The sequence below is a fragment of the Sphingomonas oligophenolica genome, assembly GCF_039522915.1.
In the GTDB taxonomy this organism is placed as follows: Bacteria; Pseudomonadota; Alphaproteobacteria; order Sphingomonadales; family Sphingomonadaceae; genus Sphingomonas; species Sphingomonas oligophenolica.
Map to the genome: position 1 here is coordinate 1 of NZ_BAAAEH010000032.1, position 56,954 is coordinate 56,954.

Sequence of the window (56,954 nt, forward strand, 5' to 3'; positions counted from 1 at the left end):
GCCCCAATTGAAAAGGCTTCAGCCACTCCAACCGAACCTACCGGCGCCAGCCGGTAGTCGTTCAGTTGAGCTACTTAGGTTTCCGTGGCGAAGCACTGGCTCCGCCGCTCTTGGGCTGAAATGCCCCTCGCGGGAACGGCAACTTCACAGTGCCTGGAAAGCGGATCGAGCGAGGTCAAACGCCCAACCAGTTGCGTCGTGCTGTCGTGAGCTTTTGGAAGGAAAGTGTTCAACCGATTGTAGGGGGAAGAAGGACGTGATTGGATGGTCCCTGACCTCGCCCTTGCGCGGAGCCTGTCCTGCCTTGCGCTGACCAGCAGCGTTATCGAAGCGCTTCGCGCGACTTCTTCTCGGGAAGAATTGTGCCGCCTGATGGCGGCCATCACCCGCGAGATGAAATTCCGCTACTATGCACTGATCCATCACGACGATCACCGAACCCCGCGACCAGATCTCGTCGATCTGAAAGACTATCCGCCAGCCATCGCCGAGCGTCTCTTCGGCCAGCACCGATATCGTCGTGACCCCGTCATTCGCGGTTGCATATTCGCGAACGGCGCATTCCTATGGTCGGACCTCTCGCAGTTCATCGATCTGGATCGCCATGATCGCGCAAGCTTTGCGATGGGCGCCGCCGAAGGGCTGAACGAAGGCATCACCGTCCCCTATGTTCGGCTGGGCGCTCGCATAGGTTCCTGTACGTTCGCCGGAACCCCAATGCCCGAACATGCGCATCGATTCCTCGGCGCCGCGCAGATGATCGGTGTCTTTGCCTTCCAGGCCGCGTCCCGGCTGGTATCGGGCGCGCGACCGATGGCCTCGACCTCGCTCAAGCTGCATCCTCGGCCCCGCGACTGCGTGGTCCTTGCCGGTCGCGGTTATTCGAACAAGCAAATCGCCCGCGCGCTTGCCCTCACGCCGCGCACGGTTGATGGCTACCTCACCGAGGCGCGGCGCCTGTTCGACGCCCATGATCGCACTGAACTCGTCGTCGGCGCGGTGCTCGCCGGGGAAGTCGGCCTCCACGAACTCGCGCGTCCCCAACCCGAGTAATCACTCGGTCTATTTTCGCCTCGCCGGTCGCTGCTTTCCTTGTCTCCGAAAATCACGACCGGGAGCACCTCATGATTCATGTCATCGAGACCTATCTGGCGCCCGGACATCGGCCGCTCCTCCGGTCAATGTTCGCCGACCGCAAGCGCCTCTTCGTCGACCTGTTCGGCCGGGGCCTGCCCATGAGCAATGGCCAGTACGGGTTCGATCAGCGAGACAACGCCGACCTGATCGCCGCCGACGAAAACGGCGGGCACGCGGCATTGATCCGGCCGTTCCCGTGCGCACGGCCGCATACGCTGCGACCGCGCCGGGAGTTGCGAAAGGCACTATCTCGCAGCGAGTGCTCTTGTGCCGCCTCGCACCAAAGGCAGGCGGAATGTGTTCACCAGCCTTCATAACCCCATAGAATAGGACGTGCGAAAATTTGACTTAGACGCAAGGGATTCACCGAGACACACTTTGCCATTGTTCCGACCCGTCGGGCGCAGGGGCGGACCGATTGCGGGGGTCGCCGGACGACACAAGTCGACGAGCTTCTGACGGGGAAATGGTAAGTCTATGTACCGTTTAAACAGCATCCGCACTTCGAAAATCGCTGCCACGAAACGTCGCGCGTTGTTCTGTTTTGTCGGAGCGCTGATAGCCGGGGCATCAACGAATGCCTTAGCAAAGACGGGCGAAAGCGCTCCGTTGGCCCTTGAGAAGACAGTTCCGCTTGCTGGCGTCCCAATCGGCCCATTCTCAGATTATATGTCGGTTGATCTTGTGGGGAGGCGTCTCTTCGCCTCACCGCAGGCGGCGAAAGCCGAAGCCGTGATCAGCTTGGAGGACTTCCACGTCATCAAGATGCTTCCCGTGGGAAATCCCCACGGAAGCTACTTTAGCCCAACACTGAACCGGTTGTTCGTGGTCGATGGAGCAGGCGGCGAGGTCAAGGTTTTCGACGGAACCACCTTTGCACCGATCGGCAAGATTACGTTGACAGCGGGAGCCGATGGCCTCGCTTATAACCCATCCACTAATCTGATCTATGTCAGCAATGGCGGAGAGGGGAGTGGAATGGAGCACGCCGTGCTCTCCGTCATCGACCCCGTCAAAATGGAGAAGGCGACCGATATCGAGATCGCAACGTCCGGCATCGAGGGCGTTGCCATCAACATCGACCGCAACGTCGCCTATGTAAACCTCGACGAGGACGATCGCGCTGTCGCCCTGGTCGATCTGGGACGCCACCAAGTGGTGGCAAAATGGGAACTTCCCGGGCGCCATCGCGCGAAGGGAATCGCGTTCGATAAGATCCGCAATCGGCTCTATGTAGCGTGTCGTGACACGAAAATGCATGGTTCGGTCGTGGTCCTGGATGCGACGAGCGGTCGAGCCATCAAAACGCTGCCAATTCGAGCATGGGCCGACGGAATCTACGTCGATCAGAAGCGCGGGAGAATCTACGTCTCAAGCGGATTGGGATACCTCGAATCCTTCGCGATCGGACCCAAGGATACATATCGACCCCTGCCCGCAGTCGAGACGGCGATGCTCGCAAAAACCATGTTCTTCTCGCCCGATTTGGACAGGGTCTTTGTGGACGTCCCTCACGTTGGCGAGGGCACCGAAGATGGAGCATCTATCATGATCTTCAAACCAGTTCCCTAGCGTTTGGTTACGGAGACCCGTTGGCAACGTATTTCTATTCATCAGGCGTAGTTACGGAGGAAGGCTTTAAAATATAGAGATGTATATATAAATCTCTACGAAGAAATGAGATTGGTTAGCGGTGACGCTGGCTATATCTGATTTTACGCTATTTATAAATTACCGGTGTTTAATATTGCAAATGTCATAACCCTGAAGAATATTCGTAACGAATCTTCGAATTAGACATTAAGCGCCTTTTCGTTGAGCCTACCCGGATTGCGGAAAACGCAAATCAAAGGGGGGTGAGCTCATGACCGACCGTAATCGCCGGCTTGTTTGGCTGCTAGGCACAGCAGCGATAGCGTCGCTCTCACACGCGAGTCCCTCGAGCGCAGCGTCGCTCCAGACCGATGGCCAAGCCGCCACGCCATCCAGCACCGGACCATCGCGCCCGTCGGCCTCCCCTGCGACGACCGACAGAGGTCAGGCGCAAGATCAGAATAATTCGCCCGATCGTGGCGACATCATTGTCACCGCTCAAAGGCGGTCGAGCTCATTGTTGCGGACTGCGACGCCCGTCACGGCGTTGACCGCCGACGCTCTGCAGCGGCAGGGCGCGAACAGGATTGCCGACTACGCAGCAACCGTGCCAGGCCTGAGCGTGGTCTCGTCACAGCCGGGACAAACGGTCGTTATGATCCGCGGCATCGGAACGGGCCATGGTTCAGCGATCCCATCGACAGTCGCGACCTATATCGACGACGTTCCATACGGCTCTTCGACCGCTACTGCTTATGGCTCGATCGGGACGCTCGATCTCGACCCAGGTATTCTTGAACGCATAGAGGTTTTGCGCGGTCCGCAAGGCACGCTCTACGGCGCCAGTTCACTGGGCGGACTCGTGAAGTACGTAACCCGCAAGCCAGGACTGACCGATTTCACCGGCCGTGTCGAAGCGGACGGGACAACGGTGGATCATGGCGCAGCCGGCGGTGGTGTTCGTGTCATGCTGGACGGACCCCTGGTAAAGGAAAAGCTCGGCGTGACTGTCAGCGGCTTCTACCGGTTCGACCCCGGCTTTCTCGACGATCCGTTCCGCAAAAAGAGCAACGTCAACACGTTCGAAGTCTATGGTGGGAGGATTGCCTTATACTGGAAACCGGTCGACCAACTGTCCGTAGAGCTCTCTGCGGTGCTTCAGAATTCGCACTCGCCCAACACATCGGAAGTCGATCTGACGTCCGGCCTGACCCCGATCTATGGCAAATATAGCCAGGTGCGCTGGGGCAATGAGAACTGGGATTTTAAAACGAGGCTGTACAGCCTCAACGCCAACTATGATCTCGGATGGGGGACGCTCACGTCGATAACAAGCTATGCAACACGCAACGCGCGTTGGGACATCGACGAGACGACCAAGTTTGGCGCTGCCATCTCCGGCTTTGTCGGCGTGCCGAACCTCGCCTTGTTCGACAACGTCACGCTCGACCACAAGAAGACCACGCAGGAGTTCCGCCTCAGCTCACCCAACGGTGGCACGCTCGAGTGGCTCACCGGCGTCTTCTACACGCATGAACGGAGCGTAAAGCCGGAAGGCTTCGGCCGACCATTCGATGCAACCACGTTGCAGCCGGTGCCGGCTGCTTACCCGGCAGGCGGTCTCTTTTTCGACACGATTTACGACCGCTACACCGAATATGCCGGTTATGCCGATGTGACCTTGCGCCTCGGATCGCAGTTCAAAATCCTCGGAGGCATTCGCTACACTCATTCCACCGAAGACAGCGACACGCCGTCATCGGGTGCCCTCAACGGAGGCCACACCGACGTGACGGGCCGCGCTGTCAGCAACACCTGGACCTACCTTCTGACGCCAAGCTTCGACATCGATCAGAACAATATGATCTATGCGCGCTTCGCAACCGGTTTCCGTCCTGGCGGGCCAACGAACCTTGCAGCGAGTCTGCTCGCAGCCGGCGCCCCGGCGGCTTATCAACCCGACTCGCTCGACAACTATGAGGTCGGTTACAAGGCCAAATTCCCGTTGGCCCATATGACCGTGGATATTTCGGCATTTTATCTGGACTGGAAACGCATCCAGCTCCTCACCCAAGTCGGCGGCTTCAATGTGACCGGAAATGCTGGCCGTGCTCACAGCAAGGGCGTCGAGTTTGCCTGGACCTGGATGCCGGTATCGGGGCTGAGCCTTTCCGCCAACGGAGCCTATACCGATGCTCGCATGGTGGTCGACGCGCCGCTGGTCGGTGCCAAGGCCGGGGACCAGTTGCCGGATACCCCCAAGTTCTCAGGCAATCTTTCTGCCGACTATGATTTCAGAATCAGCGATGACGTCGGTGCATTCATTGGCGGCAACTATCAGTACATCGGGTCACGCCCGATCGATTATGTCTCTGGAGCGCCTGCAAACTATGTACGCCCGGTCATGCCGAGCTACGATCTCGTCAACCTGCGGGCCGGCATCAAGTTTGGGGGCTTCTCGATCGAAGCCTACGTCAAGAATGTTGGAAATTCATACGGGTTGGTCCGACTGCGGTCTCAGGTGAAGAATGGCATCAGCGCGCCGTTCGCCGGTGCCATCGTCCAACCGAGGACCTTTGGCATCAGTGTGGTCGACAAATTCTGACCACGCGCGCCCTTATCCGATGTTCGAGATCAGTATCATGCCGGAAGGCACGATAGATCAAACTGAGAATATCGGGAAAAATGGCGAAGTTGCGCAACATTATCTTGTAATAGGTCCGCCAATAGGAACCAATGGCCGCCGCTCTCGCGGGATCCCAAGCCCAACTGCATCTTTTTCGGGCACCGCAGCAAAGTGTGGGAGTCAGATATTTCACCGATCAGCGTCCTGGGGTTGTTGAAGCGGGAGAAGTCAAAACGGGTAAGAGAGAGGGCGTTGATAGATGCCATCCGGCCTCGCCAGACCGAGTAGAGGATTAGAACTCGCGCCGACCACTCCTGCTGTCGGTGCTCTTTGCACGATAGCAACACGATACCAGCTCAAGACGTTAGTGGAGGTGGTGACCGAAGAGTTGGGCTTCCAACATTGCGCCAATCCATCATGACGGTCTTCGCGAAATGCGATTCTCGCCGTGTCAGTTTCGGACTTGGTGCCATTAAGGTCTGAACGATGGCATCACTGTCCGATATGTTCGCCTCGGTAATCCTGCACCTTTGGGGGTAGGCGCTACCCGGCTCAGACGCATCGATTTCTGGGCCAACCCACATGATTGGCGTTTTCACCCTACTGGCGGCGCGGCGGCTAGTCGGACCCTTGCCGCAATATGGATCCCAGACTCCATCCCCAGCCCCGCAATTACGTGGTGCCGCCCGGGGCATTCCAACACGGAAATCGCCCGCGTTCCGGCTCTGACGCCGCGCACGGTCGACGGTTACCTCACCGGGGCCTGGCGTTTGTTTGAGGTTCATTGTCGACCCGAACTCGTCGTCCGTATTATCCTCGCCGGAGGCATCGGTCTGTACGAGCTTCGGAGCCGTCAACCCGAGTAATCACTCGGTCTATTTCCGCTGCCCGGTCGCTGCTTCCTTCGTGCGTGGAAATCACGACCGGGAGCACACCCATGATCCACATCATCGACAACCATATGGCGCCGGAAAGCCGGCCGCTGCTGCGATCTATGTTCGCCGACCGCAAGCGTCTCTTCGTCGACCTGTTCGGCTGGGACGTGCCGGTGGTCGACGGCCAATATGAGATGGACCAGTTCGACAATGCCGATACGATCTACCTGATCGTTGCCGACGATGACGGCGGGCACGCCGCGTCGATCCGTCTCTTTCCCAGCACACGCCCGCACATGCTCGGCACGCTGTTCCCGCACCTCTGTCCATTGGGTGTGCCAGTCGACGATGTGACCTGGGAAAGCACGCGGCTGTGCCTGCCCCAGAGGCACGGCGCCGAACGCCGCCGCGAGCTGCGCAACATGCTCTTCTCCACGATGGTGGATGTCGCGCTCGATCGCGGCATCGAACGCTACACCGGCGTCATCCCCGACCCGTTCCGCAAGGAAGTGCTGTCGCTGGGCTGGCAGGCCGAACCGCTCGGGCCTGCGGTGCGCATCCCGGGCGGACCGATCGGCGCCTTCCTCATCCATGTCCGGCCGGATACGCCCGAGCGGCTTGGCTGGACCGGCGTCTATTCGCCCGTTCTCGACCGGGTGCCGGCATGAGCGCCGCGGTCGATCGCCACGCCGCGACGCTCGCGCGCGACGGCTGGTGCGTGTTCGGGCGGGCGGTCGAGCCTGCGCTGATCGCCGGCATCGAGGCGGACCTCGATCCTCGCTTCGCCGCTACACCCTTGTGCCAGGGCGCCTTCTACGGGGAGCGAACCAAGCGCTTCGGTTCGCTGCTGACTCGATCACCGGGGGTCGAACGGCTGGCGATGCATCCGCTCATCCTCGAGGTCGTCGAGCAGATGCTTCTGCCATGGTGCGAGCGGATCGCGCTCAACCTGACCCAGGCGATCGAGATCCATCCCGGCGCGCTGCCCCAGCTGCCGCACCGCGACCAGGACATGTGGCAGGGACCAAAGGGCGGGCTCGAATATCTCGTCAACGTCATGTGGCCGTTGACCGCGTTCACGCGGGCGAATGGCGGCACCCGGCTCTGGACCGGAAGCCAGTTCGACCAGGACGTTCCCGTCCTTCCCGAAGAGGACGTGGTCGTGCCGACGGTCGTGCCGGGCGACGCGCTGATCTTCCTCGGCTCCACCCTCCACGGCGGCGGTGGCAACGCCAGTACCGCGCCCCGGCGCGGAATCGTGATCAGCTACTGCCTCGGCTGGCTGAAGCCGTTCGAGCTGCAATGGCTGGTCTATCCGCCACAGGTGGCGCGGCACTTCTCCCCGGATTTGGCCGCGCTCGTCGGCTACGCCCAGCATCGACCCAACCTCGGCAATGTCGAAGGGCAATGCCCGTCGATCCTGCTCGGCGACCATGTGCCGGACCATCTTCCGGCCGTCGATGCGCTTCGGCCAGACCAGGCCGAGGCCGCCGCGATGTTCGTCCGGTCGCAGATGGGCGAGCTCGGTTGAGGCCGTCATGGTGAGCACGCCCGATCCTGCTGCCTTCGAGGCCGTCGTCCACCGGGGACGCAGCGCGCTGGCCTGGGAAGTGCTACGGCGCGACCCGGCCTACCGCGCGGCCTATGCCGGCCTGACGACCCTGCCAACGAACGGCGTGGCAGCAGATGCCGACTTCGCGGCACGCTGGGGGCTGCACTTTCCCTGAAGATCCGGCCCGGACGTGCGCCTGCGTGCTGCCGATCTGGTCGGCGGCCATCGACCCTCGCGTGCTCGCCGTCCGGGCTTTGGAGCCTGTTGCCGCTGCCGGCGCACGCCTCTTCGACGCGCTGGCGGTCGATGCGCGGTTCGTGCGCGGGCCGCACGCCGAACATCTCCTGATCGAGCGCGGCGGCGAGGTCATCCGGCTCGACGTGATCGATGGCACCGCGGTGGCCGGACCGGTAACGCTTCGCTTCGATCTGCCCGATGACGATCGGCTTCCAGCACAAATCTCAACGCTCAGCGCGTACCGTCGCGCGACCGTCCCGGCGCCCCGGCATGCTCAACTGGGAAATCGGCTCCTCGCCTTGCAAGCCACTGACGCGCGAAGCATCGGAGCCAGCCTGCGGGATATTGCGGACATCATCCTTGGACCCGGCACATGGCCGGGCGAAGGTGAGCATCGGAAATCGCATGTCCGTCGGATGCTTGTCGCCGGCGAGAGAATGATCGGCGCGGGGCCGCGGCCCATTCTTGCTGGACGCTAGGCGTTTTCGTCGATCGGCTGAACCAGATCGGCAGGCATGGCGTCAATCGCTTGAGCTAGCATCCATATGGAGATTGCGGTGGGGTTGCGCTGGCCGCGCTCGAGCCACCCGATATAGCTCTGCGAAAATCCGGACTTCTCGGCGACAGCTTCCTGGGTCAGCCCTTTGCTCTTCCTCAATCGAGCAAAATTGCTCCCTATGACCTTGCGCATGTCCATCGACCTACGGTCGAGGAATTGCCACTCGTGAGTTATTCATTATATTTAATATCGGTGGTGGCCGTGAACTGCGCGAGGAGAGAAAGATGGACACCCTTGACCTTCTGGCGCCGTCTGGCGACGTCGCCGTCGACTATGACCGCCGCCACCTGGCTCTCTATGCCGCCCTTCTCGATGCCGACGAGGCCGGTGTGGCTTGGCAGGAGGCGGCCGCTTCACTGATGCGGCTCGATGTCACTGAGGGCGACGCCGAGGCCTGCTGGCGCTCCCATCTTGAACGGGCACGCTGGATCGTCGGCGAAGGTCTCGGGACCGCCATTGATGCGTTCAACCAGCGCAGACCCGAAATCAACGTCGAATAGGGCCGGCGGCTTGTAAAGCGAGCCCGGTTCAGGGTGATGCCTGATGGAACCGACGGCGGATTGAAGCTATCATGGCGCCGTGGATAGCAGCGACGAAGCAAGGGTTTTTCTGATCGCCCGGGACCTGATCGCCGAACATGGCGACGATGTGGCGCGTTTCCTCCAGGACAGGATCGATGTGCTCACTGCGGCGAAGGACTACAACCAATTGTCGGAATGGTTCGTCATTCGCAATGCCGTAGCACTCTCGTTGGGATCGGGTCCGACCCTGCAATAGTCAACCTTGAGATTCGCTTGCCCGCGGCAGCTACTCTAGCAAGCAACCAATCTGTGGCTTCCAGCGCACGTTCGGACCTCGACGCCCAAATCGGCTGACGAGCGCGATCCCATTGGCGCGATCGCAAGGACGCCGGGCAGCAAATCCTTGCGCGCGAAGCGGAACTGCGGCCAGTCGGTTGGAACGTCGCACCCAGTTTTAGCACGCGGGGGCGGGGGCTACGCCTGCACCCCGGGCTACCTAGCTGGCGCCGATCCACCCCGCGGGCACGTCGTGCCGATTACCGTCCGCTACCGCCGTCCCGGCTTAGTCCTGCTCGCCTTCCTTGCCTCTTGGTCCCGTCGGCGCGTTTCCTGGACGATGGCGCAGCGCGGATCATGAGCGGGCGCATATTCGCCGCAGACGTCGCATCTGAAATCGTCCTTGCCCATGTTCGCCACCGCCTCCGACCCGTTGTCGACCGTGCCGGGAAACAACCTAGCGTCGCTCCGGGAATATTCGATTTGGACCCATATCGATATTCATCTCGCCCCGGCTTTAAGCTAGTGTTTCAACTTGCCATTGGCAGGGGGAAAAGTCGCATGGTCTACGCAGTCATGCTCGACAATTTTCAGCATACGGTCCGCGCCGACCAATGGTGCGTACACTTCGACGGATCACTGGACGACTGCAAGGGGTACGAGACCCTAACCGACCCGTACCCTTGGGCGAAATCGGACTATGGCGACCGGGTCCGGCAGGAGGACCATCCGGTTCAGGGAGAACCAGGCGCGATCTACGAGCTTACGCCGGTTGCGAACTTCGCGGCCACCCTGGACGAGGTTGACGCGAGGCGACTGGCGCCCCCGGAGAGATCGCCCGCCGCGTTGCCCGCGGCGCAGATCGCGCTGGTGATGGGCGGCTTCCTCGCCGGCGTCGTCGCGGGGCTCCTCCTGGGGCGCGTACCGAACCCGTTCTCGGGAGACGACAAGTGAGGGCCGTAGCGCCGCTCGGCCTGCTCCTTCTTGGAGGATGCGCCGCGCTGGGCGGGCAGAAGGCGGTCATCGAGGATCGCTACCAGAGCTATGCGCCCCCGACCCGGGAGGCGGACAAGGTGACCCTCTCAGTGTCGACGAGCGAGGTAGCAGCGACCCCCGGCGGCGTCAGCATCACCGCGCTCAGCGATCGCGGCCAGGCGGCGCTCATCGAGCAGACCAAGGGCAAGCCGCCCACCACGATCAAGCCAGCCGGCGGCGCCTCACCAGCGGTGGTCCTGCGCAACTCGATTTCCCGGCACATGGTCATCGCGATCCAGCCCGAGGGCTTCCTGCCACCGGGCGACCGCGTCGATGCGATCAAGGTCTCGCTCAGCGTGTATCCCAACCGCCCCGATCGCTGGCAAGTCTCGACCTGGACGCAGGCAAGCAATGGCCAGACCGTCATCGACCTGGGCAAGTTGACCGACACCAGCACGAGCAAGGCAACGATCTCTACGGGCCTGAACATCGCCAAGTTCCTTCCCAACCTGACCGTGACCGGCGAGAACGACCAGACGAGCGCTCGTGAAGTCGAGATCAAGGATACCACCGATTTCGACGCCGCCGTCGACAACAACGGCGTCGCCTGGCTCTACGAGACGGCCGGCTGGCGCCAGAGCCTTGCCCACAACCTTTCGGTGGACGTGGTGTTGTCGACCGATCGACTGAAGCTCCGTTCAAGTCCGATCGCCTCCGTTAGCGATCTCTCGATCGACGACGCAACAGGCAAGAGTTCCGCCGCCACGCCGGCGCAGGTCAAGCTGATCCCTGGCAGCCTGTATTCCCCAATCGATTTCGAAGGCGAGCCGGTCTGCGGTCGCGCGACCTTGAGCTATCGCATCCGCCACATCACCAACGGTGGCGGCAACACCTTCTCCGAGTCCGACGACGCCGTCGAGTTCCGGACGGGCACCACCGAGATTCCATTCCTCTTCTCGCCATCGCCCTACGAGCCGGGCTATGTCATCGGCATCGGGCCGCACACGCTTGCCTATGAGATTGGCGCTGGCAAGCCGGTGCCGCTCGTATTCGCCACGCTCGAGGAGGCGACGGACTTTCGCAACTGGCTTCGCCAGGCGGCTCCGGCCGGTGGCAAGCTGGCGAACGGGACGATCGGCTTCATCGTCCCGGCTCCGACGCAATACCGGCCGCTGTCGTCGGCGGAATATGCCCAGCTCATGCCGGGCCCCCAGGACGAGGGTCGTGAGAGCGACGCGCCAGCCGCCGCCTGCACGATCCCGTCGGCGGGGCAGTAGATCCATTTCGAAAACCGGGCCCACGGTCGTGGCGGACGGCGTCTCGCTCGTCTCGAACGAGGGAGCGGACCATTCGGCGTCCATTCGCGATCTGCTCGACGGCGCCGACGAGGTCAAAATTGCCGTGGCGTTTCTGAAGCGCGGCGGCGCCGAATTCATCGTGTCGATGCTGCACGAGCGGCTGGCCGCGGGCGCGACCGCCGAGATCTTCGTCGGCACCGATTTCTTTCACACTGATCCCTGCGCGCTGGAGAAGCTGCTGTCGCTCAAACAACGACATCCGTCGTGCACGGTGAGTGTCGCGAGCAGGGCGGCGGCCACCTTCCATCCCAAGCTCTATGCCGTCCGCAAGGGAGACGTGTATCGCAGCCTGGTCGGCTCGGCGAACCTGACCGCGGGTGCGCTCGCTACCAACGAAGAACTGTCGCTTTGCGTGGTGCATGCGGCCGGCGATCCGCTCACACGCAGCCTGGAGGACACGTTCGAGCGTTACCGTACATGGGATCGCCTCCAAGGGCTCGATCCCTTGCTGCTCCAGCAATATGCGTCGGACCACGCGATCGATAAACGCGAGCGGGACAAGTACGAAAAGGCGCGCGACGCCGCGCTCCCGAAAGGGATCGACCTCCGCGTCATCGCCGACTGGTACAAGCGCTATCTGGCCGACCCCAAGGCGATGACCGACCTCGCGACGCGAAAGTGGTCGCGGGCGAAGGCGCTCCGGCTCCAGCGAGCCATCGCCGCGTTGAGCGAGGAGACCATCACGCAAAAGGCCAGGGCAACGCTTCGCGAGGGGCTTGGCGACCTGATGGGCAGCGCAGGCGGCGCCCACCTGTGGGGATCTGGCAGTATTTTCCGGCAGGGCAGCAAGGCCCTCAACCACGAGAAGGACATGATCGGCCTCTTCGCGCTTGCCCGGTCGGTGAGCGGTCGACCGGCGCGCGAAGGCTATGGCGCGATCAGGAAGGCCGGCGAGCCGATTCCGGGTGTCGGCCTGAACATGGCAACCGAGATGCTCTGCACCTTCGCGCCAACTCGCTACGCCATCTTCAACGGGAATACGGTTGGTGCCCTGGAAGCGCTCGGCATCGAGACGGCGCGATATGCCCAATTCCATGCGATCAGTCCGGCGCGGTACGAACAACTGTGCGAGACCATCAAGGCGCTCGGCAACCGCATCGGTACATCCGACCTGTCGGAGGCCGATGCTTTCCTCAACTGGATCTACTGGGAGGTCAAAGCTGGAAGGCTTCAGCGCAAGGCCGCCTAGGCGCGTGGCCGGTCAGCTGGCCTTGATCGCCGCGATATCCTGAAGCTCGGACTTCGAGGTCTCGACGCCGCCGCCGAGAAGCCCGCCGGAATCTAGATCATAGGCGACCCAGCTCGCCCCGACCGTCGCGCTGATCCTGATCGGGAGCTTGCCGGACAGCCCCGAAAGAAAATTCTTCCGGACGATATGGGTGGCCCAGCTGCCGTCCACCTTCAGCGACAAGACCGCCGCCTTGTCGCCCAGTTTCTCCCGAAGCCGCCGCTCGCGTAGCGCTCGTTCGAGAAACGAAATACCGCCGGCATCGGCGTCGAGCGACGTGACGAAGGTATCGTAGAGCGTCGTCGCGGCGGTGCAGGCTGCCTCGGCGTGCTCGTGCGCGGCGCGGGCCTGCGCATCGGCGGCCGCGTCCTGCTTCTCATCCTGGCCTTCGGTCCCGGTCTGGTCGCCTTGCTGGCCTGCAGGACTCGCGGGCGCGACGGCGGCGGCCTGGTCGAGCGACGCGATCGCAGCGGCATGATGGACCACGCGGCCGCGCAGGTCGGTGACCTCGGTCGACAGGTCGAGGAGCTGGGTCTGGACCGCGTCGACGATCTTCTTGCCCGGTGATGGCGGGAAACCGTCCACCAGCACGCTCAGATGCTGCGCCGCTAGTTCGCTTCCCACGAGGACGAGGAGATCGCGGTCGCTGACCTTTACCTCATCGCTTCCGACCTTGAAGTCGGTCTTGAAGTAACCCAGCAGCGCGGAGACGCCGGACACGACAAGCCCCGCAGTCGCCAACGGGGCAAACATCGCTCGTTCGCCGCTGCCCAGCGCGGCGTCCGACAATTGCGTCGCAGTTCGGCAGGCGTCCTCGACCAGCGCGATGCGCGATGCCAGGGCCGAGTCGTGCGAGAGGTCGGGCGGACCATCCGACGTCGTCAGATAGGCGGTCTTTCGCTCGCCGATCGCCTTCGCGACCTCCTTCGTAATTGCCGTGGCGACCGTCATCAGGGCGGCGCGCGCCAGGAAATTGGGTTCCGCGAGCGCGGCACCGTCCGCGAGCTGCACGTCCCCCGAAAAGGCGCCGGTGGCCGGTTCCCCAAGCGCACCTTTCACGCGATTCAACGCCGCGGTCTGCTCGGCGTCCGACGCCTCCGCGTTCGCCTTGCGCGCGTTCGCTTCCGCTTGCGACACCGTGGCCGTGTCCGATCGCTTCTTCAGGTCGGGTGGCAGCTTCGTCGTTGGATCCGGCATCGATTTCCCCGTTGCTGGAATCTTACTCGTCAAGGGCAGATCGAGCGCTTGGCGTCGATCGAACGCCGGTGAGGTTCAACCGAAGCCGAGACCGAATCCCCTGAACAACCCCTTGAGCGAGTTGGTGACATCGATGACATACTGCTTGAGCAGCGGCATCGCCCGTTTGAAGTTTCGCTCGATGTTATCGTAATTGCCCAGGATCGCGACGGCGATCGCGATCAAGCCGATCGTGATCTGCGCGACGACGAGGATCGTCACGCTTCCCTTTTCGATCTTCAGGTCGACGATCCTGACGTTGCCGCCGGGCACCTTGGATCGGATCGCGGACGCGATCTCGGCCTGGTTGGCGCGATAGAATTCCCAGACGTCGTCGGTGTCGTCCCTGGTCGCCACCTTGATCGTCATCCTGACGAAGTCGCCAGGGCCGACGGACTTGTCGAGCGCGACGTCGACGCATCCGATCCATGTCGTGTTCTCGGTCCAATAGGCATCGTCGCCCGCCGGAGCGTGACGGCACAGCGCCGCCCGGAGTTCCCGGATTTCATCGTCCCGCCAATCGCGCTCGACGACTGGGTCGGAGCGCGGCCGGACCGCAGGCTCGAATTGGGGCGGTAAGGGCATGATCGGCCTTGGCGAACCCGATGTCAAAGCGCGGTTCTCGTCAATCAAGCCCATGGTTTCCCCCAAATCGCCGCGACGGGCGCACAAGAAACGGTCATCGCCGGCCGCCGCCGCGAGAGTCGCGACCGGTGTCGAACAATCTACTCCGCTTTCATTCCATCCGGGAGCGGAACTTGGTCCGGAATGCTACCGAACGGGCACGGTTCTCGGCCGGGATCAGGCACGCGCGATCGCCGGCTGGAAAAAGCCGGTGTCGACGGTGCGAACACCGCGCTCAGGCTGCGGGAGCGCACGGGGTGGGGCGCCACAGGCTCAGCTTGCGCGTCATGAGGTCGAGCTCGGCGGCGGGGCCGTGGATCGCGATCGCGACGATAGGCAGGTTGATCGCGCCCAGGCCGGCGGTCGCGGCGACCTGGAGCTCGGAGCCGCCGCTGATCATCGTCTCGACGAAGCAGGCGCGCGGGTTGGCGCCGCCCCTGGCCGCTTGCCAGAACGCCTCGATTTTTGGCGCCCGGCCCGACAGCAGGACAAGCGGCCACCAGCCAATTGAACCGAGCGACCCGCCGTCGGCCGTCCTGTATTCCACGACCGCAAGGTCGCGCGCTTCATGTCCGATCGCCTGGGCGAGGTGCCCGACCGCATTGAGCTGCACCGCGGGCCTGTCGTCATACCGCTTCGACAGCGCGATCACGGTCTTCATCGGGACTTTCGTCATGGGAAGGGCTCCTCAGGCGAATTGGAAGAGTGGCGCGTCGTCGCCGGCATAACCCAGGAAGCTGGCATTGGTGATGCGTTCCCCGCGGCCGGCAACGGGCTCGACCGCATGGGGACGCGAGGCGTCGAAGATGATCGCCTGGCCGGCCGCAGGACGGATGCGCAGGTCGGGCTCTCCGACGACGTCGCGCGACAGACCGTAGGCCGGCGGCGCCTGGCGGAGCGACAGATATTCCTCCTCGGTGAAGGAGCGCCTCCAGAACTCGACCGCGCCTCCTTCGATCGGCATCTCGATATAGACGTTGAGGCCGAAGCGCTGGCGAATGTTGAAGGGGCGAAGCAACGGGGTGTTGCTAAGGTCCAGGTGCGCGCTCGCGCCGCCACCCTGCTTCCAGCGCCGCACGACCTGCTGGAGAAAGCCGCGGCCGTCACGCGATGGAACTCGGATGCCGGGCTCCCAGATCGGCAGCATCTGTAGTGTGATGCGGTCGATCGGCGAGACGCCGCCAAACACCACGTCGCGTACGATGCGGCTCGTCTGCTCGCCCTCGGCGAGGTAGCGCTCCAGCGCCTCGTCGCTGTCGTGGGCCTCGCCGATCGAAACCCCGATGATCGATAGGTCGTTGCTCCAGCGATAGCTGCTCCGCGCCGTCAGCGCGCGCACCGCGAGCGCCGCCCGCGCACACTCCGCCGAGGAGATCAGGTCGCTGAAGAGGATCGCACATATCTCGCCAGCGCGAAGTGCCGCGAAGCTTTCCCGCGTGAGAGAGTCTGCCGTCTTGATGTCCGTCATCGCATCATCCTTTCTCAGGCGGCGAGCGCGGAGCGCGCCCATGGCATGGAGGGCGTCGCCGAAGACTGCACCAGCGAGCGCTCGATCATCCGGCGGTAGGCGAGATGCCTCGCATCGGCGGGCCCCAGCCCGCGGCCGAGCGCCTCGACCTCGATCTTCACCACGAAGCGCCTCATTTCCTTCCACGCGGCGCTCGGTTGCTGCGGGCGCAGCGCAATGGCGTCGGCCAGCCCCAGCGCGTCGATCGCCGGCGCGAGGCGCGCCACCCAGGCGTCAATGGCCTGCGGCACGGGCCTCGCCTCCCAGTCGAACGGGTCGATCAGCACCGCGTCGGCGCCGGCAGCGGCAACCGCGTCGAGGTTGGCGGCGTACAGATAGGCCGCCGCCGACGCGGACATGTCGAGCGGCGGAAGCATACCCACGCGCTCGGCATGGACGGCGGCACCGGTCAACGCGGCGAGCCAGGCGATGTCGTCGAGCGAAGGCGTGGTGTCGGCACCACGGAACTCGATGGTCGGCTTGCCCGCACCCAGGCGCACCAAGCCCCATTGCTCGCTCGCATCCCGCGGGCCGCCGGCCGCGGCGAGCGCGCCATAGACATGGGCCAGCTCGTCGGGGCCCGCCGCCATGAGCGGCAGCGACGACGCGAGTTGCATCAGGATCCGCAGCCGCCAGCTGGCCTGACCCGTGTCGCGCCCTTCCGCGAAAGGCGAGCTCGCCGACACGGCGGCATGGATGGCGGTCAGGTGAATGAGTTTGGGCAGGTGGCGAAGCCGTTCTTCGTCGCCGTCGTACGTACCGACGTGGAGATGGACCCCATTGGCGGCGAGGTGGCGTACCGCGTCGCCCTTCTGGGCTTCGATGCGGCGGTAGCGGTCGCCCTCGCGCGCCGGCATGTCGAGCGATGCCGCCCACGGATGGGTCGCCAGCGGCAGGGCCGCATAACCGTGCCGGGCCAGGATGACGTCGGCCTCGTAGCGATTGGCCGCCGCTTCCTCGGTGAGGTCGAAGACCGAACTGTGGACGTTCGTCACCAGCTCGATCACCGGCGCCTTGTATTCCAGCGCGAAGCGCGTGCCGAGGCGGGCCTTGAGCTCCTCGACGCAGCCGGCGTGCGGGGCCGCGGGCGCGAGCGTGCCCCGGTCGATCACCATCTGCTCTTCCTCGAGGCCATAGGTCGGTGCCTGAGAATTCCCGGTCATGCGCTTTCTCCTGCTGCGAAGGTTGAGGACATCGCGCTGGCGGTCTCCACCAGCGCTTCGCTGAGCAATTCTGCTATCGCGCCGACGTCCGCGTCGTCCGCGAGGAGGTCGTCGCAGACCTCGATAACCACGCCGCCGGCGGTGACGGGCATGTGGCGCCGCATGATGTATGCGCCCGGGTGATCCGCCGAGTACGGCTCGTTGAGCCGCACGTTGAGAATGCGCGCAGCTGCCTTCGGCTGGTCCTCGGCGCGACGGGGACTCGTCCGTTTCAACAAACTGTCCAGCAGCGTCCGCGCGAAGCGATCGTCGCCAGGAGCGCACACGCCGATATCGACGCCGCGCGCCGCGGGCGCGGGCCCGAAGCGGTCGAACGAGTGCTGGTCGACGAGATACACCGGTTGGGCCGCGGCGGCGATGACGCCCGCGACACGCTGGTGATAGTGGCGGTGGGCGGTGCGCCGCGATGCGAGGTCCCCGCCCGAGATCGCGCGGTTGAACATCAAGTCGCGCCCGTCGATGGCGGAGGCGATCACGCTCGGATCGTCGAGCGGCCGATTGAGATCGATGAAGAGCCGGCTGCACAAGCCTTCGATCACCGGCGCGCCCAGCCGCGCCCCCATGTCCTTCGCCAGCTCGCCGGCGCCGCGGTCGAGGGCGTGGTGGCTGCCAGCCACGACATCGCGCCATTCCGCCGTGTTGGCCGCGGCGCCCTGCCAGTGCGGCGCGGCCCCGGAGGCGTGGGGAACGGTGACGACGAATGCGAAGCCGCCGATGGAGCGGCTGGCGGCCTCCTGGCTGGCCTCGGGCCAGCCCGGCCCGGGTCCGTCGATCGAGCGGTGCAACGCGACAACCATGAGTAGCCTCCTCGCTGAGGTAGCTATAACTCATTTCGCCTGTTTATCAAACCGAATTATTGAAATTCAAACAAAACGATCAGCCGTCGGTCAATGTTAACAGCGCGACGATCGGATCCTGCTGCAGTCTTTCCAGCGTCGCGCCGATCGTCTGGCGGTCGTCGGCGACGGCAAAGTAGCGCATGGCCTGGGCTTTGATCTTCTCGTCGGTAATCGAAAAATGGCGGACGAGCGCCTTCGCCTCTTGCTTGTCGATAGACACCGAGTTGAGGACGTTGCGCACTGCTGCATCCAGGGCGCGATGGACGGGATCGTCTCCGATCGGCTTCGACAAGGCTTCCATGACGGCGCTGACCGCCTTGTTGAGAGCGTCGTCCTCCGTGCCGGCGACATGCGTCTGCTTCAGTGCCTCGGATTCGGCGACGAACTCCTTGCCGCCGATCAAGGGCCGGCAGACGAACAGGCTCTTCAGCGCTTCGTCGACCCGATGGAAAATCCTGACGATCTTCTGCTGGAGGTCAGCCCGATAGGCGCGCTCGGGCGGTTCCGCCAATTCGCGGATCGCCAGACTCACGATCTTGTCGCCCGACGAAAGCCGGTACGGCTCGTTCCCGATGTTCATCGCCGTCACGATGATCGGTCCCGAATATCCGGGATCGATCTGGAAGCCGTGGTTGACGAGCAGACCGTGCATCGCATTGGTGGCGGTGCTTCCGACTTCCGCCAGATATTCCTTTTCGAAGCCGACCAGTTCGCGCGTCAGGACGACGACCGACCTCCGCTCGTCGTCGAGATCCACGGATTTCGACCAGACGACCGCGCCACCCTTCTTCTTGAGGATCGCGTCGACGTGGTCGGCCTCGCGAGATTGGCTGTCTTCGGCGTCGAAGGCACGCTTGAGTACCAAGACCCATTCGTGTTCGCTAAGCTCTCGAAAGCCCTTCTCGATGATGATGCCGACCGTAAGGTCGTACGAGGCAGGTTGCACCTGCCCAGGGTCGTAGGGGGTGACGCTGACCGGTCCCCCAGGGGTCTGGAGCAACCGTTCGATGTCGCGGTCAATCAGGACACGATCGACTCTCGGCGGCGCCGCCGGGCTGCCGGCGAACAACGGCAAGTTCTGTTCCCCGTCCACCCTGCCATTGCGCTTGGCGCGCTTGGCGGTCAGCGCGTCGTCCACGTCGGAGAGGTTGACCTCGACGGACTCCGCAAGCCACACGTCCGCCGGCGCATTGAAGCGTTTGGCGAGCTTGAGCGCCAGCGCGGACGAGATCGGGCGCTTGCCGGTCGTGACGTTGTAGAGGGTCTGGACATGGACCTTCAACTCCTTGGCGAGCGCGGTCGCGCTCAGCCCTGAGAGCGCCATCTTGCGCTTCAGGAAATCGGCGGGCGACATGGTCGTCACCCCGCTGCCTTTCCGGTCCCCTGGTCGCGCCTCAGACATCGAGCCCCCTCGTCATTACCATTAAGGATATATGACAAACAAAAATAGCGAAATTGCCAATTTTTGAGGGATCGCCAACAACGGCGTCGTTTACATCCATTTCGGTGCAAATATTCGCGTGGCGCCGACCCGGTGCGGATTGCGGCCGAGTAGCTTGTGCTCTCCAGCGTCGGCGGGTGTGGGCGGGGGCGCCGGCTAGGCCCACCGAAGCCCGCACGTTGAGGTGACCGAACGCCTGTCTGTCGCGGCGTCATCCATATGGATTGACGCGCCGGTGCATCGCCGGGCAAGTCGTCAATCTGTTCGTCGTGCCTGCGCTGCACCTGATCGGAGACCATGTGGACCGTCACCGCCAACTCGAAATCCTATGTGCCAATGCGATCCTCAAGGCCGTCTCGCCGCGCTACGCACCAGGTACGCCGGAGCGCGTGCTGCAATTCCTTGCCGATCGCGGTGCGGTGTCCGGCGTCGTGGAGCAATATCATGTCAGCGGCGATCTCGAGCAGGCCTGCCTAAGCTACTGGGGCGCCCTTCTCGAGCCCGATGCGCTGCGCCTCGAGGATTTGGTCAGCGCGATCCTCATCTCGTTTGCCACCAGTCTCGCGGCGGGCATCCTTCTAGAGGGCGGGAAAGCGGCATTCCCGGTTCTCTATCGGACCCTGGTCAAGGACAAGAGCATCGAGCGGACGCTGGCGGACATCGCCGCGCTCGAGAGCCGACGGCGCGGGCACTTGGAGACGCTGCTCGAGCTGCTGAACCGCAAGGCCGCCGCCGTGGCCGGAGCCCATGCGGCGGTGCAACAGGAGCTTGGCCAGGCAAGGTCGCACCTGCTCGCCGGCGAAACGCTCGACACGTTCCTGGAAACACTGTCGGTGCCTTCTGCCGGCGTGGCCTTGACCCCGGTCGAGACGGTCATCCGCGGCGCCCTGCTGACCGAGGAGCAGCGCGAGACCGGGTTCCGGATTGATCAATCGTCGCAAGGCGAGACGATCGAGGGGATGCCGCTGTCCTCCTTCTTCGGGGTCGGGCAGACCGTCGTCGCAAGGCTTCCACGCATCGACGCGGCGAGCCCTTTCGGACGCGCCTATGATTCGATCGAGGAATTTGTCGGCGACCTCGACGCGCCACTGCGCGACGCCCACAAGCATGCCTATCTGAAAAACAGCCTCGGCCGGCCGCCGCGCAAAGTCGTGCCCGTTTCCGACGGCGATCTCCGCCAACTCATCGACTACCCGCAGGCCTTCATGCAGTGCAGGCCGTTGCTTGCGGGGCTCGTTCTACGCCAGGGCGGCATGACATGCCACACCGCAGTCATGTCCCGGGGCATGGGCATCCCGTGCATCCAACTCGGCGACGCGAACTTCGCAAAGCTCGCGGAGTATCAGTTCATGGCACTGCAGGAGGGCCAGGCGCAGTTCTTCCATGCTCCTCCCGACCAGTTCCACCAGTTCCTCTGACGCGGCTTCGGCAGACTTGGTGACGTAGCAGGCGGTAGCTGGCCACCAGCGCCTCGCACATCCGTGCGATCGCGCTCTACTTCGACCGCCGCCTAGGCGGCGGTCGAAGTAGAGCCCTGGCGGGTCTCGGCCGTCCGGTCACGATCGCTGGCGTGGCTGCGGACGCCGCGCGGGCGCGCGGCGGCGTTGCTTGTGCCTCTCCCGGTACGGCGGGTGCGGGCGGCGCTCCCGGCTAGGCCCGTCGCGGCCTGCGGCAACCCCTTCGCTGCGCTTCGGGGTGCTCCTCTTCGTTCCGCCCTGCGGTGCCGCCGGCCACTGGAGCCGGGCCTCTTGGTCGCTTTTCGCCGCCCACCCCCGCCTTTGCGGGGAGGCTTGCTGCTTTTTGGGTGGCGATGGAGGATAGCGATGCGAGAAGCCGCCAACCGTCGTTCCCGCCGCAAAGGCGCGGGCGAAGATCGTCAGACCGAGAACCGGGTCAGCCTCTATGACGAGGTGACCGCGCGCATCGTGTCCGAGCTTGAGGCCGGGCGCTTGCCTTGGGTCCAGCCGTGGGGCGCGGCGGGCAGCGCCGGACCCGGCCTGCCGCGCAATGCCCTCACCGCGCGCAATTATTCGGGCGTCAATGTCCTGATCCTGTGGGGCGCGGTCATCGAGCATGGCTGGCCCTCGCAATCGTGGCTGACCTTCCGGCAGGCGCAGGAAGCGGGCGGATGCGTGCGCAAGGGCGAGCATGGCGTGACCGTCGCCTATGCCGACCGCTTCACCCCCGAAGCGGAGAAGGAACGCGCCACGCGCGACGGCGACGAGGCCAAGGCGGTGCCGTTCCTCAAGCGCTTCACCGTCTTCAACGTCGCGCAGTGCGAGGGGCTTCGCGCCGGGCTGGCGTCCGATCCCGTGCCGCTTCCCGAGCGCGAGATCGTGCCCGTGGCCGAGGAGGTGATCGCCGCGTCGGGCGTGGATTTCCGCATCGGCGGGACGCGCGCCTTCTATGTGCCTGCCCATGATTTCGTGCAGGTGCCGCCGCAGCCCGCCTTCTTCGAGCAGGTCAATTATTACCGGACCTGCCTGCACGAACTGACCCACGCCACCGGGCACGCCAAGCGGTTGAACCGCGACCTGACTAATGGCTTCGGCAGCAAGGATTATGCGCGGGAAGAACTCGTTGCCGAGATGGGTTCGGCCTTCCTCTGCGCCGCGCTCGGCATCACGCCCACCGTGCGTCACGCCGACTATATCGGCTCGTGGCTTGAGGTGCTGCGCGAGGACAATCGCGCGATCTTCCGCGCGGCCAGCGCCGCGACCAAGGCCGCCGACTGGCTGCTGGCGCGCCACCGCGAGGCGCAGGCCACGCAGGCAGACGGGAGGATCGCGGCATGATCCTCCTGACCCCCGAGCTGCGTTTCGCGCTCCGCGCCAACGACATTTCCCGCCGCGCCTGTGACGAGAAGCGACAGCGCTTCGATCCGCCACCAGTGGTCAAGCTGTTCAACCCGCTCGGCGCGGCGACATGGCTGGCGACCGAACTGGACGAGGACGGCGACACCCTGTTCGGGCTGGCCGACCTTGGGTTCGGCTGCCCCGAACTCGGCTATTTCAGCCTGTCCGAGATCGCGGAAGTCCGCCTGCCCTTCGGCCTGTTCATCGAGCGCGACCTGTCGTTCGAGAGCGCCTTTCCGCTGACCATCTGGACCGAGTGGGCGCGCCGCGCCGGTTCGATCCTGTGGGCCGAAACCCTGTTGCGCCGTGCCGAACAGACCGGCGCGGACCCTGATCTTCCGCACCGTCCGGGCGAACCGGACGGCGGTTGAAGCGCGGGCGGCGCGCTTCGCCGCCAATCCGAAAACCGGTCCGCCATCCCAGCAAAGAGCGACGGACCGGCACTCACAAGGAGTTGTGCCATGACACTCGTTTTCATCGATCAAGACAAGCTGTCCGTCAGCAAGACCAACATGCGCTATGGAAAAAAGGCCCCGGACGTGTCCGATATGCTGCCGACCGTGCGCAAGCGCGGCATCATCCAGACGCTGCTGGTGCGCCCCAATTGTCAGGACGGCCATTATGAGATCGTCGCGGGCGCGCGGCGCTTCCATGCCGCGCGGATCGTCGCGCAGGAAACCGGCGAAGCTGAGCCGCTGCCCTGCCGCATCCTCGCCGAAACCGACGATGCCGCCGCCATCGAAGCGTCGATGATCGAGAACCTCGCCCGGCTCGACGCCGACGAGGTCACGCAATGGGAGACCTTCACCCGGCTGGTGAAGGAGGGCCGCGACGTCGCCGACATCGCCGCGACCTTCGGCCTTCCCGACCTGACCATCGCGCGGGTGCTGGCGCTCGGCAATCTGCTGCCGCGTGTCCGCAGCCTCTATGCGGCGGAGAAGATCGACCGCGCCACCGTCCGCCACCTGACCCTTGCCAGCAAGAGCCAGCAACGCGCGTGGCTGGCGCTCTATGATGACCCGGAAACCTACGTGCCGACCGGGCACCAGATGAAGGCATGGCTGTTCGGCGGGCAGTCGATCCCGGCGCGCTTCGCGCTGTTCGATCTGGACGGCTTCAAGGGAGCGACCGTCGCCGACCTGTTCGGCGACGACCGCTATTTCGCCGATGCCGACGCCTTCTGGACCGCGCAGAACGAGGCCATCGAGGCCCGCCGAGCGGCCTATCTGGAGGAAGGCTGGAGCGATGTCGTGATCGTCCCCGCGTCCGAACATTTCCATTCGTGGGAATATGAGAAGGCCCCGAAGCGCAAGGGCGGGCGCGTCTATGTCGATGTCCGTTCGACCGGCGAGGTCACCTTCCACGAGGGCTATCTCTCCGCCAAGGAAGCCCGGCGCGCCGCGCGCGGCGACAGCCCGGAACCCGCGAAACTGGCACGGCCCGAGGTCACATCGACGATGCAGACCTATCTCGACCTGCACCGTCACGCCGCCGTGCGCGCCGCCCTGCTCGGTCATCCCGGCATCGCGCTGCGCCTGATGGTCGCGCACGCCATCGGCGGCTCGCATCTGTGGCGGGTGTCGCCCGAACCGCAGGCGGCGCGCAACGACGAAGTCCGCGAAAGCCTCGAAACCTGTCGCGGCGAGACGCTGTTCGACGAGCGCCGCCGCGCGGTGCTTGGCGTTCTCGACTTCTCGTCCGAGGAGCCGACCGTCACCGGCGGCAATGGCGACGACTATGGGGTGGCGGGCATCTTCCTGCGCCTGATCGACCTTCCCGACGCCATCGTCATGGAGATCATCACGGTCGTCATGGGCGAGACGCTGGCCAGCGGCAGCGCCGCCGTCACGGCGGCGGGAACGCAGATCGGCGTCGACATGGCCGACTGGTGGCAGGCAGACGCGGCGTTCTTCGAGTTGATCCGCGACAAGGAAGTGCTGACTCGGATCGTCGCCGAAGTGGCGGGCGAGACGGTCGCCACGGCCAATGCGGGCGAGAAGACCAAGACCTTGAAGCGCATCGTCCGCGATCATCTCGATGGCGCGGACGGGCGGACCAAGGTCGGGCGCTGGGTGCCGAAATGGCTGGGCTTCCCGGCCTCTGCCTACACCGCGCGCGGCGGCGTCGGCACCGTCGCCGCCCATGCCAAGGTCGAGGCGGCGCGGACCCCCGAGCCGGACCCCGATGCCGATCAGGAGCCTTTCGCGCAGGCCGCGTGATCCTCGCGGGCGGGGGAAACCCCGCCCGCCTACGGACCCTCAAAATCCGGCCGCGCGCCTCCGCCGTTCCGGCGGCGGCGCGCGGCTTTTCTTGTGCCCGCAGCCGATGCGATGGGCTATGCCGGCGCCATGCCCGATAAAGACACCGATACTGAGAGCCAGGTTCAGACGCTCGATTGGAGCGTGATCGGCGACTATCGGACCGTCCTTCGCGAACCGAGCAGGCCTCCCAGCAAGGGTGGCAACACCGCCGCGCTGCACGGGCACAGCATCAAGATCGGCGACGCTTGGTACAGCTTCCTCGCGCTTGGCGCGCAGAAATGGGTCTTTGCGTCCGATACCGTCGCCTTCGACTGGGCCTGGGATGCTTCGGGAAAATACCGGAACATCGTCAAGGAGAGCATTCGAACTCTGGACAAGAACGGCGTGCCGGTCGTGCGCGGCAACAGAGGTTCGAAGCCGAAGCTCAGGACGGCGCAGACGCGGTTGCCCGCCCGCCGGAGCGAGTGGAAAGACTAGATCCTGATGGCGCGCGGCGAGCCTAGATGCCGTCGCCCTCGGCGAGAGCGGCCTCGATCATCGTCCGCCAGGTCTCGGCGTCCGCACCTGCCGGAGCCGTCGCGCGAACAGAAACGAGTAGCGCACGCACCTGCGGCACGTAGCTTTGCCACATCGGGCCGCCCTCGAACCGGATATTCTCGGCATGTCCGTCGAATTTGCAGAGCGCCCGGGCGGCCCGTTCGATCGTCTTCATCATGAACCTCCCGGAAGTGGAGAGCGTATCGCTTCTCCGGTACTCTGTTGGGGGTGAGAGCGTCCACCGACGCGACATATTGGCGGCGCTGCACGCCCTGCGATCATAGTCTCCGGCCATCCCCGATCAAATCCGAAATCAGGATGCGCGGTGGCACCAGTCCGGCTTCGGCCGACCGCGCGGCCACCACGCCGCGACGCCGATCCGCACCAGCTCGGTGCCGAGATCATGGCCGTCGAGGACGACGGTGGCGACGGTACGGTTGTAGCTGCGGCCGACGCGGTGGAAGGTAACGTCGCGCCCCGCAAGCAGCGCCGTGGCGCGGTCCTTTGCCCGCAATCCCAATAGCGTTTCGCCCGCGCATCTGGCCTGGTCGCGGTGCGTTTCCGGGGCGTCGATCCCCGCGATCCTGATCCGCTCGCCGCTTTCCAGCCGGAACGTGTCGCCGTCGGTCACCCAGGCCACCCGGCCGGAATCGTACTCGTCAGCTGCGCCGGCGGGCGCTGGCATCGGTGTCGCGGCAATGAGGACGGAGGAGAGCGCTAGGGCACGAAGCATGGACAGGATTATCGCGGTGCCGGGGGCCGATTGTCGAGCGTCATCCGCACGGTGCCAGACCTCCTGCATGTCGACTGCCGCCCTGAACGGACCTCTCTCTCGGCGGGTCTGGCGGGGTCCGCCGGTCCCGCAACGGCGTCGCCGACCTTCTTCCCCGGCTCGGTTCCCTCGCCTTCCTCGCGAGGCAAGAAGCCCGGCTTTGGCCGTCCTCCGCTGTGCTGCGGCCCTGCGGGTGCGGGACCGTCCTCCGCCCGCCTGATCGACCGCCTGTCGAGGCCGCATCGGGCGGCATCGCATCAATTGAAGGAGGTTATCATGGCACAGATTGGCAGCTTCACCCGCGGCGAAAACGGCGTCTACACCGGCGAAATCCGGACCCTGACGCTTCGCGTCAAGGCGAGCATCCGCCCTTGCGAGCGCGACAACGAGAAGTCGCCCGACCACCGGGTCAGCGCTTCGGGCGTCGAATTCGGGGCGGCCTGGACCAAGGCGGCGCGCGAGACCGGCGCAGAATATCTGAGCCTCAAGCTCGACGATCCGTCGTTCCCGGCTCCGATCTACGCGACACTCAGCCAGGGTGACGACGGCGAGCACAAGCTCATCTGGTCGCGCTGAACCGGATGCCCCGCGCGCCACCGCGCGCGGGGCACGAGCGGTGAGCCGGATTTGCCATAGCTCGCGAGAGACCCTGCAGGCGGGGGCGTCTGCACCGTCAGCTTACCGTCGCACGGGACCAACAAATCCCCTGCCACCCGGCATAACCCACACCGCTCTTGCCGGCGAAGGCGAGCCCCGCGCGCTCCGGCGCGCGGGGCATTCACGCCCCGGCGCATCAGGTGTGTCGAAAACGCAGGCCGCGATTCCGACACTCCGCAACCAGTGTCCCGCCCGCCACTCCCGGTGTCAGCGACGGCAGATCGCCATCGCTTTCGGACCCGGACAGGAAGAATGGACAGCGACGACGACATCTCCCGCGCGACCCGCGCGAAACGCGGCTCCCCCTACCTCAATACCGATCAGGCGGCGGCCTATTTGAAGTTCTCGAGCCGGCTGCTCAAGCGGCTTCGGCGCGCCGGCAAGGGGCCGGTGTTCCGGCTGCACAGCCGCTTCGTCCAGTATCATATCGACGATCTCGACGCATGGTCGAAGGCCCAGTCAATGGGAGGCCGCGACCATGACCAGGCGTGACATTCGTGGTTCGACGACACCGTTGCTGGAATGGGGCGATCAGCTTCGCGCCGACAAGCAGCGGCGTCGGAGCCTCGGTCGTCGCATTGCGATCACCGGCGTCGGCATCGCGCTGCTCGGGCTGACGACGGCGTTTCCGCCGGCCCCGCGCCTGGTGTGGAATGCCAGCGCCAGCGCCCCGGTCGGTCTCTATGCGGTGACCCCCGGAGCATCCGTCGATGCTGGCGACATGGTCATCGCGCGGGTGCCCGATCCGTGGCGGATGATAGCGGCGCAGCGGCGCTACATTCCCGCCAACGTGCCGCTGGTGAAGCGCGTCGCGGCGGTGGCGGGCGACGAGGTCTGCGCGCTCGGTCAGGAAATCTTCGTCAACGGAAAATGGGTGGTCGAGCGCCGCATTGCCGACGCCAGTGGCCGGCCGATGAAATGGTGGAGCGGCTGTGTGCGCCTTCGCGGCCACCAGCTCTTCCTGCTCATGTCGGGCAGTCCGGCGTCCTTCGACGGCCGCTATTTCGGCGTGACCGAAGGCGGATTGGTGGTCGGCAAGGCGCGGCTGCTATGGGCGCGCTGACCCGATTGCTCCCGGCCATGCTGCTGCTGGCCGCCACTGCCGCGCGAGCCGACGAGGTCGGGCGCTGGCGGCCGTTGATCGAGGAGGCGTCGGCCAAATTCGGTATTCCGACGAGCTGGATCGAGCGCGTCATGCGGGCCGAGAGCCGGGGCTACACGACGCTGAATGGTCGCCCGATCCGAAGTCGCGCCGGCGCGATGGGCCTGATGCAGCTCATGCCCAAGACCTGGACGGACATGCGCGCGCGCCTCGGATTGGGCACCAATCCCGACGATCCGCGCGATAACATCCTCGCCGGCACGTGTTTCCTGAGGCTGATGTATGACCGCTTCGGCTATCCGGGATTGTTCGGCGCCTACAATGCGGGACCGGGCGCCTATGCCGCCTGGCTTGCCGGCAATCGGAGGCTTCCCGGCGAGACGGTGGCCTATCTCGTTACGGTTGGCGGCACGTCGCAGCCGTCCTCGCTGGCCAGTCAGGCAGCAGTTCCGCCCCCGCTGTTCGTCGTCCGGCGCATCGTGTCCGGGGATCAAACCTCGCCCACGGTTCGTGAGCCGCAGCCGTCCTTGTTCGCTGTCCGGAAAGTCGGGCCATGATCGCGGGCGTGGGAGGGGCTCGTCTCGACAGGCCCAGCCTGACGGCTGCCGAAGCGCCTATCAAGGCCCGTGGGTGCCCCCCAATTTTCTGCGAAAATCGGTTCCCCCCACGTCCGCTTCGCGGCGCTCCGCTTCGCTCCGCGGCCCTGACAGCCGCTCCGCCACCCGTCTTCTTCACGATGCTCTCGATCAGGAGAACAGAAGCGAAGGAGATGATCATGGGCATGTTTCAACCCATTTCGGTGGCGTCGGATCGCGTGATTGCGGCGCTGGTTTCGGGGCTGGAGATCGAGTTCGGCCACGGTGTCGGGGAGGCTCTGGCGCATCGGTTTCTGGAGGCCGAGGAGACCGATTTTCTCTGGGATGCGCGGGATCAGGAGCGCTGGATTGGCGCTTATGAGAGCACCGACGATGAGGAAATCGACCTGGATCGGGTTCGGATTTTCGGGCGACTGGATGGCCGGTGGTTCGTGGCGGTAATGATCGTCGATGGCGATGGAAACGCGCACGGAGTGATGGGCAAGCGCGAATTTGGGCGGCGGAAGCAGGCTTTGGCGGCATTCGCGGATGCGTGAGGATATGCGCATTTCGGGCCGGGGCGCGGTGCCGGGTCGGCATCGTGTCCCGGCCTTTGTTTTGAGCCGAGGAGAGGGAGAAGAAGGAAGAAGGCGAAAGCAAGAGAAAGGCACTGTCTCGCGACAGGTGCCAAGTGATTGTCTGCACATCGTTTTTCTTGGAGACATGGCACGGGCGCCACGAGACATGCTCGCGAGGATTGGCGGAAATCCGCCATTTCCAGCCCGAATTCGCGAGATTTGTGGCCGCGACGGTGGGCCGCGATGAGCGACGACGAAGAGTTCACGCCACGGCTCGGTCGGCAGCGTCAGCAAGGCGGAAAGCGCGCGCGCCGCTACCTCGGTCGCGTGGTCGGCGCGGCGGTCCGCTCGGCCGAGAAAGGCTCGATCAGGAGCCGGCGGTTCGACGGCAGCCGAATCGGCCGCGGCGCCAGCATGGGACGTCTGCTTTCCAGCCGCGATCGGTTCGGCGGCATGCGGGCGCGGCGCGCGGTGGTGAAGACGCGACTGGTCCGCATCGGCACCAAGGGGATGCCTGCGGCGCGCGCTCACCTGCGCTACATTCAGCGGGACGGCGTTACCCGCGAGGGCGCGCCAGGCGAGCTGTATTCCGCCGAGCGCGACACGGCCGACGGCAAGGCATTCCTCCAGCGCTGCGACGGCGATCGCCATCAGTTCCGCTTCATCGTCTCGGCCGAGAACGGCTCGGAATATCCCGACCTCAAGCCCTATGTCCGCCGGCTCATGACGCAGATGGAGGCCGACCTTGGTACGCGGCTCGACTGGGTCGCGGTCGACCACTTCAACACCGCCCATCCGCACACGCACATCATGCTGCGCGGCATCGATGACACCGGCCAAAATCTGATCATCGCCCGCGAGTATATTGCGCACGGCATCCGCGAGCGGGCAGCCGAGCTGGTGACGCTCGATCTCGGGCCGCGCACCGACCAGGAAATCGAGGCGCGGCTTCGTCACGATATCGGCGAGGAGCGGATGACCGCGATCGACCGGCGTCTGATCAGGTCGATGGATGCCGATCGACTGGTCACATCGGCGGACCGCGATCCTTTCCAGCAGTCACTGCGAGCCGGCCGGTTGCAGAAGCTCGCCAGCATGGACCTCGCCGATAACGTCGGCGGTGGTCGCTGGCGGCTCGCCGACGATCTGGAGGGGACGCTGCGCACGCTTGGCGAGCGGGGCGACATCATCCGCACCATGCAGCGCGAATTGACCGCCCGGAATCTCCAGCGGCCGTGGCTCGGGCGAAGCCTGTTCGGTGCCGGGGAAACGGATCCGGAGCCGGTGGTCGGCCGCGTGATCGCGCGCGGCCTCGCCGATGAGCACCGTGACCGCCACTATCTGCTGGTCGACGGCGTCGATGGCCATGCCCATTATGTCGATATCGGGCGCGGCGACGCCGTCGCGCCGATACCAGAGGGCGCAATCGTGCGGGTATCGGCGCGAAGCCTGGAGATTCGCGACGCCGACCGAGTTGTAGCCGAGGTGGCGGCGGCGAATGGCGGGCGATATTCGGCCGACCTGCATCTGCGGCAAGACCCCTCGGCCACCCAGGCGTTCGCCGAGACCCATACGCGGCGGCTTGAGGCGATGCGGCGTGCGGGCGCTGGCGTCGAGCGCGAGCCGGACGGGACCTGGACGATCCCGGCTGACCATGTCGATCGTGCCGCCGCCTACGAGGCACGCCGTCATCGGGATCAGCCGGTCGAGGTCGAGACCCTGTCTGTGCAGCCACTGGAACAGCTTCGAGGAGCCGACGCGGCAACCTGGGTCGATCGCGAGCTCGCATCGCAATCTCCGCTGCCGATCCGCGACGCCGGCTTCGGCCGCGACGTCCGTGCGGCCATGGCGTTCCGGCAGCAGTGGCTTGTCGACCAGCAGCTTGCGGATGTCGATGGCGATCGGATTCGGCTTCGCGCCAACGCGATAATGATGCTCCAGCGTCGCGAGGTTCTGCGTGCTGGCGAGGAATTGGCTGGCGAGATGGGCAAGCCGTTCGTCGAGATGCGCGCTGGGAACGCCATCGAGGGCCGCTTAGTGCGCCAGATCAATCTAACCAGCGGTCGCTTCGCGGTCGTCGAAAACAGCCGGGAACTCACACTCGTCCCTTGGCGCCCGGTGCTAGATCGCCGGATCGGCAACAGCGTCGTTGGGGTTGTGAGTAACGACGGAATTAGCTGGCGTATCGGACGCGGACGAGCGGGACCAGAAATCGGGTAAGCGATATCCCGCAGGAGAGCTCTATGCCAGATCAGCCATCCTGAACCCTGTTTGCCGCCCATGCGAGCTTGAGCTGACGAAGATCCTCATGAACCTTGGCGCGATATGGGTCAGCATCGTCGAGGCAATTGATGATCCCGATCAAACCCTGCGCGTTTTGCAATAGGGAGGCGCCCAGCGCGCTGCCGTCAGACGCTACCCACTCCGATGGGATGGTCCGGAGGACAACAACAGCCTCGTAGGATACTCGACCGCGTACGGCGGCTTCGTCGAGAATGGACATGACCTTCTCGTGGATTTGCGCCAGAGATCGCGGCGGAACGGGCGCCTTTTCAGCGATATACCGCATGGCGAGTTCGCTCCTGCGATCGATCGACTCCGAGCCACGCTCCATTCGGCCGACGCTCTCGCGTGATAGTCCGATTGCCATGCCAAACTCAGCTTGCGACATGCCCGCCCGCTTTCTCAGGGCCTTTGCTTCCTGGCCGTTCACTTTGACCTCCTGAAAAACCATGGCTCATAGGTATAAATGAGGCAGGATGCCACTTAGTTTTGATCTGAAGTGGCAGAATGCATCATATTTTGAGCTGGCGATCATGCGGATGCTCCTCAGCCATGAATTCATGATTTAATGGCTTCCACATTTAATGAAATCATGCCAGCAGCCTACATGAGGGGAATGGGTATGGCGAAAAGCGCGAGTGCGGCGGGAAACCGAGCGGATTCAGAAGTCCCTTTGCAGATCACAGTTCCTCCTAAGGTTAAGCGCGCGATCGATCTCAAATCCGTTGAGACCGGTCGGACGCGCCGGGCTTTGGTCCTGGAGGCGCTTCGTGGCGCCGGTATCGAGATAACGGATGATGACATCGCCGGTCGCCGCGGTGGCAAGAAATGATCAAGCGCCAATCGTTGCGCCAGCGGCTGCTCGAACTTGAAAGTCGTCCGCCTGTGTCTTGGAGCGACACTGGGGCTCATAGTCGGCCCAATCTTCATGGCTTGCTCCGCTATCCTGCGATGATGGTCCCTCGGATGCAGGGTGACATCATCGATGCCATCCTCGCATCGACGAAACGTGAGTCACGCGTGCTGGACCCGTTCGTTGGTTCCGGCACCGTGATGACGGAGGCGCTTGTTCGAGGCCTCAACTTCACAGGCATCGATATTAATCCGCTGGCGGCTCTCGTATGCGAGGCAAAAGCGGCAATTGATGGCGGCGTCGATGTCGAGGGCGCCGCCCAAATCTTGCTGGATTCCCTTCGCAGGGACGTCGGCGAGGAAATAGATGTGGACTTCCCGGGCCGCGCCAAGTGGTTCGACGACGCGAGCGCGGCCAAGTTCTCTTTGTTGCGGCGCTCGATTCTGTCGGTCGATGATGTCGACGCCCGCAAAGTGATGTGGACCGTTTTCGCCGAAACCGTCCGACAGTGCTCTAACAGCCGCACCAGCACTTATAAGCTGCATATCCGCAAGTTGGATGATCGCGTGGCGGCGGACAAGGTGGTCACGGCATTCGAGTCTAACCTGCGCCAAGCACTCATGCGTGTACGCGACTATCGGGCATTGCTGAACAAGCGAAGCGCCGCGCGTCCGCTAGTGAAAATCCTGTGCGAGGATGCCCGGCACGCGGACCTTGATTGGCCCTCGGCGGAGCATCAGGTGCTGGTTACGTCGCCGCCATATGGCGATAACCAAACGACCATACCATATGGTCAGTTCTCATATCTGGCGATGCGATGGATGCCGGAAAGAGACCTCCCAGGCGCCTCAGCCAGGCGGCTGATGGCCAACACCAACTCATTGGATTCAGCGAGCTTGGGAGGCACCGTCCGTGGCTCGGAAGATAAGGCAGTTCCCGTGCGCGCGATATCGCCCCATTTTGACAAGTTCATGCTTGAGGCAGAAGCGCGGGGAACGCAGCGAGCGGTGCGCAAAGTGTCCAGTTTCGTCGGCGACTTCTACGACGCGTTATGCCATCTCCGCTCGTCTTCGGGGGCAACGGCACACTGGGTGCTGACGACTGGTAACCGAACTGCGGCAGGGATGACTGTACCTTTTGACGCGATTTGCAAAGATATGGTGACACATCTTGGCGGGAAGCCAATCGCCGATCTGCGTCGACAGCTGCCGAACAAGCGAATGCCCTCCCGCAATTCCCAAGGTGTAATGATCACGGCCGAAACAACTACTGTCGTTGAGTTCGCATAATGTCTGATGATCCAGATCAGCCAGCAGAACTGAAAGTCGGCGCACATGTCCTTGTGCAACTCGGCAGCGAACTCGTGACTGATGTCGAACAAGCGATTCTAGAGTGCGTGAAGAACGCTTACGACGCCGATGCACCGGGGTGTCTTATCGACATCGACACGCGTGAGGTTGGCGCTCAGGTTGAATCTGGCTCCGCAGCAAAACTTCGCATGTTCGACCGCCCCTCCGAGACAGTCACGGTCGAACTCTTCGACGAAACGGGAGCTCAGCTGCTGCCGACAACGAAGGTCGACGCTGCAGAAAAGATCCAACGGAAACTGACCTACACCGGCCGGATCACGATCGAGGACAAGGGGGACGGTCTCTCGCCCGATCAATTGCGGACGTCGTGGTTGGTCATTAGCCGCTCGAGCAAAAGAGGAATTCCTGGTGCGCAGAAGGCGAAAACCGCCAAAGGCCGCACACCGCTCGGCGACAAGGGCCTGGGACGACTAGGTTCCATGAAGCTCGGCGATATCCTACGTATCGAGACTGCGACGGCTCCCTCGAGTCCGATTGCAGTTGCACAATTTCGTTGGGCGGACTGTGAATCCGCCAAGACCGTCGATGAGATTCCCGTCTTCATGGACGAGATCCCTAACAACGATAAATTCAAAGGGACCCGTGTTTCCGTTCTGGGTCTTCGCGACCTACCGGAGTGGCGCCGCAAGGATCGTATCAGCGAAATTACGCGGAGTCTGGCGCGACTGATCTCTCCGTTTGAGACGACCTCGACTTTTCCCGTTGGCGTCAAACTGGATGGCGTCGATCACTCTCTCGTCACCGTCACCGAAGAAGTGCTCAAACGCGCAATCGCCGACTTCCAGTTCAAGTGGGAGCGGGACCCCAAGGATCCGAAGAAACATATTCTCATTGCGGAAGCGCGCTTTCGGAAGCGCCTTTTCACCTCGACGCGCAGTGCCAAAGCTAGTCGCAGGACGGCAACTGTCTTCGATAAGGATGGCGGCGCCGGGTTTGCGAAGTCGCTTCATAGCTACGGGCGTCTGAAGGCCTATAAAGACAAGAAGATAGAGCTCGACGGGGCTTGGTTCATTACGCTCAAGCGCACATTTCAATGGTCGGATATGCAACTCGACAGCGGAGCGGCTATCATAGATCCCGGGGCGTTCGGCGGGGCATTCTACTTTTTCCATCTTGACGATCCGGGAGAAGCCGACGAGCCGGCCGCAGCGGGCCTAGGTGTCGATCGTAACTTGATTAAAGGGATGACCGGAATCTCAATCCTTCGGGACGGATTTCGCGTGCGCTCACAAGGCGACTGGCTTGAGCTTTCCGCAGGAATGACCTCGGGCAGCACCTACGGTATGCGTGTCGACAACACTGTCGGTTATTTTGCGCTGACAGGTGAAGAAAATTACCGACTCGTGGAAAAGTCTGATCGAGAGGGCTTCGTCGAAGACGCAGCCTATCGCGGCTTCCTACAAATAGCGCGTCGCTGCCGGATTTTCGCCAACGAGACACTCGAGCAAGTGCGCCGCGCGCTCGACGACTATTACAAGAAACAAGTCGGGCCTGAGGTTGCGGGCGTTGCCGCTACCGTCACCGGTTCGTTCAAGCAGTTGGAAGCTGGCCTCCAGTCGACAGAAGCTGCTCGCGACGATGCGGCGCGCATCGCAGGGGAACTGCAAGAGCAGATCGAGCAGCTCGAGCGGGAGGCAAAACAGGTCCCGGGAGAAGGCTCCGCCACGAAGGCTCTGCAGTTGGCGAGCAATGCCGTCCTGGCGATGGAAATCGTTCGTTCAAAATTGACCGAAAGCGCGCAATCGGGTGCCAACCTCGTACGGCTTCGACAAGAGTTCGAGGATCGTGACGAGCAAATGGTGGCTCTCTTCGAGAGTGCGGCAGTTGGCCTGAGTGCACGCGGTTTGGCTCACGAGCTCCGGACCCATTTGACCGAGATTCGTCAACGGACTGCGGCGATCGAGAAAATGGCAACTGGCGCGGGCAAAGGTTTGCTCCCTCATTTGCGCGCGATCCGAACATCCTGCAGCGCAATCTCAAGCGCTGCGTCATTGATCGATCCGATGCTGCCTCGATCTCGTGCGATCAAAGAGACGATCGTATTGCGGGATTTCGTCGAGGAGTATTTCAAGACACGCGCGAATGCACTCGATCGCGCGGGTATCAAGACTCGAATCATTGGCACCAGTTCCAATGTTCGTGCGAATCGGCCGCGATTGCTGCAGGTGTTCGACAACCTTGTTCGCAACAGCTCATATTGGCTTCGCCGCGGCGAGATCGTAGGTCAAGTAAGCAGCAAGAGGGAAATCCTGGTTGAACTTACGGGGTTTGGGTTCGTGCTTTCCGACAATGGCCCAGGTGTCGACCCGCATTACGAAGAGACGCTCTTCGATATATTCGTTACCGCAAAGCCGGAGCGAGATTCAGGCCAAGGGCTCGGGTTGTTCATCACAACCGAACTGTTGCGGATTGACGGTTGCGAGGTGACGCTGCTGCCGGACCGCAACGACACGGGCAATCGCTACAAATTCGCCGTGAATCTGCGCCCACTTGTCGTGGGGGTCTGAGATGGAGGTTTCGGAGGCTTTGGCGATCCTCGGCGCGAAGCGGGTGATCTGGATCGATGATTGTTTCAACGACACGCCGGCTCAGTTGGCGGTGCTTCTCACGAATAGCCTAGAGACCGCGATCGCTTGCGATTTTCCAGAGCTGAACGACGCGCTGGCGCAGCATGAATATGACGCCGACACCGCGCTCGGCACGATCGCCCAGATCCTGGCCGACCTTGGTGCAGAGCGCGTGGCAGAAATCAAGGCGGCATTCTTTGCGAAGGAAGGTGAAAACAAAGACTTCGCGACCGGCGAACTATCAGCGAGCGCGATCGAGAAGGCGTGTGCGCTGCTCGGTGTAGTCGCCGCGGATCGTTGGACATTCGATAAGGCGGACCGGGAACTCGCGGCGCTTTGCCAAGGAGGCGACCCGGAACTCAGCTATGTTGTGGACCTAAACGAAGCAGGTGGATCGAAGACACGGGGTCTCGATGTGCTGCGAACTCTCTGGAACGAAAAGTCGTCGGGAACGGCATTCATCCTTACACACGAAACCGACATTTCTGGCGAAGCGAAGAGCGAATCCGAGTTGCGGTCACAGCTGACCGATTTGGGTGGCTTGGGTGTTCCGCTGTGCGTGATCGCGAAAGAACGTCTTTATGATAACCCGGAAGATGCTGATGCGATGGCGGAGGCGCTTCGCGTCGGTGTGAAACGGGCCGGACTGCGCAAGAGCGTGCATGATGTTCTGCACGAAGCGCAGAAGACGCTTCATCAGGCAATCGATGACGCAGCCAACAATCTGCTTAGCGTGCCGCCTGAGCAGCTGGAATCCCATGTCTTTGAGCGTGGCTACAAAGAGGGAGTCTCTGAACTTCATGTCGTCGAGCGCGCGATTACCGCGCACCTGGGTAAGAGTGCTCGAGAATTCTTTGGCACAGACGAAAAGGTTCTGGACAACGCGAAGCGGTTGCGAGCGCTACGCGGGATCACCTTGAAACCAATCAACATGTCTCCCGACGTTCACTTGACCGCTTTTCGTGAGGCGGAAGTTTGGGAGTCCGATGAACTGTTGAATCGGGCTTTGACACCCATCGCCTGCGGCGATGTCTTCGAGGTCGATTCAGACGAAAGCGCGACGGCCGCGAGCAAACAGAAATTTGTCCTGCTCGGCCAGCCTTGCGACATTTCCCTGCGACCGGACGAAAAGAAGCGCGCTCAGGACACGGCATTTCTCGTTCCGTTGAAAAATAAGACGGTCGAAGGAAAACCCGATCCGAAAGCGCCACTTCTGCCATTTACCCTTCGAGGCGAGCAGTGGGCGTGCGACTTCCGTAACGCCAGCGTCGTAAAGTTATCGATATTGGACTTGGCATCGTTTCGCCCCGATGGGCGCGTTCGAGTCGATGATGGGCACTCTGCACCCGAGCATCTACTTGCCGGTCAACAGAAGGTCTATGATGATCGCACGGCCCAGCCGTCTGTTGCCCTCGCAGCTGCGGTGAAGTTGGACGCAGGCACGACGATCAATATGGCGTTCCAGCTAGCATTCTCCTCGGCAGATGCCTTCCGGCATATCCACACAGCAGTGTTCGAGCCCGCGACAGCGACGCGCGCCAACAAGCAAACCATCAAGCGCCCGAAGCGGGTGACGTGGCGTCTCCGCCGCTGCGGGAGAATTCGGGCGCCGTACTCCGCAGCATTGCTTGATCAATATACGACCGTGATGAGCCGACATGCCTTTGACTTAGATTATATGTCGCCTGGGAATGTCGAATCGAGCCAATTGGCGCCTGTCGCGACAGCATCGCCGACAAATCCTGCCGCCGACGCAGTTCCTGCAGGAGAGGTCGATGCACATGCAGCGCAGCAAGGCGCCGCAAAAAGAGCGTGATGGATCGATCGCCATCAAGTTCAGCATCTCCAAGGTACCGGGTGGAATCCTGATCAGCGTTCGGACGGTGGGCTGCCGTAAGGCGCGCATGTCAGACAGGAGAAAAGGTCAGGCGCGGAAAACGCGGGTTGCAAAAATCTCGTCCAGCCGCCGACGTTCCCTCAAACGGTACTGGGCGGCACCAGAGAGACTCTGACGCGAGGCAGAGAGATCGCTGAATTTAGCGGTCGAGCCCGCACAGGCTGATTCTCGTGCGGGCGGAGGCCCGCATGACCCCGACCAAATTGCTCATCGGACAGATCGTTGTCGTGTTCGCCATCGTATTGGCGGGCGTATGGTTTGCGACCCAGTGGGCGGCAGCCGAACTGGCCTATCAGCCCGAACTTGGCCGGCCATGGTTCACCGCCTTCGGTCTTCCGATCTACCTGCCTTGGGCTCTGTTCGGCTGGTGGTTCTCGTTCGAGGCCTATGCGCCGACGATATTCGAGGAGGCTGGCGCGATTGCCGCGACCAGCGGTCTCGTCGGTTGCGCCGCCGCGATCTTTGGATCGCTATGGCGTGCCCGCCAGCGCAAGAACATCACCACATATGGCTCCGCTCGCTGGGCCAGCGCGAAGGATATCCGCAGCGCCGGATTGCTCACCGACTCCGGCGTTTTTCTCGGTCGGACCGGACCACGCTATCTCCGCCATGACGGTCCCGAGCACATCATGGCGTTCGCGCCGACCCGCAGCGGTAAGGGCGTCGGCCTGGTCGTGCCCACCCTGCTTGGCTGGTCGGGCTCGGCAGTCATCCACGACATCAAGGGCGAGAATTGGCAGCTGACCGCTGGCTGGCGCCAGCGCTTCTCCCACTGCCTCCTGTTCAATCCGACCGATGCCCGCTCGGCACGCTACAACCCGCTGCTGGAGGTTCGTCGCGGGATCGACGAAGTCCGCGATGTTCAGAACATCGCCGATATCCTCGTCGATCCCGAAGGCGCGCTGGAACGCCGCAGCCACTGGGAAAAGACCAGCCATTCGCTGCTCGTCGGCGCCATCCTCCACATTCTCTATGCCGAGGAAGAAAAGACGCTCGCGCGTGTGGCGTCCTTTCTGTCCGATCCGCAACGTCCGTTCACCGCCACGCTGCACCGAATGATGACTACAAATCATCTGGGCACGGTCGACGCGCCTGTCGTTCACCCTGTCGTGGCGTCGGCGGCGCGAGAGGTCCTCAACAAGTCCGAGAACGAGCGATCCGGCGTGTTGTCGACGGCCATGTCGTTCCTTGGTCTCTACCGCGATCCGACCGTGGCGATGGTGACGTCGCGCTGCGACTGGCGGATCGCCGACCTCGTCGAGGGCAGGTCGCCGGTCTCGCTCTACCTTGTCGTGCCGCCCTCTGACATCAGCCGCACCAAGCCGCTTATCCGCCTTGTGCTCAACCAGATCGGCCGTCGGCTCACCGAGCACCTTCACGCCGAGAATGGGGCGAACGCGTTTGCCCGGCACAAGCTGCTGATGATGCTCGACGAGTTTCCGGCGCTCGGTCGCCTGGACTTCTTCGAGACCAGCCTCGCCTTTCTCGCCGGCTATGGCGTGCGCGCCTTCCTGATCGCGCAAAGCCTCAACCAGATCGAGAAGGCCTATGGCGAACACAACGCAATCCTCGACAATTGCCATGTCCGTATCGCGTTCGCGACCAATGACGAGCGGACCGCGAAGCGCATTTCCGATGCGCTTGGAACAGCGACCGAGCAGCGCGCGATGCGCAACTATGCTGGGCATCGCCTCGCGCCTTGGCTCGCCCATGTCATGGTCAGTCGACAGGAAACTGCACGCGCCCTGCTGACGCCAGGCGAAGTGATGCAGCTGTCCGCGACTGACGAACTCGTCCTCGTCGCCGGCACACCACCGATCCGCGCGACCAAGCTTCGCTACTTCGAGGACGACACCTTCAAGGCTCGCGTGCTGCCACCGCCCACGCTGGCGAGTGGCGACTATGCCGACCGGCCGGCAGCGCGACCGGACGTATGGGCAGGCACCGTTCGCGGCACCGATGCACGTCTCGGTGCCGGAGAAGATGAGGTCGGCGGCGATGCTGGCGGAGGTTTGGAGCAGGCCCGGCAACCCGGGCAGGAAATCGATCGTCCGCTGACTCCCGACCCGGTCACCACCGATCCGCTCGGTCTCGGCGCTGACGACGACGATGCCGCAGCCGATCAGCGCGCGATGGATCAGGCACGAGCGCTTGGCACCGCACGCACTGTCTACGCCATCGATGCCGGCGCCGATGGTTCGAACGGGCATCGGCCCGGCGACCTCCAGTTGGACCTGTGACCATGGTCGAGAAGATCCGCCACCAGCTGTTCCTGCCGAAACCGGTAAGCGACCGCCTCGAGGCGTTGGCCGCAAAGCCGGGCGCGTCCAAATCGGCGATCCTGACCGACGCAGTCACGGCCTGGCTCAACCGGCGCGGCGCATCCGAACTGGAAGATCGCTTCGGCATCCGGCTCGATCGCCTGACCACCGCCATCGGACGGCTTGAGCGCGACGGGCATATCCAGCTCGAAACGCTTGCCCTGTTCGTCCGCTACGAGCTCGCGATCCAGGCCCCGCTCGCAGAGAATGATCATGCTGGCCGGGCAATCGCCGCCAAGCGGTTCGATGCCTTCATCGCCCAGGTCGGCCGGCAGATCGCCGCTGGACGGCGGACGATCGCCGACGGGTTCGGCGGCGCGGCGGAGTCCAACCCGTGAGCGCCGGCATCTCTGCGGACCGGCGGCGCGCGATGCTGCGAACGGCGATGGGGCCGGCGATCGCCGAAGCACTTGCAGATTCCCGTGTCATCGAGATCATGGTCAATCCCGACGGCGCACTGCGCCTCGATCGGCTGGGCGAGGGCCGCACCGACACCGAGGTTCGCATGGAGGCCGCGCAGGTCGAGCGGATCATCCGGCTCGTCGCCTCGCACGCGCGCGCCGAAGTGCATGGCGATGCCCCGATCGTTTCGGCCGAACTGCCACCTCATGTCGAGGGTCGCGCTGGCGAGCGGTTCGAGGGCGTGCTTCCGCCCGTGTCGACCGCGCCCTGCTTCTCGATCCGCAAGCCCGCCGAGCGGCTCTACAGCCTCGACGATTATGTCGCCGACGGCATTATGGCGCCGGCGGCCGCCGACCGGCTGAAGGCCTGCGTCACCCAGCGCTACAACATCCTGGTCGCCGGCGGCACCAGCTCGGGGAAGACCACGCTCGCCAATGCGCTCCTCGCCGAAATGGCCTGGGTCGACGAGCGCGTCATCCTGATCGAGGACACGCGCGAGCTGCAAAGTCCCGCCGCTGACACGGTGGCCCTTCGCACGCGACCGGGCGTCGTGACGATGGCCGATCTCGTCCGCTCGACGCTGCGCCTGCGCCCCGACCGCATCATCGTGGGAGAGGTGCGCGGTCCCGAAGCGCTCGACATGCTCAAGGCTTGGAACACCGGCCATCCCGGCGGCATCGCCACCGTCCACGCAAATAGCGCGATCTCCGCGCTCTACCGGATCGAGGGTCTTGTCCAGGAGGCGGTGGTCACGGTCCCGCGCCGGCTGATCGCCGAGGCGATCGACGTCATCGTCTTCATCTCCGGACGCGGCCTCCAGCGCCGCATCTCGCAGATCGCGCGTGTCGCCGGGCTCGATCCCGACACCGGCGCCTACGCGCTCGCCGACTTCCTCTTGCCTCTCAACCCCCAAGGAGAATGACCATGCAGCTTGCCAAAATTCCGACTCGCGGATCGACCTTCCTTATCGGCGCGGCCATCGGCCTGGCCCTCGCCATAGCCCCGGCCGCGCAGGCGGCGGGATCCGGCATGCCCTGGGAACAACCCCTCCAGCAGGTGCTTGAATCCGTCCAGGGTCCGGTCGCGAAGATCGTCGCCGTCATCGTGATCATCGTCACTGGCCTGACGCTGGCCTTCGGCGAGAGCAGCGGCGGGTTCCGGCGCCTCATCCAAATCGTCTTCGGCCTGTCGATCGCATTCGCGGCGTCGAGCTTCTTCCTTAGCTTCTTCAGCTTCGGCGGTGGGGCGCTGATCGCGTGATCGGCGCCGGCCAACATCTCGAAGGGTTCGAGGCTCCCATCCACGGGAGCCTCGGATCTCCGATCCTGCTTGGCGGCGCACCGCGCGGGCTGGCGATCGTCAACGGAACGCTGGCCGCCGCCGTCGGCCTCGGCCTCCAGCAATGGATCGCCGGTCTTGTGCTCTGGGCAGTCGGCCACAGCATCGCTGTCTTCGCGGCGCGCCGCGACCCGGATTTCGCACCCGTGCTGATCCGTCATCTCCGCCAGAAAGGCTATCTCGCGTGCTGAATCTCGCCGAATATCGTCACCGGCCCGACCGGTTGGCGGACCATATCCCATGGGCGGCGCTCGTCGCGCCCGGCATCATCCTCAACAAGGATGGGAGCTTCCAGCGGACGCTGCGCTTCCGAGGACCCGACCTGGAATCCGCGACCGAGGGCGAGCTGATCTCTGCCTGTGCTCGGGCCAACAATGTCCTCAAGCGGTTCGGGACGGGCTGGGCGCTGTTCTTCGAGGCCGAACGTCGCGAGGCATCTGCCTACCCCGACAGTGAGTTTCCGGACGCCGCGTCCTGGCTGGTCGACCAAGAACGCCGCGCCGCCTTCCTTGGCGAAGACGAGCACTATGAAAGCCGCTACCATCTTACACTGACCTGGCTGCCCACGCCGGATAGCGCCGAGGCGGCCGGCCGTTCGCTAGTCGAGCGGCCCGATGCGGACAAGGGCCGCGACTGGCATCGAGCGCTGTCCAGCTTCGTCGCCGAAAGCGATCGCGCCCTGGATCTCTTCGCGAGCTTCATGCCCGAGGTCCGCGCGCTCGATGACTCCGAGACGCTCACCTTCCTGCATGGTACGATCTCCAATCGCCCGCATCATGTCGCGGTCCCGGAGACGCCGGTCTATCTCGACGCGTTGCTCGTCGATACGCCGCTGACCGGCGGGCTGGAGCCGCGGCTCGGCGGCACCCACCTTCGCACCCTGACCGTGCTGGGCTTCCCAAGCATGAGCCGGCCGGGAATCCTCGATGCGCTCAACCATCAAGACTTCGGCTATCGGTGGGTCACGCGCTTTCTCGCGCTCGACAAGAGCGACGCCACCAAGGCGCTGACCAAGCTGCGCCGGCAGTGGTTCAACAAGCGCAAGTCGATCACCGCGCTCCTGCGCGAGATCCTGTACAACCAGCCGTCGCAGCTGCTCGACACCGACGCCGACAACAAGGTGCTCGATGCCGACCTCGCGCTTCAGGTCCTGGGCGGCGACCATGTCGCGTTCGGCCACCTGACCACAACAATCACGGTCAGCGATAGTGACCGCGCCGGCGTTGAAGACAAGGTCAGGCGGATCGAGCGGATCGTCAACGGGCTCGGCTTCACGACGATACGAGAGGGTGTCAACGCGGTCGAGGCGTGGCTTTCGTCGCTGCCAGGGCAAGTCTACGCGAACGTCCGGCAGCCGCTGGTCCATACGCTGAACCTCGCGCATCTGATGCCGCTGTCGTCGGTCTGGGCCGGCCCGGTGCGCAACGCCCATCTCGACGGTGCTCCGCTGCTCCATGCCAGCACGGCAGGTTCGACGCCATTCCGCCTGTCGACGCATGTCGGCGACGTCGGGCACATGCTGGTAGTTGGGCCGACGGGCGCCGGCAAATCGGTGCTGCTCGCGCTGATTGCGCTTCAATTCCGGCGCTACGCGGACTCCCAGGTCTATATCTTCGACAAGGGGTATTCCGCGCGGGCAGCCGTGCTGGCGATGGGCGGCGCACACCATGCGCTCGGCCTCGGCGCAGATGCCGGTGAGACACTCGCGTTCCAACCTTTGCGCAGGATCGATGACGCGACCGAGCGAAGCTGGGCGGCGGAATGGATCGCGGCGCTGCTCGCGCATGAGAAGGTCCTCGTCACTCCCGAGGTGAAGGATGCCGTCTGGTCGGCGCTCGGCAGCCTCGCGTCAGCGCCGCCGGAGGAACGAACTCTAACCGGGTTGACGCTGCTCCTCCAATCGAATGCACTTCGAACCGCGCTCGGCGCCTACACGCTCGACGGCCCCAATGGACGGCTGCTCGACGCGGCCGAGCAGCACCTCGCCTTCGCCGATGTCCAGTGCTTCGAGACCGAGGAGCTGATGGGCCAGGCCGGCGTGGTGGCGCCCGTGCTGACCTATCTCTTCCATCGTCTCGAAGAGCGGTTCGATGGCCGGCCGACCCTGCTGATACTCGACGAGGCCTGGATATTCCTCGACCATCCCCTGTTCGCCGCGCGTATCCGCGAATGGCTGAAGGTGCTGCGCAAGAAGAACGTCGCGGTGCTGTTCGCGACGCAGAGTCTCGCCGACATCGCATCGAGCAGCATTGCGCCCGCGATCATCGAGAGCTGCCCACAGCGTATCCTGCTGCCCAATGATCGCGCGATCGAGCCGCAGAGCCGCGAGGCCTATGAGCGGTTCGGCCTGAACGATCGCCAGATCGAGCTGGTCAGTCGCGCCACGCCGAAGCGTCAATATTACCTCCAGTCAGCGCGCGGCAACCGGCTGTTTGAACTCGGCCTCGGCCCGATCGCGCTCGCCCTGTGCGGCGCGTCCGACCCCGCCACGCAATCTCGGATCGACGCGATGATCGCCGACGATGGCCTCTCGGATTTTGCGGCCCGCTTCCTTGGCGATGCCGGCCTCGACTGGGCCGCCGACCTGCTCGCCGATTTTCCCGTCCCCCAAGCAAAGGAGTAATGTGATGCGTTTCCTTACCCGCAAATATCTGGTCGCGAGCGCCCTCGGCATCGGGACAGCCGGCTCGCTCGCCATGGGCCTGGCCATGACAAGTACGCCTGCTCACGCGCAACTGACGGTGTTCGACCCGAGCAACTACAGCCAGAACATCCTGACGGCCGCCCGGACGCTCACCCAGATCAACAACCAGATCCAGTCGCTGCAGAACCAGGCGCGCAGCCTGCTCAACCAGGCGAGGAACCTGACGACGATCGATTTCCCCGAGCTGCAGGCGCTGACCCAGACACTGCAGCAGGTCGACCGCCTGATGGGGCAAGCCCAGGGCATCCGGCTCCAGGTCTCCGGCCTCGACCAGCAATTCCACCAGCTCTTCCCACAGAGCTTTGGCCAGGCATTGCGGATGAACGATCAGGTCGTTGCCGCGCGCTCTCGCCTCGACACCGCCATGACCGCCTACCAGCACACGATGACAGTGCAGGCGCAGGTCGCCGAAAACGTGGCGGCCGATGCCCAGACCTTGTCGTCGCTGGTCGCGAAGAGCCAAGGCGCCGAAGGGTCCCTGCAGGCGCAGCAGGCGACCAACCAACTGCTCGCGCTCAGCGCCAAGCAGCAGTTCCAGATCCAGAACATGATGGCCGCCCAGTATCGAGCCGAGACGATCGAGCGCGCGCGGCAGGCGCAAGCACAGATCGATGCGCAGGCGGCGACCAAGAAGTTCCTCGGTTCCGGCACCGCCTACACCCCCCAATAGGCGCGCCGGAGGGCGGCGACGGTCCGCCTCCCGTCGTCGTCCGCCGCGGGGCGGGGCTTCGCTCCCCCGGCCTCGCCCCGCGGCCTCTTTCATTTCGCCGAGGAACAAGCAGCCGTGAATGATCTCAATGTCATCGACCGCTTCATGCAGGCGTTCATCACCTACATCGACGCCGGCTTCGGGTTGCTCGGCGGTGACGTCCACTTCCTGACCGTGACGTTGATCGGCATCGACGTCACGCTGGCCGGACTCTTCTGGGCGATGGGCGGCGACGACAATGTGATCGGCCGCTTCCTCAAGAAGATCCTCTACATCGGCGCGTTCGCGTTCATCCTGAACAGCTTTTCGACGCTTGCCGACATCATCTTCCGCTCGTTCGCGCAGGCCGGTCTCACTGCGGGTGGCGGCGGCATGTCGGCGGCCGACCTCCTCAAGCCCGGACGGCTCGCGGGGACTGGGTTCTCCGCCGCCTGGCCACTCCTTCAGCAGGTCTCTCAACTGACGGGGTTCACGACCTTCTTTGACAATTTCCTGACCATCGCCGTGCTGCTGTTCGCCTGGGCGATCGTCATCATCACCTTCTTCATCCTCGCGGTGCAGATGTTCGTCACGATTATCGAGTTCAAGCTGACTTCGCTGGCTGGCTTCATCCTCGTGCCATTTGCGCTCTGGAACCGGACCAGCTTCCTGGCCGAACGCGTGCTCGGCAACGTGGTCTCGTCGGGCATCAAGGTGATGGTCCTCGCGGTCATCGTTGGGATCGGCTCAAATTTCTTCACCGAGTTCACGACCGCTCTGCAGGGCCAGGAACCGGACATCGGACAGGCCCTGAGCCTGATGCTCGCCAGCCTCACCATGTTCGGTCTCGGCATTTTCGGTCCAAGCATTGCCTCGGGACTCGTCGCGGGCGCTCCGCAACTCGGTGCTGGTGCCGCGCTCGGCACGACCGTCGGCGCGGCGGGTATCACGATGCTTGCGGGCGGCGCTGCCGTTGGCGGGGCGCGTGCCCTTGGCGGCGCGGCACTCGGTGCGGTGCGAGCCGGCACCTCGATGGGATCGGCAGCTTCGACCGCCTACACGCTTGGCAAGGAGACCGCGTCGTCACCGACGATGACGGCTGGCCTTGGCGGCATGGCGCGCGCCGCCGGCAATGCCGCCCGCGACCGTGCCTCGAGCGCGCTCGGCCTCGGCGAAGCCGCTTCGCAGGGTCGGGCTGCGGCCTGGAATGCCCTCAACCGCGGCGGCCGGACCGAAGCAGGATCATCCGCCGACGCCGACGGCACGCCTGCCTGGGCGCGAGCGATGCATGGTCAGCAGAACGCCCGACATCACCGCCAGATCGCGCTGCACACCCTGCAGCAAGGCGATCGCGGCGGCGCCTCTGCAACCCCCGACATCAAGGAAAGGGACGACTGATGATCTTCAAACGCGCCGTCCAGCGTTACGGACAAACCCCGGAGCCGGAGACGCCGTACCAGCGTGCCGGCCAAGTCTGGGACGAGCGGATCGGCTCCGCCCGCGTGCAAGCGCGCAACTGGCGGCTGATGGCATTCGGGTGCCTTGCGCTTACCGGCGGGTTATCGTCAGCTCTCGTCTGGCAATCGGTGCAGAGCCGCATCACGCCCTATGTCGTGGAGGTCGACCGGCTGGGCGAGGCGCGCGCCGTCTCGGAAGCCGAGGCGGGCTATCACCCCACTGATCCGCAGATCGCATGGCACCTGTCGCGCTTCATCGCGAACGTCCGCGGCCGATCGCTCGATCCCGTGCTGGTCCGACAGGACTGGCTCGAAGCCTATGATTTCACCACCAAGCGCGGCGCGCAGTTTCTCGGCGACTATGCCCGAACCGCCGATCCGTTTGCCAAAATCGGCGAGCGAACCGTGTCGGTTCAGGTGACGAGCGTGGTGCGCGCGTCCGACAGGTCCTTCCAAGTCAAATGGACCGAGACCGCCTACGAGCGCGGCGCGCAGTCCGGGATGCAGCGCTGGACGGCGATCCTGACCGTCGTGATGCGGGCGCCTACCGATGCGGATACGCTCCGGAAGAACCCGCTTGGCGTCTACGTCGATGCGGTCGACTGGAGCCGGGAACTCGATCCTCCCGCGCAGTCGCGTTCGACACCGCCGCCTGCTGTCCCGGCAGGCTTGCCGCTCGGCTCACCCCTCGATCCCAATCTCGCTGCTCCCACGCAGCCCGCCCAGGAGTCACGCCCATGAAGTTCGTTCTCGCAGCGTCTGCCCTCGCGATCACCGCGACTTCAACGCAGGCCCAGACCACGACGCCTCAACCAGCGCAGGGGCCTATTGCCGTTGCCAAGGCGTCAGCGACGAGGGAGCCGCCTCGGCGACAGATTGCCCGCAAGCGCGTCAACCCGATGGTGGCGCGTGTCGCTGCGGCCAATCGCGCAGCCACGCTGGAGCCACAGGCACAGGGCTTCGTGAATGCGGTCCAGATCTTCCCGTTCAGCGACGGCACGATCTACCAAGTCTACACCGCGCCCGGTGCCGTCACCGACATTGCCTTGCAGCCGAGCGAAAATCTCGTGGCGGTGGCGGCCGGCGATACAGTCCGGTGGGTCATCGGCGACACGACGAGCGGCACCGGCGCAGACAAGCGAACGCACATCCTGGTGAAGCCGTTCACCGCAGGCCTCGCTACCAATCTCGTCGTGACGACGGATCGGCGGAGCTACCACCTCCAGCTCACCGCAACGTCGCGCACCGCGATGGCCGCCTTGTCATGGACATATCCAGCCGACCAGCTGATCGCCCTCCGCCGGGCCGCCGATCAGGCCGCGGCTGCGGCCCCGGTCTCCGAAGGACTGGCGGTCGACAGCCTCCATTTCAACTATGCGATCAGTGGCGACGCACCTGCATGGCGGCCCCTTCGTGCGTTCGACGATGGCCGGCAGACGTTTGTCGAGTTCCCCGCTAGCATCGCCGTCGGCGACGCGCCGCCACTGTTCGTCGTCGGGCCGACCGGAGAGGCCGAGCTGGTCAATTATCGTGTCCGCGGCCGGTTCTATGTCGTCGACCGAATCTTCGACGTGGCCGAGCTCAGGTTCGGCACCAAGAAGCAGCAGGTTGTCCGGATCGCGCGCGTCGGTGACGGCACTCCCTCGCGAAAGGGGAAGCGCTCATGAGCGAGCCATCCATCTCTCCCACCGCGAAGCTTGATCCCGAGACGCTGGCGATCCGGACGAACCCCGCGCGCGCGATACGCTTCCGTCGCGGCGTGATCATCGCCGTCGCCGCACTGGGATCCGTCAGCCTGGTTGTCGTCGCATGGATCGCGCTGAAACCGCGCATCTTCAGCGCGGTCGCCGAGCGTCAGGAATTGTCGGAGCCGAGCAATCGTCCATCGACTGACGCTCTGAATGGCTTGCCGGCGACATATGGCGATACCCCGAAGCTCGGCCCACCACTCCCCGGCGACCTGGGCAGGCCGATCCTCGAAAGCCAGCGCCGCATGGCAACGGAAACCGGCGTCGGCAATGATCCGTCGGGCCAGTCGGAGGCGCAAGAACGGGAGCGGCGGCTGTCGGAGTTGAGGGCCGCTCGCCAATCCGGGGTGTTGGTTCAAGACCGCACCGCCACGTCGCCGACAGCAGCAGCCGACGCCTCAGCGACGCCGGCCGCCCCAACGCCGGAGGCATCGGGACCAGTTCTTGATCCGGATCGGGACCCCAACGCTCAGGGGCGCAAGGCCCAGTTCGTCAGCACACTCAATCGCTCCGGGGACATCAATCCACACACGCTGACGGCGGCACCGTCGCCATACCTACTTTCGGCGGGCAGCGTCATTTCGGCGAGCCTGATAACCGGCCTGCGATCTGACCTGCCGGGCCTGGTGACGGCCCAAGTTACCAGCCAGGTGTTCGACAGCCCGACCGGGCGCATCTTGCTCATTCCGCAAGGATCACGGCTGATCGGCGCCTACGACAGCGTCGTGGCGTTCGGCCAGAAGCGCGCGCTGATCGTCTGGCAGCGGATCTTGTTGCCTGATGGCAGCTCGATGAGGATCGACAACGTGCCGGCGACCGATGCGTCTGGCTATGCCGGGCTGCAGGATAAGGTGGATTTCCACACATGGGCGCTGCTCAAGGGCGTTGCGCTCTCCACGCTGCTTGGATTGGGTTCGCAATTGGCGGTTACCGGCGAGAGCGACCTTGTCCAGGCCATTCGGGAGTCGACGCAGCAGAACGTATCGCGTGCCGGCGACCAGCTCACATCGCGCAACCTCAACATCCAGCCGACGATCACAATTCGGCCCGGCGCAACCGTGCGCCTGGTCGTCCATAAGGACATCATTCTCGCGCCTTGGCGCGGATAGGAGCAGGTCATGCCCGAACTGAAACTGGCAAGGTTGCCGGACAGGACTCCGGTCAAGCTAGCGATCACCGTCACCCCGGATTTGCACCAGATGCTGCAGCAGTACGCGGCACTTTACGCGGAAACGTATGGGCGGGAGGAATCGGTCACCGAACTTGTGCCAGCCATGTTGGCGGCGTTCCTTGAGAGCGATCGCAATTTCGTTCGCAGCCGCCCGGCCGCAAAATGAGCGACGAGACGGAGATCCCAGATCGATTCGTCAAGCTCGACGAGGTCAAGCGGCGCGTCGGTCTTGGCAAGACGATGATCTATCGTCTGATCCAGGAAGGAAGGTTTCCAGCGCCATATAAGCTTTCGCCATTTGCGTCGCGCTGGAGCGACCGGGAGATCATGGCCTGGATCAACGATGTGAAAGACGGGTTCGAGGGCAAAAAGAGAAAGATATAGAGAGCGCTGCTGTTTGTCTCTCAAGCCGACAACGAGGCTTGACCTTCCCGGATTCGGCGGCCTCTAGTTGGTCGTAACACCCGCGATACGTCTAGTCAGACAGCGTTCTACGTATCATTCTGCAACCGCCCAATCCGATAGGCACCCGATGGCACGCGAGACCAAACAGAAACGGCCTCGCGCCCGAGGTGCAATGGTGGAAACCTTCGACATCCCCCCGGTCACCGCCGACATGCGCCAGCGGGTCGGATCAAGCCAGATCGATGAGTTCGTGTTGGCGCACGGAGCGTCCGACGTCTTGCGTGAACTCGTCCAGAACGAGTTCGATGCGAACGGATCTGAGATCGGGATTCGCTTCACAGATACGACGCTCGAGATCACAGGCACTGGCCGCGATATCCCGGCAAAGGGCTGGGGACGATTGTCGGTCCTGATCGGGACGGGCGAGGTTCTGGGGGACGGATCGGGCGAGATCATCACCCCGAAGGAAAGCAGCATCGGCTCCAAGAACCTGGGCATGCGATCGCTCTTTCGCTTCGGTGACAAAATTCATGTCCGTTCGGCTGGCAGAATGGCAATCCTCGACCTTCTGACTTTCACTGCGGGGCGCCAGCCCGATCCCGCGCGCAGGGGCCGCAAGGGCATTTTGATTCAGGTCCCCTACCGAACCGCACCCCTGCGACGGTTCGTACCATTCACGCCCCAACGTGAAGCGGCTGACCTTGAGGAGATCGAGCGAGTCTTATTTCCCACGCTCGTGAAGCTAGCTTTGCCCGGGCGGCGTGGAGGCATCCAGGCACTCACGATATCATCCGAACGCCAAGATCGACGCCTCAACTGGAACCAGATGGCCGAAGCCGGCCGCAGTCCGGTCGAGGGCATCAGCGTGGTACGCCGCGTTGGGCGGATGCAGGCCCGGGGGCCTGGATCGGTTCGAAGCCGGCAGGATCACGAAGAGCTCGAATTCTCGCGGCTTGTCGACATCCCGGCCGATCATGCCAAGCTCGATTTCCCCGATTATTTCCGATCGGGCGAGCAGCTTCGCGTCGCCATCTCGATACCGCTAAAGGGAGGCAAGCCCGTCACCGACCGTATCGGGCACTGCTATTATCCACTTCAGGCAGGGCAGGCCCGCACCGGGTGCGCGATAAGCGCTTCGGCACCCTTCCATCTTGATGCCGAACGCACGCGGTTGATCCCTGACGATTGGAACATCTGGTTGAACGACGAGGTCGCTACCCTCGTCGCAGATCTTATCGGCGCCGACTGGTTCGGGCGGTTTGGCCGCCCCGCTTACGATTTGGTCCTCCGCCAGGGTCAAGAAGAGGGAACGCTCGCCGACCTCGTGATGGCGCGGCTGAAGGACTCGGCCTGCTGGCCGAATGCCGAAGGTCAGCAAAGCCTCGCCAAGGGCTTGGTTGTGCCTGATCATCCGGCGCTCAAGGGCCATGTGAGCGCCAGTGCCTATCTCCATGGCGATCTCTCGGCCGACGCGGCGATCGCAAAGCTCGCGATCCAGTGCGGCGCGAAGAGTTTCACCGCCAATTCGCTGGTCCGCCTGCGCTGCGGCGGTGAGAAGGACGGCGGCATCCAGACCAAGATCAGCGCGGGCGAAGCCAATTATCACTATCCCGGCTATCCCGGGCTCGCCCTCAATCCGGAGGAGCAACATCGCACGGCAGGCGCCCTGACTCTTCTCAAGAAGCTTTCAACGGAGAATCGTCGAGATTTGCGCGAGACGCGCTCGACGCTGACGGCGACCGGCGGAATTGCGGCGGCTGAGAACCTGGTGCGGGTCAGCCCCGACATGTGGGAGGCCTGTCCCGAGCCACATGAAACTAGGTTGCACCCGATCCTCTACGACGATCATGCCGTATCGCGCTACTGTCGACCATTTGACCTGAGCCGCTGGATCGAGGAGGCGGCCAGCCGCGCCGACGTGGGAACCATCACTAATACCGAGCGGGACGCGCTTTATCGGCACCTGCTCCAACCCGACACCAAGCTCAGCTCACGCCTGGTCGGCGTGATTCGCAAAAGCCCGGTGATCAAAGACGACAAGGGCGCATGGGCGCGCCCGGACAGCTTAGGGATCCTGCCTCCTCGCGATGCCAAGCTGCTCGGCCGCGTAGTGCGTGCGCCGGCATCGCAGGTGCGCCAGCGCGCCGGGCTGCTCGAACGGCTGGCAATCCGGCGTAAAGTCATTGGCGAGGACCTCGTCGTGCTCGCAGCAGTCGTGGCGGAGGAGCCGCAGCTTGCCGAGGCGTTTGAGGATTTGCTGCGGCGTCAGACGGCGTTGCTTGTCCCGAAGGTCGTAGCGGCCCTATCCGCGATTGGCTTCCTCAGTACCCGGGCGGGCGGCCTCGCAGCTCCGCGGCGCGCGCATTTACCCACCGCCGTCAATCTCACCTGTCTTTCGGCCGAGGAGCTGTTGGTTGAAGACAAGCCGCTCTACCGCCGCTTGTCTTGTCCAACTCGCCCCGGTTCGGCGATGCTGATCGAGGTCATCGAACGCGCGCGCGAGGCTTCACAGCCGCCGCCGGTCCCCGAACAGCTCTATCCCGCTCTGGTGGATGCGCTCCGTGCGGATCGCAAGGTGCCCAACAGCCTAGCTGACGAACGCATTCTGTATGTCGACGGCGGCTTTGTGACCCCGCATGCGACGCTGGTGGCCTTCCGTCCCCCACGCTGTCTGCAGGAGTCGATTCCGGTTGTTCGCACTTCTGGGAGCGCCGTCGCGGAGGCCTATCTGGCGCTCGGCGCCAACGCGTCGCCGAAAGCGCATCAATGGCTGGCTTTCTTTGCTTGGGTGGACAGTCGAGCGTCTGCCTCGCAGGGCTCGGTTTCCGCTACAGACCGGGCGCTGATCCGCGAGGCCTATCGCTCGCTCGCCATTACGGGCCTGCCATCGGATCTCGCTTCGACCAAGCTCTGCCTGTTGAGCATGCACAGCACACTTCATAGCCTGGACGAGCTACGAGCCGGCCGCTTCCTTGAGAACGACTTTCCCGAACTCGCCGATGCACTCGTCGACGCAAAAGCTGGTATCGCTTTCGCGGACGGCGATGAAATGAGCCGGATCATCTTCCGGCGCCTCGGCATCCAGCCGTTGAGCGACCGGTGCGGCGAGGGTCGGATCGTTATCGGCACACCGGCAGGCGCGCCGAACTGGTTTCGCGAAAAGACGGCTTCAAAAGCGCTCGAGCAGCTGCATCGCGCCGACCTCGCGCAGGCCCTGACCGAGCTTGCCTACGCGCATCAGAAGGGGAGTAAGGATTTCGAACCGGCGCGGACCAATCTTGTCCGCCGTCGCCTGCTGGCGATCGAGAGAATCGCCTTCACAACCGACCTTGAGCGAACTTACCAGCTTGGGCGCCGGGTCAGCGTGCCGTCGGATTCCGCCATTGAGGATGGCACCCTCTTTCTGCGTCCCACGCAGTATAAGTCGGAATATGATCTTGTGCTGGCGCTCGAACTGGCACGACTTGTCGGCGCCACGCGCCTTGCCGACGTCCGGACGCTCGCGTCGAGCCTGCTCCCACTATTACAGCTGGAAAGGCCTGCCGAACTCCTGGCCTACCTGCGGCGGCTCGGTATTCGCCCGATGGCCTGGAACTATGCGGACGAACCCGAGCCAGATGAGGCCGAGATCACTCGCGAACAGATCACTCAGAGCCTCATATCGTCGGTTCGCATCACTCCGCCGTCTCCGGTGGCGCCGCAACCACCCGCACCGCCTCAGCCCGCTCCGGCTATCTCAGCGCCCGCCCCGTCAGTCGCGATACCCCCAGCACTGCCTGCTTTGGCCGCAGTCCGCCTCGTGGTCACTGCACCTACTGGGCAGGCCCCGCCGGCTTCGCAGAATAGCGGATCCAGCAGCGGTTGGCGCAGCAGCACAGTCTTCACGCCACGGACACCGCTGGAGATGGCGCGTGATCGGGCCGTGGGGCTCCAGGGTGAAGCGCTCATTCATCGCCAGGAGATCGAGCGTGTGCGGGCACTGGGCTATGACGACCCGGAATCGCGCGTCGTTTGGGTTTCCCAAGCCAATCCCGGCGCGGACCACGACATTCTTTCGATTGGACCCGATGGTGGCCCGATTTGGATCGAAGTCAAATCGACTACGGGCAGCGATGGTCGGTTCGATTGGAGCATCGCCGAGTTCGAAAAGGCGTTGCGCGAAGGCCCGCGCTATCAGCTATGGCGGGTCTACGACGTCGGCGGCACTTCGCCGGTCGCTAAATGCTTCGACAATCCGGCTGGCCTCTTACTCACCCCGACGATCCGGCTGGAAATCTCCTCACTGCGAGCCTTCGTCGAATCCCGTTGATTGGGGCTCAGGATTTAAGCGAAGCACTTGGGGATTGGTCGAAACCGTAGCCCGCTGCGGACCGTTGAGAACTTGCCAACGTATCGTGGGTTCGATAGACAGACCCTCCGCCGAACTGTGCCTGCAAAGGGCTGATTTCGGGCGGAAAAGTCGGCATGGTACTTTTCATGGTACGCGGCGAGAAAGACCGAAACAGGCTCGCGATAAATCAATTGCTTAGCGCCTGAGTTCGAATCCCTCCCGCTCCGCCATTCCCGCCCTTTTTGGGGCTCCCGCAAACACCAACCATCATCGCGACATGCCCCGCGCCCAGCCGACCGCAAACTCGGCTATCCGCTCGTCGCGATCGCGATGGGGGGAATTACTTATGGAGCGGCGACGATCGGCCTCTTAGCCTTCGGCCTTGGTTCGTACGCCGCGGTTGGCGAACGGGGCGGTGGCGAGGCTGCGAAGGGCGGACGTGACCATGACAAGGCTTCACCTCCATCGCGAACGTCATCTCGTCTCGCGGATCGGCTGGCTGCGCGCCGCGGTGCTAGGCGCCAATGATGGCATCGTTTCGACCGCCAGCCTGATCATCGGCGTCGCGGCGGCGGCCGCGAAGCCGGCTGATATCCTCGTTGCCGGCGCCGCGGGCCTTGTTGCCGGAGCCATGTCGATGGCGGCCGGCGAATATGTCTCGGTCAGTTCCCAGTCGGATACCGAACAGGCCGATCTCGCGCGCGAGCGCAGCGAGCTGGCCGGAAATGTCGATGCCGAAATAAGCGAGCTGGCAGGCATCTATGTCAAACGCGGGGTCGATCCGGCGACCGCCGACACCGTCGCCCGCCAGTTGATGGCGAGGGACGCGCTCGCCGCGCATGCTCGTGACGAACTCGGCATTTCGGAGATGACGACGGCGCGGCCGATCCAGGCCGCGCTCACCTCCGCCGCCACTTTTTCGGCCGGCGCCGCCTTGCCGCTGGCGATCGTGATCTTAGCCCCCGGCGCGTGGCTGGTGCCGATCGAAGCGATTGCATCTCTGCTGTTTCTTGCCCTGCTCGGCGGCATCGGCGCGCGCGCCGGCGGTGCACCGGTGTGGACAGCGACATGGCGCGTCACCTTCTGGGGCGCGCTGGCGATGGCGCTCACCGCCGGGATCGGACGGCTGGTCGGGACGGCAGTATGAAGCCGTCGCGCTACGCCGGTGGGATCGTCGCGACGCTGCCCAGGCGCCAGCGCGAGTGACGGCACTCGCGCTTCTCGGCTATATATCCGCGGCCCTGCTGGCCCAGGTGGTGCTGGCCATTGCCGTCGCGATTCATCGCAAAGGCTCGACATCGGGGCAGGGCACTGCGGCCAATCGCCGTCGCGATGCGGCAAGCACGGCCGCCTGGGCCGGTCTTCGCGCCTTTCGCGTCCTTCGCCGCGACTATGAAGACGATGCGCTCAGCCAATGCTCCTTCTATCTCGAACCGGTCGACGGCCGGCCTCTGCCTCCGTATCGGGCCGGGCAGTTCCTGACCGTCCAGCTCGAGCTATGCGACGCGCAAGGCATTATCCGGCCGGTCACGCGCTGCTATTCGCTGTCCGATTGCCATGACCGGCAAGCCTATCGTGTCACGATCAAGCGCATCCCGCCGCCCGCCGACCGGCATGATCTCCCGCCCGGCCTTGTCTCCGGCCACTTTCACGACCACGTCGTTCCCGGCTCGATCGTGCAGCTGCGCGCGCCTGCAGGCTCCTTCGTTCTCGATGGCGAGCCGGGCGTTCCCGCAGTCCTGATCGCCGGTGGCGTCGGCATCACGCCGCTGTTCGCCATGGCGCGAGAGGCACTCGCAAAACAGCCTGATCGTGAGATCCACCTCTTCTACGGGGTACGCGACAGCCGCGAGCTGGTGTTCGAGGCGGCGATCGACGCGATGCGCGCCCAGCATCCCAACTTTCACGTAACGATTGTCCTGAGCAACCCGGCGCCGGGTGAAGTTGAGGCGCCGAATTGTCAGACGACGGGCTTCATCGACGTCGCCCTGCTCAAGCGCACCCTGCCGAACGGCGGCCACCATTTCTACGTCTGCGGGCCGCCGCCGATGATGGCGAGTCTGGTGCCGGCCTTGCGCGCCTGGGCGGGGGCACATGATGCGGTGCGATACGAGGCGTTCGGTCCGGCATCGCTCGCCTCCGCCGAAGCGGTCTCGGCCATGCCGCTCGACCAGCCGCTGACGGTGCGCTTTTCCCGGTCGGGGAGGACGCTCAGCTGGACCGGCGAGGAGACCAACCTGCTCGATTTCGCCGAGCGCCACGGAATCGATATCGAG

The 56,954-nt window shown here is 64.0% G+C and carries 55 protein-coding genes (1 of these 55 running past the window's edge); 44 read left to right on the top strand and 11 right to left on the bottom strand.

Translation table 11 applies throughout. The features are described 5' to 3' along the window. The first annotated feature begins 264 nt into the window (after positions 1–264). The 8 genes from ABD050_RS15255 to ABD050_RS15290 all read left to right on the top strand — a co-directional run bounded on the left by ABD050_RS15255 (position 265) and on the right by ABD050_RS15290 (position 8,499). Positions 265–1,053, top strand: coding sequence for a LuxR family transcriptional regulator (locus tag ABD050_RS15255; RefSeq protein ID WP_343890309.1), 789 nt, complete (start codon positions 265–267; stop codon positions 1,051–1,053). A gap of 71 nt (positions 1,054–1,124) precedes the next feature. Then, positions 1,125–1,454 carry a hypothetical protein gene (locus ABD050_RS15260; RefSeq protein WP_343890310.1) on the top strand — a complete coding sequence of 110 codons (330 nt, stop codon included), beginning with the start codon at positions 1,125–1,127 and terminating at the stop codon, positions 1,452–1,454. Positions 1,455–1,806: 352 nt separating this feature from the next. Next, positions 1,807–2,709, top strand: coding sequence for a YncE family protein (locus ABD050_RS15265; RefSeq protein ID WP_343890311.1), 903 nt, complete (start codon positions 1,807–1,809; stop codon positions 2,707–2,709). A 292-nt stretch (positions 2,710–3,001) separates the two neighbouring features. Continuing rightward, positions 3,002–5,335, top strand: coding sequence for a TonB-dependent receptor (locus ABD050_RS15270; protein ID WP_343890312.1), 2,334 nt, complete (start codon positions 3,002–3,004; stop codon positions 5,333–5,335). Positions 5,336–6,293: 958 nt separating this feature from the next. Beyond that, complete coding sequence (locus ABD050_RS15275) at positions 6,294–6,899, top strand: acyl-homoserine-lactone synthase (RefSeq protein WP_343890313.1); 606 nt, start codon at positions 6,294–6,296, stop codon at positions 6,897–6,899. After that, positions 6,896–7,762, top strand: coding sequence for a phytanoyl-CoA dioxygenase family protein (locus tag ABD050_RS15280; protein ID WP_343890314.1), 867 nt, complete (start codon positions 6,896–6,898; stop codon positions 7,760–7,762). The genes ABD050_RS15275 and ABD050_RS15280 overlap by 4 nt, the downstream gene beginning before the upstream one ends. A 7-nt stretch (positions 7,763–7,769) precedes the next feature. Continuing rightward, complete coding sequence (locus ABD050_RS15285) at positions 7,770–7,958, top strand: transcriptional regulator domain-containing protein (protein ID WP_343890315.1); 189 nt, start codon at positions 7,770–7,772, stop codon at positions 7,956–7,958. Positions 7,959–7,983: 25 nt separating this feature from the next. Next, a complete protein-coding gene (locus ABD050_RS15290; RefSeq protein ID WP_343890316.1) occupies positions 7,984–8,499 on the top strand; it encodes a DNA -binding domain-containing protein in 516 nt (171 codons plus the stop codon). Here the strand turns inward: ABD050_RS15290 and ABD050_RS15295 are convergent. Beyond that, positions 8,496–8,717, bottom strand: coding sequence for a helix-turn-helix domain-containing protein (locus ABD050_RS15295; protein WP_343890317.1), 222 nt, complete (start codon positions 8,715–8,717; stop codon positions 8,496–8,498). The two genes, ABD050_RS15290 and ABD050_RS15295, sit on opposite strands and share 4 nt — an antisense overlap. Positions 8,718–8,803: 86 nt before the next feature. Here ABD050_RS15295 and ABD050_RS15300 point away from each other — a divergent pair, with 86 nt between their 5' ends. The 5 genes from ABD050_RS15300 to ABD050_RS15320 all read left to right on the top strand — a co-directional run bounded on the left by ABD050_RS15300 (position 8,804) and on the right by ABD050_RS15320 (position 12,898). After that, a complete protein-coding gene (locus tag ABD050_RS15300; protein ID WP_343890318.1) occupies positions 8,804–9,079 on the top strand; it encodes a hypothetical protein in 276 nt (91 codons plus the stop codon). Between the two features lie 79 nt (positions 9,080–9,158). Beyond that, the gene (locus ABD050_RS15305) at positions 9,159–9,356 is read left to right on the top strand and encodes a hypothetical protein (RefSeq protein ID WP_343890319.1); all 198 of its coding nucleotides are present in this window, start codon (positions 9,159–9,161) and stop codon (positions 9,354–9,356) included. Positions 9,357–9,937: 581 nt separating this feature from the next. Beyond that, positions 9,938–10,330: a hypothetical protein gene (locus ABD050_RS15310; RefSeq protein ID WP_343890320.1), complete on the top strand. Its 393-nt coding sequence runs from the start codon at positions 9,938–9,940 to the stop codon at positions 10,328–10,330. Further along, on the top strand, positions 10,327–11,628 hold the full coding sequence (locus ABD050_RS15315) for a hypothetical protein (RefSeq protein ID WP_343890321.1): 1,302 nt from the start codon (positions 10,327–10,329) through the stop codon (positions 11,626–11,628). Before ABD050_RS15310 ends, ABD050_RS15315 begins: the two co-directional genes overlap by 4 nt. Before the next feature lie 28 nt (positions 11,629–11,656). Next, entirely contained in the window at positions 11,657–12,898 is a 1,242-nt protein-coding gene (locus ABD050_RS15320; protein WP_343890323.1) for a hypothetical protein, read from the top strand. 12 nt (positions 12,899–12,910) lie between these two features. Here the strand turns inward: ABD050_RS15320 and ABD050_RS15325 are convergent, their stop codons facing one another. The 7 genes from ABD050_RS15325 to ABD050_RS15355 form a co-directional block, all read right to left on the bottom strand. Beyond that, positions 12,911–14,134 carry a hypothetical protein gene (locus ABD050_RS15325; RefSeq protein WP_343890324.1) on the bottom strand — a complete coding sequence of 408 codons (1,224 nt, stop codon included), beginning with the start codon at positions 14,132–14,134 and terminating at the stop codon, positions 12,911–12,913. 75 nt (positions 14,135–14,209) lie between these two features. Continuing rightward, complete coding sequence (locus ABD050_RS15330; protein WP_343890325.1) at positions 14,210–14,758, bottom strand: hypothetical protein; 549 nt, start codon at positions 14,756–14,758, stop codon at positions 14,210–14,212. A 274-nt stretch (positions 14,759–15,032) separates the two neighbouring features. Continuing rightward, a complete protein-coding gene (locus tag ABD050_RS15335; protein WP_343890326.1) occupies positions 15,033–15,473 on the bottom strand; it encodes a DUF2000 family protein in 441 nt (146 codons plus the stop codon). A gap of 12 nt (positions 15,474–15,485) precedes the next feature. After that, on the bottom strand, positions 15,486–16,265 hold the full coding sequence (locus ABD050_RS15340) for a 2OG-Fe(II) oxygenase (RefSeq protein ID WP_343890328.1): 780 nt from the start codon (positions 16,263–16,265) through the stop codon (positions 15,486–15,488). 14 nt (positions 16,266–16,279) lie between these two features. Further along, the gene (locus ABD050_RS15345) at positions 16,280–17,467 is read right to left on the bottom strand and encodes a carboxylate-amine ligase (RefSeq protein WP_343890329.1); all 1,188 of its coding nucleotides are present in this window, start codon (positions 17,465–17,467) and stop codon (positions 16,280–16,282) included. Then, positions 17,464–18,324 (bottom strand): N-formylglutamate amidohydrolase, encoded by an 861-nt coding sequence (locus ABD050_RS15350; protein ID WP_343890330.1) that lies wholly within the window; start codon positions 18,322–18,324, stop codon positions 17,464–17,466. The genes ABD050_RS15345 and ABD050_RS15350 overlap by 4 nt, the downstream gene beginning before the upstream one ends. A gap of 79 nt (positions 18,325–18,403) precedes the next feature. After that, positions 18,404–19,720 (bottom strand): dCTP deaminase domain-containing protein, encoded by a 1,317-nt coding sequence (locus ABD050_RS15355; RefSeq protein ID WP_343890430.1) that lies wholly within the window; start codon positions 19,718–19,720, stop codon positions 18,404–18,406. 311 nt (positions 19,721–20,031) lie between these two features. Here ABD050_RS15355 and ABD050_RS15360 point away from each other — a divergent pair, with 311 nt between their 5' ends. The 5 genes from ABD050_RS15360 (at position 20,032) to ABD050_RS15380 (ending at position 25,400) form a co-directional block, all read left to right on the top strand. Continuing rightward, positions 20,032–21,225 carry a PEP-utilizing enzyme gene (locus ABD050_RS15360; protein WP_343890331.1) on the top strand — a complete coding sequence of 398 codons (1,194 nt, stop codon included), beginning with the start codon at positions 20,032–20,034 and terminating at the stop codon, positions 21,223–21,225. Between the two features lie 405 nt (positions 21,226–21,630). Beyond that, positions 21,631–22,602, top strand: a complete 972-nt coding sequence (locus ABD050_RS15365; RefSeq protein WP_343890332.1) for an ArdC family protein — start codon at positions 21,631–21,633, stop codon at positions 22,600–22,602. Continuing rightward, the gene (locus ABD050_RS15370) at positions 22,599–23,033 is read left to right on the top strand and encodes a DUF2958 domain-containing protein (protein WP_343890333.1); all 435 of its coding nucleotides are present in this window, start codon (positions 22,599–22,601) and stop codon (positions 23,031–23,033) included. The genes ABD050_RS15365 and ABD050_RS15370 overlap by 4 nt, the downstream gene beginning before the upstream one ends. A 90-nt stretch (positions 23,034–23,123) precedes the next feature. Then, positions 23,124–24,881: a ParB/RepB/Spo0J family partition protein gene (locus ABD050_RS15375; protein WP_343890334.1), complete on the top strand. Its 1,758-nt coding sequence runs from the start codon at positions 23,124–23,126 to the stop codon at positions 24,879–24,881. Between the two features lie 111 nt (positions 24,882–24,992). Next, complete coding sequence (locus tag ABD050_RS15380; protein WP_343890335.1) at positions 24,993–25,400, top strand: hypothetical protein; 408 nt, start codon at positions 24,993–24,995, stop codon at positions 25,398–25,400. Between the two features lie 22 nt (positions 25,401–25,422). On the opposite strand, the gene ABD050_RS15385 is transcribed toward ABD050_RS15380, so the two are convergent. Together ABD050_RS15385 and ABD050_RS15390 are read right to left on the bottom strand one after the other, a co-directional pair. Continuing rightward, entirely contained in the window at positions 25,423–25,635 is a 213-nt protein-coding gene (locus ABD050_RS15385; protein ID WP_343890336.1) for a hypothetical protein, read from the bottom strand. A gap of 138 nt (positions 25,636–25,773) precedes the next feature. Continuing rightward, positions 25,774–26,193 carry a thermonuclease family protein gene (locus ABD050_RS15390; RefSeq protein WP_343890337.1) on the bottom strand — a complete coding sequence of 140 codons (420 nt, stop codon included), beginning with the start codon at positions 26,191–26,193 and terminating at the stop codon, positions 25,774–25,776. A gap of 315 nt (positions 26,194–26,508) precedes the next feature. Between ABD050_RS15390 and ABD050_RS15395 the strand changes: the two genes are divergently transcribed. The 6 genes from ABD050_RS15395 (at position 26,509) to rlxS (ending at position 31,364) form a co-directional block, all read left to right on the top strand. Continuing rightward, a complete protein-coding gene (locus ABD050_RS15395) occupies positions 26,509–26,808 on the top strand; it encodes a DUF736 domain-containing protein (RefSeq protein WP_343890338.1) in 300 nt (99 codons plus the stop codon). Positions 26,809–27,141: 333 nt separating this feature from the next. Beyond that, positions 27,142–27,381, top strand: coding sequence for a helix-turn-helix domain-containing protein (locus ABD050_RS15400; RefSeq protein ID WP_343890339.1), 240 nt, complete (start codon positions 27,142–27,144; stop codon positions 27,379–27,381). Beyond that, positions 27,368–27,952, top strand: coding sequence for a S26 family signal peptidase (locus ABD050_RS15405; protein ID WP_343890340.1), 585 nt, complete (start codon positions 27,368–27,370; stop codon positions 27,950–27,952). The genes ABD050_RS15400 and ABD050_RS15405 overlap by 14 nt, the downstream gene beginning before the upstream one ends. Next, complete coding sequence (locus ABD050_RS15410; RefSeq protein ID WP_343890341.1) at positions 27,940–28,548, top strand: lytic transglycosylase domain-containing protein; 609 nt, start codon at positions 27,940–27,942, stop codon at positions 28,546–28,548. The genes ABD050_RS15405 and ABD050_RS15410 overlap by 13 nt, the downstream gene beginning before the upstream one ends. A gap of 218 nt (positions 28,549–28,766) precedes the next feature. Continuing rightward, positions 28,767–29,123, top strand: coding sequence for a hypothetical protein (locus ABD050_RS15415; RefSeq protein WP_343890343.1), 357 nt, complete (start codon positions 28,767–28,769; stop codon positions 29,121–29,123). 264 nt (positions 29,124–29,387) lie between these two features. After that, positions 29,388–31,364, top strand: a complete 1,977-nt coding sequence (gene rlxS, locus ABD050_RS15420) for a relaxase/mobilization nuclease RlxS (protein ID WP_343890344.1) — start codon at positions 29,388–29,390, stop codon at positions 31,362–31,364. A gap of 31 nt (positions 31,365–31,395) precedes the next feature. Here rlxS and ABD050_RS15425 read toward each other — a convergent pair whose 3' ends face one another. Further along, positions 31,396–31,857 carry a helix-turn-helix transcriptional regulator gene (locus tag ABD050_RS15425; protein WP_343890345.1) on the bottom strand — a complete coding sequence of 154 codons (462 nt, stop codon included), beginning with the start codon at positions 31,855–31,857 and terminating at the stop codon, positions 31,396–31,398. Between the two features lie 138 nt (positions 31,858–31,995). Here ABD050_RS15425 and ABD050_RS15430 point away from each other — a divergent pair, with 138 nt between their 5' ends. The 20 genes from ABD050_RS15430 to ABD050_RS15525 all read left to right on the top strand — a co-directional run. Continuing rightward, positions 31,996–32,259 (top strand): hypothetical protein, encoded by a 264-nt coding sequence (locus ABD050_RS15430; RefSeq protein WP_343890346.1) that lies wholly within the window; start codon positions 31,996–31,998, stop codon positions 32,257–32,259. Beyond that, complete coding sequence (locus ABD050_RS15435; RefSeq protein ID WP_343890347.1) at positions 32,256–33,569, top strand: DNA methyltransferase; 1,314 nt, start codon at positions 32,256–32,258, stop codon at positions 33,567–33,569. The genes ABD050_RS15430 and ABD050_RS15435 overlap by 4 nt, the downstream gene beginning before the upstream one ends. Further along, the gene (locus ABD050_RS15440) at positions 33,569–36,157 is read left to right on the top strand and encodes a sensor histidine kinase (protein WP_343890348.1); all 2,589 of its coding nucleotides are present in this window, start codon (positions 33,569–33,571) and stop codon (positions 36,155–36,157) included. Before ABD050_RS15435 ends, ABD050_RS15440 begins: the two co-directional genes overlap by 1 nt. Before the next feature lies 1 nt (position 36,158). Next, positions 36,159–38,033 (top strand): hypothetical protein, encoded by a 1,875-nt coding sequence (locus tag ABD050_RS15445; protein WP_343890349.1) that lies wholly within the window; start codon positions 36,159–36,161, stop codon positions 38,031–38,033. A 269-nt stretch (positions 38,034–38,302) separates the two neighbouring features. Continuing rightward, a complete protein-coding gene (locus tag ABD050_RS15450) occupies positions 38,303–40,354 on the top strand; it encodes a conjugal transfer protein TraG (protein ID WP_343890350.1) in 2,052 nt (683 codons plus the stop codon). Positions 40,355–40,356: 2 nt separating this feature from the next. Continuing rightward, positions 40,357–40,773: a CopG family transcriptional regulator gene (locus ABD050_RS15455; protein WP_343890351.1), complete on the top strand. Its 417-nt coding sequence runs from the start codon at positions 40,357–40,359 to the stop codon at positions 40,771–40,773. After that, on the top strand, positions 40,770–41,759 hold the full coding sequence (gene trbB, locus ABD050_RS15460) for a P-type conjugative transfer ATPase TrbB (protein ID WP_343890352.1): 990 nt from the start codon (positions 40,770–40,772) through the stop codon (positions 41,757–41,759). The genes ABD050_RS15455 and trbB overlap by 4 nt, the downstream gene beginning before the upstream one ends. Next, complete coding sequence (locus ABD050_RS15465; protein WP_343890353.1) at positions 41,756–42,097, top strand: TrbC/VirB2 family type IV secretion system protein; 342 nt, start codon at positions 41,756–41,758, stop codon at positions 42,095–42,097. Before trbB ends, ABD050_RS15465 begins: the two co-directional genes overlap by 4 nt. Next, positions 42,094–42,366 carry a VirB3 family type IV secretion system protein gene (locus ABD050_RS15470; protein ID WP_150289992.1) on the top strand — a complete coding sequence of 91 codons (273 nt, stop codon included), beginning with the start codon at positions 42,094–42,096 and terminating at the stop codon, positions 42,364–42,366. The genes ABD050_RS15465 and ABD050_RS15470 overlap by 4 nt, the downstream gene beginning before the upstream one ends. Further along, on the top strand, positions 42,360–44,798 hold the full coding sequence (gene trbE / locus ABD050_RS15475) for a conjugal transfer protein TrbE (RefSeq protein ID WP_343890354.1): 2,439 nt from the start codon (positions 42,360–42,362) through the stop codon (positions 44,796–44,798). The genes ABD050_RS15470 and trbE overlap by 7 nt, the downstream gene beginning before the upstream one ends. Before the next feature lie 4 nt (positions 44,799–44,802). After that, entirely contained in the window at positions 44,803–45,549 is a 747-nt protein-coding gene (gene trbJ / locus ABD050_RS15480) for a P-type conjugative transfer protein TrbJ (protein WP_343890355.1), read from the top strand. 114 nt (positions 45,550–45,663) lie between these two features. After that, entirely contained in the window at positions 45,664–46,965 is a 1,302-nt protein-coding gene (trbL, locus tag ABD050_RS15485) for a P-type conjugative transfer protein TrbL (RefSeq protein ID WP_343890356.1), read from the top strand. Continuing rightward, positions 46,965–47,765, top strand: coding sequence for a conjugal transfer protein TrbF (gene trbF, locus ABD050_RS15490; RefSeq protein WP_343890357.1), 801 nt, complete (start codon positions 46,965–46,967; stop codon positions 47,763–47,765). The genes trbL and trbF overlap by 1 nt, the downstream gene beginning before the upstream one ends. Next, entirely contained in the window at positions 47,762–48,691 is a 930-nt protein-coding gene (trbG, locus tag ABD050_RS15495) for a P-type conjugative transfer protein TrbG (RefSeq protein ID WP_343890358.1), read from the top strand. Before trbF ends, trbG begins: the two co-directional genes overlap by 4 nt. Then, the gene (locus tag ABD050_RS15500; RefSeq protein WP_425542467.1) at positions 48,688–49,881 is read left to right on the top strand and encodes a TraB/TrbI/VirB10 family type IV secretion system protein; all 1,194 of its coding nucleotides are present in this window, start codon (positions 48,688–48,690) and stop codon (positions 49,879–49,881) included. The genes trbG and ABD050_RS15500 overlap by 4 nt, the downstream gene beginning before the upstream one ends. 9 nt (positions 49,882–49,890) lie before the next feature. Beyond that, positions 49,891–50,109 (top strand): DUF2274 domain-containing protein, encoded by a 219-nt coding sequence (locus ABD050_RS15505; RefSeq protein ID WP_343890360.1) that lies wholly within the window; start codon positions 49,891–49,893, stop codon positions 50,107–50,109. Beyond that, complete coding sequence (locus ABD050_RS15510; protein ID WP_343890361.1) at positions 50,106–50,327, top strand: helix-turn-helix transcriptional regulator; 222 nt, start codon at positions 50,106–50,108, stop codon at positions 50,325–50,327. Before ABD050_RS15505 ends, ABD050_RS15510 begins: the two co-directional genes overlap by 4 nt. Before the next feature lie 193 nt (positions 50,328–50,520). Then, complete coding sequence (locus ABD050_RS15515; RefSeq protein ID WP_343890362.1) at positions 50,521–54,657, top strand: protein NO VEIN domain-containing protein; 4,137 nt, start codon at positions 50,521–50,523, stop codon at positions 54,655–54,657. Positions 54,658–55,123: 466 nt separating this feature from the next. Then, entirely contained in the window at positions 55,124–55,825 is a 702-nt protein-coding gene (locus ABD050_RS15520; protein WP_343890363.1) for a VIT1/CCC1 transporter family protein, read from the top strand. A 55-nt stretch (positions 55,826–55,880) separates the two neighbouring features. Then, positions 55,881–56,954, top strand: the 5' portion of a protein-coding gene (locus ABD050_RS15525; protein WP_343890364.1) for a 2Fe-2S iron-sulfur cluster-binding protein. Its footprint extends 153 nt past the window's final position; only the first 1,074 of its 1,227 coding nucleotides appear in the window; it begins with the start codon at positions 55,881–55,883; its stop codon lies off the right edge, out of view.

Excerpts from the sequence above, each read along its gene's own strand:
- ABD050_RS15255 (WP_343890309.1), top strand. The coding sequence starts at position 265 with ATGGTCCCTGACCTCGCCCTTGCGCGGAGCCTGTCCTGCCTTGCGCTG.
- ABD050_RS15260 (WP_343890310.1), top strand. The coding sequence starts at position 1,125 with ATGATTCATGTCATCGAGACCTATCTGGCGCCCGGACATCGGCCGCTC.
- ABD050_RS15265 (WP_343890311.1), top strand. The coding sequence starts at position 1,807 with ATGTCGGTTGATCTTGTGGGGAGGCGTCTCTTCGCCTCACCGCAGGCG.
- ABD050_RS15270 (WP_343890312.1), top strand. The coding sequence starts at position 3,002 with ATGACCGACCGTAATCGCCGGCTTGTTTGGCTGCTAGGCACAGCAGCG.
- ABD050_RS15275 (WP_343890313.1), top strand. The coding sequence starts at position 6,294 with ATGATCCACATCATCGACAACCATATGGCGCCGGAAAGCCGGCCGCTG.
- ABD050_RS15280 (WP_343890314.1), top strand. The coding sequence starts at position 6,896 with ATGAGCGCCGCGGTCGATCGCCACGCCGCGACGCTCGCGCGCGACGGC.
- ABD050_RS15285 (WP_343890315.1), top strand. The coding sequence starts at position 7,770 with ATGGTGAGCACGCCCGATCCTGCTGCCTTCGAGGCCGTCGTCCACCGG.
- ABD050_RS15295 (WP_343890317.1), bottom strand. The coding sequence starts at position 8,717 with ATGGACATGCGCAAGGTCATAGGGAGCAATTTTGCTCGATTGAGGAAG.
- ABD050_RS15300 (WP_343890318.1), top strand. The coding sequence starts at position 8,804 with ATGGACACCCTTGACCTTCTGGCGCCGTCTGGCGACGTCGCCGTCGAC.
- ABD050_RS15310 (WP_343890320.1), top strand. The coding sequence starts at position 9,938 with ATGGTCTACGCAGTCATGCTCGACAATTTTCAGCATACGGTCCGCGCC.
- ABD050_RS15325 (WP_343890324.1), bottom strand. The coding sequence starts at position 14,134 with ATGCCGGATCCAACGACGAAGCTGCCACCCGACCTGAAGAAGCGATCG.
- ABD050_RS15330 (WP_343890325.1), bottom strand. The coding sequence starts at position 14,758 with ATGCCCTTACCGCCCCAATTCGAGCCTGCGGTCCGGCCGCGCTCCGAC.
- ABD050_RS15335 (WP_343890326.1), bottom strand. The coding sequence starts at position 15,473 with ATGACGAAAGTCCCGATGAAGACCGTGATCGCGCTGTCGAAGCGGTAT.
- ABD050_RS15340 (WP_343890328.1), bottom strand. The coding sequence starts at position 16,265 with ATGACGGACATCAAGACGGCAGACTCTCTCACGCGGGAAAGCTTCGCG.
- ABD050_RS15345 (WP_343890329.1), bottom strand. The coding sequence starts at position 17,467 with ATGACCGGGAATTCTCAGGCACCGACCTATGGCCTCGAGGAAGAGCAG.
- ABD050_RS15350 (WP_343890330.1), bottom strand. The coding sequence starts at position 18,324 with ATGGTTGTCGCGTTGCACCGCTCGATCGACGGACCCGGGCCGGGCTGG.
- ABD050_RS15355 (WP_343890430.1), bottom strand. The coding sequence starts at position 19,720 with ATGTCGCCCGCCGATTTCCTGAAGCGCAAGATGGCGCTCTCAGGGCTG.
- ABD050_RS15365 (WP_343890332.1), top strand. The coding sequence starts at position 21,631 with ATGCGAGAAGCCGCCAACCGTCGTTCCCGCCGCAAAGGCGCGGGCGAA.
- ABD050_RS15370 (WP_343890333.1), top strand. The coding sequence starts at position 22,599 with ATGATCCTCCTGACCCCCGAGCTGCGTTTCGCGCTCCGCGCCAACGAC.
- ABD050_RS15375 (WP_343890334.1), top strand. The coding sequence starts at position 23,124 with ATGACACTCGTTTTCATCGATCAAGACAAGCTGTCCGTCAGCAAGACC.
- ABD050_RS15380 (WP_343890335.1), top strand. The coding sequence starts at position 24,993 with ATGGGCTATGCCGGCGCCATGCCCGATAAAGACACCGATACTGAGAGC.
- ABD050_RS15385 (WP_343890336.1), bottom strand. The coding sequence starts at position 25,635 with ATGAAGACGATCGAACGGGCCGCCCGGGCGCTCTGCAAATTCGACGGA.
- ABD050_RS15390 (WP_343890337.1), bottom strand. The coding sequence starts at position 26,193 with ATGCTTCGTGCCCTAGCGCTCTCCTCCGTCCTCATTGCCGCGACACCG.
- ABD050_RS15395 (WP_343890338.1), top strand. The coding sequence starts at position 26,509 with ATGGCACAGATTGGCAGCTTCACCCGCGGCGAAAACGGCGTCTACACC.
- ABD050_RS15400 (WP_343890339.1), top strand. The coding sequence starts at position 27,142 with ATGGACAGCGACGACGACATCTCCCGCGCGACCCGCGCGAAACGCGGC.
- ABD050_RS15405 (WP_343890340.1), top strand. The coding sequence starts at position 27,368 with ATGACCAGGCGTGACATTCGTGGTTCGACGACACCGTTGCTGGAATGG.
- ABD050_RS15410 (WP_343890341.1), top strand. The coding sequence starts at position 27,940 with ATGGGCGCGCTGACCCGATTGCTCCCGGCCATGCTGCTGCTGGCCGCC.
- ABD050_RS15415 (WP_343890343.1), top strand. The coding sequence starts at position 28,767 with ATGGGCATGTTTCAACCCATTTCGGTGGCGTCGGATCGCGTGATTGCG.
- rlxS (WP_343890344.1), top strand. The coding sequence starts at position 29,388 with ATGAGCGACGACGAAGAGTTCACGCCACGGCTCGGTCGGCAGCGTCAG.
- ABD050_RS15430 (WP_343890346.1), top strand. The coding sequence starts at position 31,996 with ATGGCTTCCACATTTAATGAAATCATGCCAGCAGCCTACATGAGGGGA.
- ABD050_RS15435 (WP_343890347.1), top strand. The coding sequence starts at position 32,256 with ATGATCAAGCGCCAATCGTTGCGCCAGCGGCTGCTCGAACTTGAAAGT.
- ABD050_RS15440 (WP_343890348.1), top strand. The coding sequence starts at position 33,569 with ATGTCTGATGATCCAGATCAGCCAGCAGAACTGAAAGTCGGCGCACAT.
- ABD050_RS15445 (WP_343890349.1), top strand. The coding sequence starts at position 36,159 with ATGGAGGTTTCGGAGGCTTTGGCGATCCTCGGCGCGAAGCGGGTGATC.
- ABD050_RS15450 (WP_343890350.1), top strand. The coding sequence starts at position 38,303 with ATGACCCCGACCAAATTGCTCATCGGACAGATCGTTGTCGTGTTCGCC.
- ABD050_RS15455 (WP_343890351.1), top strand. The coding sequence starts at position 40,357 with ATGGTCGAGAAGATCCGCCACCAGCTGTTCCTGCCGAAACCGGTAAGC.
- ABD050_RS15465 (WP_343890353.1), top strand. The coding sequence starts at position 41,756 with ATGACCATGCAGCTTGCCAAAATTCCGACTCGCGGATCGACCTTCCTT.
- trbJ (WP_343890355.1), top strand. The coding sequence starts at position 44,803 with ATGCGTTTCCTTACCCGCAAATATCTGGTCGCGAGCGCCCTCGGCATC.
- trbF (WP_343890357.1), top strand. The coding sequence starts at position 46,965 with ATGATCTTCAAACGCGCCGTCCAGCGTTACGGACAAACCCCGGAGCCG.
- trbG (WP_343890358.1), top strand. The coding sequence starts at position 47,762 with ATGAAGTTCGTTCTCGCAGCGTCTGCCCTCGCGATCACCGCGACTTCA.
- ABD050_RS15500 (WP_425542467.1), top strand. The coding sequence starts at position 48,688 with ATGAGCGAGCCATCCATCTCTCCCACCGCGAAGCTTGATCCCGAGACG.
- ABD050_RS15505 (WP_343890360.1), top strand. The coding sequence starts at position 49,891 with ATGCCCGAACTGAAACTGGCAAGGTTGCCGGACAGGACTCCGGTCAAG.
- ABD050_RS15510 (WP_343890361.1), top strand. The coding sequence starts at position 50,106 with ATGAGCGACGAGACGGAGATCCCAGATCGATTCGTCAAGCTCGACGAG.
- ABD050_RS15515 (WP_343890362.1), top strand. The coding sequence starts at position 50,521 with ATGGTGGAAACCTTCGACATCCCCCCGGTCACCGCCGACATGCGCCAG.
- ABD050_RS15520 (WP_343890363.1), top strand. The coding sequence starts at position 55,124 with ATGACAAGGCTTCACCTCCATCGCGAACGTCATCTCGTCTCGCGGATC.